Origin of the sequence: Actinomycetospora sp., assembly GCF_036497245.1 — a bacterium.
In the GTDB taxonomy this organism is placed as follows: domain Bacteria; phylum Actinomycetota; class Actinomycetes; order Mycobacteriales; family Pseudonocardiaceae; genus Actinomycetospora.
In genome coordinates, this window is the sequence record NZ_DASXJS010000135.1 from 1 (window position 1) to 42,171 (window position 42,171).

Consider the following 42,171-nt stretch of genomic DNA (forward strand, 5'->3'; position numbering starts at 1 on the left):
GGGCACACCACCATGAGGTATCTCGTCACCGTCTGGGACGCCGGAGGGAGCGTGCCCCCGGAGCTGGCCGTCGTCCGGCGACTCGTCGCGCGCGGTCATTCCGTGGCGGTGCTCGGCGGACCCCCGCTGCGACGCGCCGTGCAGGCGACCGGGGCCACTTTCCGCTCGTGGCGCGACGTCCCGCACCGGGCCAGACCAGAGGATCCTGACCCGTTCGACGACACCGGACGGCACGGACCGAAGATCGTCCAACTACTCCTCGACACCATCGCCGCCGGTCCCGCGGCCCTGTACGCCCAGGAAGTGACCGAGGCGCTCGACGCCCACCGGAGCGATGCGCTCGTGTCCAGCATGCTCATGCTCGGCGGTCTCGCCGCGGCCGAGGCTCGCGGCATCCCCGCCGTCGTGCTGGTCCCGAACTGCTACTTGATACCCACACCCGGGATGCCGCCGTTCGGCATGTCCTGGCCTCCGGCCCGAGGCGCGTTCGGCCGTGCCCGTGTAGCCGCGATGAACAACCTGGGCATCCGGCTCTGGGATCGCGGACTACCCCGCCTCAACGCACTGCGCCGCGACCTCGGCCTCGAACCGCTGCGCCACCTGTTCGACCAGCATCGCTCCGCCGAACACGTTCTGGTGCTCACGTCGCAAGCCTTCGACTTCAGCGCCGAACTCCCCCGGAACGTCCGCTACGCAGGCCCGCAGCTCGACGATCCGCACTGGGCAGGAGAGGCGGGGTCGGCACCGGCCGATGTCACCTCGGACGACCTCGTCCAGGAGTATCCCGGCGGCGCCGACCCCCTGGTGCTGGTGAGCATGTCCACCACTGACATGGGGCAGGTCGAACTCCTGCGACGGGTCGTCGCCGCCCTCGATCGGCTGCAGGTTCGAGGACTGGTCACGACGGGACCGGGCGTCGATCCCGACCAGGTACCGGCCACCCGCACGGTCGCAGTCCTCCGGGCCGCACCGCACGCCCGCATCATGTCCGATGCCGCCGCGGTGGTCAGTCACGGAGGACACGGCACGGTGATCAAAGCCCTCGCCGCCGGCCTGCCTCAACTGGTCGTCCCCCTGGGCCGCGACCAACCCAACAACGCCGCGCGCATCACCCATCGAGGCGCAGGCCTGCAGCTACGACGAACCAGCACCACCGGAGCCATCGCCCAGGCCGTGGAGCGGATCCTGCAGGACCGCGGGTTCACCCACCGCGCCGCCGAACTCGGCGCTACCGTCCGCGCCGACGCAGAGCGGACGACGGTCCTCGAACACCTCGAGCGCATCTGACCGTTGCACCAGAACGCCACCGACGGCGATCGGTGCGCGGCGCTCCGGGACGACAGACCGCCGAGGCGTCCTCGGTGGGTAGGGTTCCGCGCGCGAGATGGCGATAGGCGCCGCGCGCATCGCGAGGCTTCGGGGAACGGCGGGTGTGGACCGCCGGGCGACGATCGGACGGAAAGAGGGCTCGCGATGGCCGGCACGTCGGTGCACGTCGGGTCGCTGCTCACCCAGGGCGTGGTCTTCGAGAGCGAATGCGGGAGCATCGCGCAGCTGACCTCCGAGTCGCTCCCGATCCTGGACGGCCTGTCGATCAAACGCATCGTCCTGGCGCCGGGCGCGATCCGCGAGCCCCAGTGGAACGTGAACGCGAATCAGATCGCGTACGTCGTCGCGGGCACCGTGCTCGTCTCGATGCTGGGTGACGCCGACAGTTTCTCGACGTTCGTCGTCACACCGGGCCAGATGTACCACGTCGAATCCGGGGCGATCTACCACATCGAGAACGTCGGCTCGGACGACGCGGTGGTGATCGCGGCACTGCGCAGCGACCGGCCCCGGCACTTCTCGCTGCTCACCAGCATGAACGCGATGACCGACGACGTCCTCGGCAACACCTACGACCTCCCGGCATCGGCCTTCGACGTCTTCGATCGCCACGACTCGTCCCAGATCGTGCGGCGCGACGGGCCGATCACCGTCCCGGACTCCGCCGGCCTGCCCAACGCCCGACTCTTCGACGTCGAAGCGCAGCACGCGCCGCTGTCCTACGCGTACGGCGAGGCCCGCCTGGCGCGCAAGCAGTTCTGGGCAGCACTGGACGACCTGTCCATGTACTCGCTGCGGATCCGGGCCGACGGCATGAGGGAGCCGCACTGGCATCCGGTGACCGCGGAACTGGGGTACGTGCACCGGGGCCGAGCGCGGATGCGCGTCCTCGACCCCGACGGCAGCCTCGACGAGTTCGTGCTCGAGGAGGGGCACGCCTACTTCGTCCCCCGCGCCTACCCCCACCACATCGAGGTCCTCGGCGAGGAGGGCTTCCACTTCCTGATCTTCTTCGACCAGCCGACCCCGGGCGACATCGGCTACCGCGCCACCGCGTCCGCGTTCTCCCGCGAGGCTCTCTCCGCGAGCTTCGGGATCCCGGAGAAGCAGTTGCCGCGGTTCCCCTACACGCCCGTCGACCCGCTGATCGTGAGCCGTACCAACACCGGGGGCGCGGTCTCCTGATCACGGCGGCCCGCCCGTCAGGGGCGACCCGCGGGGCCGGATGAGGTCGCGACGTACACCGTGTTGGTCGCCTCGCGGTCCTGGAGCGGGTTGGCGAAGCGGACGACGTGGGCCTCGGCCGTGGCGAAGACGGCGGCCAGCACCGCGGTGAACCCGTCGTCGGGCGGATCGTTCGACCAGAGCGCGAACACGCCGCCCGGCCGCAACCGAGCGGCGACGCGGGCCAACCCGTCCCGGCCGTAGAACCCGGCATGGGCGGGATCGAGCACATGACTGGGCGAATGGTCGATGTCCACCACGATCGCGTGGAAGAGCCGGTCGGGCTCGGACCCGTCGAATCCCGACGGAGACCGGAGCATCCCGAAGAAGTCGCCGTGCACCAGCGCGCACCGCTCGTCGGAGATCAACGACGCGGAGGCGGGCACCAGCTCCCGGCGGTGCCACCCGATCACCTCGGCGAGCGCGTCCACCACGACCAGGCGACCCACCCTCGCGTCCTCGAGCACCGTCCGGGCCGTGTAGCCCAGGCCGAGTCCGCCCACGAGCACGTCGAGGTCGCTCCCCGACACCTCACGCAGGGCGAGACGGGCCATCTCCAACTCGGCGACGGTGAACATGCTCGACATCAGGAAGTCGTCGCCGAGCTTGACCTCGTAGATGTCGACGTCGGACGAGGGGGTGCGCCGGCGGCGCAGCACGAGCTCACCCATCGAGGTCGGCTGCCAGTCGAGCTCCTCGAATCGGGCGCTCATCGACATCCGCCCACACTGGTTCCGGCCACGACCGGACAGTAGCCGCGGCCCTTCACCGTCGCGGTGATGGCTCGTCGGACGCGATCCTTACCGATCGAGGATCCGTCGGGAACGATCTACTGATCGACCCCGGCCGGAACGTCCGGGGCGTCATGCTGTGCGACGGGAACGTCACCGGATACCCGTACCGCACCTGCGCCTCCGGCCGGTCCGGACATTCAGCGATCTGATCGTGGAGGGACGCCACATGCCCGACGAGCAACTCCGCCGGCACGACCGCCCGGCCCCGGTCGACGACGAATCCATCCGCACGAGGATCATCGAGACATCGGCGGATCTCATGTATCGACACGGGGTCGGGTCGACCACGCCGGACGACGTGGTCGCGGCCGGCGGTATCACCCGGACACAGTTCGATACACATTTCCCGGACAAGGATCGCCTCGTCGCGGAAGTGGTCGTCCACCAGGTCCGCCGAGTCATCGACGAACAGGCCGCGGACATCCGGCGACTGAGGTCGCTGGAGGATCTGCGAACCTGGCGTGACCGCGTGGTCGCCGACAATCGACGCCGTCACGGGGCCCACGGCTGTCCGCTGGGCTCGCTGACCATCGAGTTGGCCGCCCGCTCCGAACCCTGCCGGCGCGTCCTGGCGGCAGGCTTCGAGGCGTGGGAGTCCGAGTTCCGGGCCTGCTTACGCCGGATGCGGGAGGACGGGGTGCTCGCGGCGGAGGCCGACGTCGGCAGTCTGGCCGTGGCGCTCATGGCCACCCTGCAGGGAGGCCTCATCCTGGCGCGGATCACGCGTGACTCGGACGACCTCGCGCAGTCCCTCGACGCGGCACTGAGCTCCATCCGGGCCCACGCGGCGATGCCGGACGCCACGCGCGTGTAACCTGGGCCATCTCGGAGAGGTCCCGAACTCGCGAGGGAGACGGCCGTGGCCAGCGCACAGTCGACCCCCTCGAATCGACGGTTGACCGCCAAGGGTGCCGCCACACGAGAACGGATCGTGTCGACGGCCAGCGATCTCATGTACGCCCAGGGAGTGGAGCGCACCAGTCTCGACGATGTGGTCGAGGCCAGCGGCACCGGTCGCTCGCAGCTGTACCACTACTTCGCCGACAAGAACGAACTCATCGGTGAAGTGGTGAACACTCAGATCGACCGGGTCATCGCGACCCAGGAGCCCCTCCTGGAACGCCTCGACTCGATGCGGGGATTCGAGCGCTGGCGCAATGCGGTGGTCGCAGGCAACCGAAGCAGGCGAGGGATGCACGGATGCCCTCTCGGATCTCTCGCCAGTGAGCTCGCGGATCATTCCGAACGCGCTCGCGAAACATTGGCGACCGGATTCGACGTCTGGGAATCGCTGTTCGTCGACGGTCTCCGGCGAATGCAGGAGAACGGCGAGCTCGGGATGGATGCCGACCCCGCGGCGCTCGCCAAGGGACTCATGGCCGCCCTTCAGGGCGGACTGCTGCTGGCTCAGGTCAAGCGCGACGCCGAGTGTCTCGCCGTCGCCCTGGACATGGCGTTGGCCCAGATCCGCACCCACACCGAGCGGGTCACGGCGCGACGACGCTGATTCCCGACGGGGGCTCCGGGGCGTGGGGTTCGAGTGACCGCCATGCGGTGTCGAGATCTTCAAGAGACCTCGAGGAGAGCCTGTTCGACGACCTCGGTCAGAGCGGGGTGGATGTAGAGGACCTGGTGGGCGAGCCGGTCGACGGTCTCGCCGAGCATCATCCCCTGCAGCAGCGGCTGGATCAGGATCGCCGCGGACGGGCCGATGATGTGCGCGCCCAGCAGGGTGCGGGCCCGGGGGTCGACGATGAGCTTGACGAAGCTGGTCGTGTCCTCGAGGGCCCAGCCGTAGGCGGCGTCGGCGTAGTCACGGACGACGACCACGTGGTCGATCCCGTCCTGCCGGGCCTGGGCCTCGGTGAGCCCGACCCCGGCGATCTGCGGGTCGCCGAACACGGCGTGGGGGACGAGGTCGTGGCGCAACTGCCGCGGCGAGTCGGGATGGGCCACGTTGTGGGCCACGACCCGGGCCTCGGCGTTGGCCATGTGCTTGAGCTGGAAGTGGTTGGCGTCGTCGCCGAACGCCCACACACCGGGCACCGACGTGCGATAGGCGTCATCGGTGACGATGTGGCCGTGGTCGTCGACCTCCAGGCCGCCGGCAACCACGTCGAGCCGATCGGTGTTCGGGCGCCTGCCGGTGGCGACCATCAGCGCCGCCGACTCCAGGACCTCGACCCGCCCACCCCGCTCGACGGTGACCGCGACCCCGCTCGGCCCGGGGGCGACCGCGGTCACCGCCGTGTCGACGCGGACGTCGAACCGGTCCCGCGCGAGCTCGGTGAAGCGAGAGGAGATCTGCTCGTCCTCGACCGCGAGCAGCCGGGGACCACGCTCGATCAGCGTGATGTCGGCGCCGAACGCACCGAAGACGTGGCCCATCTCCGCCGCGATGAAGCCGCCCCCCACGATGATCATCGACGTCGGCACCTCGTCGACGCGCATGATCGTGTCCGAGGTGTGGAACGGGACGGACTCCAGTCCAGGGATCGGCGGGATGACCGGTCTGGAGCCCGCCGCGACGACGATGCGCTCGGCGCCGATCTTCTCGCCGGCGACCTCGAGCACCTTCGGCGTCAGGAAGCGGGCCGACTCGGTGTAGACGTCGATGCCGTTGGCCCGGCGGTACTCGACGGCCCGGTCGTGCAGCGGATCGATCCGCCCGAACACCCGGTCGCGGATGGCGGGCCAGTCCACCCGGTCGAGCGTGGCGTGAACGCCCAGGCGGTGTGAGCCCGACACGGAGCGGGCCGCGTCGGCCGCCACGACGAACATCTTCGACGGGATGCATCCGCGGTTCAGACACGTGCCGCCGAAGCGGCTCGACTCGACGATCGCACTGCGCCATCCGTCGAGAGTCGGGCCGAACAGCATGTTGCCGCTCCCGGCCCCGACACAGATCAGATCGTAGGTCTGCATGGGGACTCCGTTCCGCTCGCGGGCCTGGTCGACGGAACCTCCGCGCCGTCGAGGTTCACGAGTGCGACGTGATGTAGCGGACCAGGCCGGCCACATCGTCGGCGACGAGCCGCCCGATGGCACCGCTCGAGTACAGGGCGGTGACCACGGTGCCCGCCGGGGCCAGGACGAACCCGGTGGACTGCAGATAGGGCGGGTCCTGATTGGTGTAGGCACCGACCGACGCCGACACCTTCGCCGCGTCGGCGCTGTGGCCGACCGGGAACCCCAGGCGGTACTTCTCCACCAGCGCCGCGCTGGTCTCCTCGTCGTCCACCGACAGCGCCGCGACCTTGATCCCGAGCTCGGTCAACGTGTCGGAGGCCCGTCCGAAATCCGCCAGCTGGGCGTGGCAGTACGGGCACCAGGCCCCCCGGTAGAGCAGCACCACACCCCACGACCCCGCCAGCGCCGACGGGAGCAGCAGCCGCCCACCGCCGACGGCGGGGACCTCGAGCTCCGGGAACGACTCGCCGTTGTGCAGCACCGCAGACCCACCTGACCCGTTCGCCCGGACTCTCCGGAGACAAGCAGGTTGGCCGTGGCCGTTATGTACTGTCAAGTACATTCTCGCGAATGCCAGAGCTTGCGGTCAGCCGGGCAGGGCAAGGTCTCGAGCTCGGGGCTCGTCGGCATGGGGATGCGGAAGCATCGAGGTCGCGGCGTCGAACGGACACCCGCGGTCGAGCCAGGTCCGGGTCGAGGCGCGGGCGCTCTCGATGAGCTCGTGGGCCCGGGAGAAGTCCGCAGGCGAGACCGATAGCGGGCACAGCGACGGGACGACGCGCAGGTCCACGTCGTGACGGAAGCGCTCGACGTCGGGCGCGAGGCGCTGGTGGATGAGCAGGGTCAACCCGTGCAGCGCCATCCCGATCGCACTCGTCGGCAGGGCCGGGGCGGCACAGGGGTATCCGGCGGGGAGGACCCAGACCGAGTCGGCACCCAGCCCAACCGCGTGACCGATCGAGCAGTTGTCGGCCACACCGCCGTCGAGGAACCACCGGCCGTCGATCGACACCGGGGCCAGGACACCGGGGATGGCTGCGCTGGCCAGCACGGCGTCCACCGCCGATCCGGACGAGAGCAGGGTGCTCCGTCCCGTACCGGCGTCGACGGCGACCACGTGCAGCGGCGTCGGGGCGTCCTCGATGCGCTCGAAGCGCAGGTGCTCCTCGAGCAGCGACCGCAGCCCGTGCTGGGACACCAGACCGCGACTCCGGCCGGCGGCTGCGCGCATGGCCTGCCACGGGCCGGTCGGGAAGACGTCCGTCCGACGCAGTCCGCGCCAGACCCCGGCGAGCCGCTCCATGGACTCCGGGCCGGGATCGGCGGCGACCCACGCCGCGTTGATCGCTCCCACGCTCGTGCCGATGACCGCGTCGAACTCGACGCCTGCCTCGGCCAGCCCCGCGAGCATCCCGACCTGCACCGCGCCGAGGCTCCCGCCGCCCGAGAGCACGAGTGTGGTGCTCATGCCGGGCTCGCCCACGGCCCGGGCTCACCCCGAGCGCTGCATCGCATGTACTGGACAGTACATTGTGCTGAGCCGTCCGCGGTCGGGATCGGTACCGGCAGGCCCGTGCGTCAATCGAGAATCCACTGACGCGGATCGTCGGACGGCGGGGTGTACGAGCAGAACAGACCGGTCCGGACCGTGAGCTGCAGGTATCGCGCCAGCGGGGCCTCCACGACGGTGATGCGGTCGACCGCGGAGTGGATGGCCTTCGTCGCCGCGACGCGGGCCCGCTCATGGCTGGAGCCCACCGGTCGCGTGCGGCCCGCGAGCCCGGTCGCGGCGGTGATCTCCTCGATCAGGGCGATCCGATCGGCCTCCAGCGTCCCGAGCCGGCCGAGGTCGGACCATTCCCCGGCCTCGTCGAGCTCGTGATCGATGTCGGCGAGTCGGCGGCGGTAGGCGTCGAGTGCCTGGCGATCGACGGTCGCGTCGAGCGAGGACTGCACGACGGTTCCCTGCCCGCTCGTCACGAGGTCGAGGGCCGAGACGTCCTGACCGGGCCTGCGCAGCAGTTCGCGCAGATAGCTGAACCCACGCAGTGCCCGCACCGGCACCGCGTGGTCCTCGGGACCGACCAGCCACAATCCGTCGGCGGTCGGGTGCATCCGGGTTCGGGGCTCCGTGCGGGACGGCGTGCCCGTCGCCGGTGGTGTCCACGCGGCGAGCCGGTCACGCCACCAGGCGGCGCCGATGCGCTCGTAGCTGCTCAGGGCGGCGGCGCGGTACGCGACGGCCGTTTCCGGATCGCCGAGCAGGGCCGTGGCGCGGGCGAGGGTGTCGTCGGTGAGCCCGTGGAACATCACGGCGCCGGCGTTGAACACGGCGCGGCCGCGATAAGGGGCGATCAGCGTCGAGGCCGTCGCGACGATCGCCCGGTCCCCCACCTCGAGCGCGACCTCGAGGACGCACTGCAGGATCAGCAGCCAGTTCACGTCCCGGGGTAGCTCCTCGAGGACGCCCTCGGAGAACGCGTGCAGGAGCGTCCGCGCCCGGTCGGGTCGCCCCGCGTGGAGCCAGAGGAACGCGGCCTCGGCACAGACCACGGCGACTCCCTCGGCCACACCGAAGGTCTCGCATTCCGCGGCGATGGTCGCGCAGGTCGAGGGATCGCCGGTCTGGACGGCGGTGTAGCCCTTCATCGCCTCCACGACCATCCAGCCGTCGGCGAGGCCGGCCTCGTCACACGCTGCCGAGGCCATCGAGATCAGAGAGGCCGACGTATCGGTACGCCCACGCAGCAGGTCCAGCATCAGGCGTCGGGAAGCGGCGAAGAACCGGGCCCGAGGCGACTCCTCGCCGAGGAGCTCGAGGGCGCGCATGTGTCGGTGGATCGCCGGGACGTCCAGCGACTCGCACGCGGTCTGCAGGCCCCACAGGTGCGCCTGGAGTCGGACGAGCGGATCCAGGACGTGCGCGGCGGCGTCGTCCAGCTCCGCGGCGAGACGGACCCGCGCGTCGAGATCGTCCGGGCCCCACCGCGCGGCCAGGGCGGCGTCGAGGCAGTCGACGAGCAGGTCGGGCGCCGAGCACTGTCCCGCCCAGCGCACGGCGTCGTCGGCGAACGGCACGGCCCGGGCGGCGTGCCCCGCGTACACCCAGCACCGTGCCAGTGCCGCCGCGACGCGCGCCCGATCGTCGACCTCGGTGGTGCGCATCAGGACGTCGTACAACTGCGCGGGCAACCGGCCCGGCTGAGTACCGAACACGTACACCGAGGCCGCGCCGAGCACCGCGCGGGTCCAGCCCGCGAGATCACCATCGCTGCGACACAGGTCCACCGCCCGGTCGTACAGACGCGCCGCGGCAGGTCCTCGACCCGCGCGACGCTCGGCGTCCGCACGGTCGAGGAGATCCCCGGTCAGAGGGTTCTCCACCGGGACAGAGCGTACTTTCGCGACCCGCCCTCGCACACCGCTCAGGGGCGGGACAGTGTGACCAGGTCGTGGTGCTCCCGCTGCTTGGCCTCGTCCCAGTCGCCGGTGCAGTAGATCGCCAATTCGACGATGCTGTCGCCGACCACGTCGACGCGGATCATCTCCCGGGCGTACCAGCGCTGTCCTTCGTGCGACCACCGCTCCTCGAATTCGATGGTGAACCCGTGCCGGGTGGATTCGACGCGTCCCACCGACACCTCCCCGGGCGAGGGATGACCCTCGGTTCGGACGGCCAGGATGTCCGCGGCGGTCGTCGTCTGGAGCCGCCACTGCGGTAGCGACAGGTCGGCGAAGACATCCGGCGCGAACAGGTCGTCGCGGACAACGCCGGTCTCGAGGAAGCGGATGAAGTCGGCGGTCACGCGGTCGGTGCTGGACGCCGCCGGCCGCTCCCGGAGCGCATCCGACGCCCGTGCGACGTTCACGTCATCGCTCCGACAGACCGCATGTTCCTCTCGACGACGGCCATGGTCGCCTCCAGATCCGCGGACGGACTGAACTCGACGACCGACGTTCCCGCCGTGATCAGGGGCAGATGCCCCGCGGGGGCGTAGTAGGCGTCGCCAGCCACGTAGGTCTCCTCACGGTCGGGCCAGCGGAAGGTCAACCGGCCCGCGGTGATCACGCCCCAGTGGGCGCACCCGCACCTGTCGTCGGGAAGCCCGGCGAAGAACGGGGCCGGATCGACGTCCTGCTTGAACGTCTCGAAGCCGACCGTGTAGCCCTCCAGGTCGGCATAGCGTCCTTCGATCACATCGACATCGACGGCGACCGGAGTCGTCATCCTGTTGGCACTCGGCACGGTGTGCTCCTTCGCTCACGGAAGCTGACACCCCATCGGCGTGACCATGCGCGGAACACCGTGCCTCCGGGGGTCACGACGCCTGGATCACCGGGGCGGGGGGGTAATCTCGGCGCTTCCAGCTCAGCGGTGTTGCGTGGGTGATCTCGTGGACGGCTCCGGCGACTCGGGATCCGTTCCGGTGCGGCTGGCCGAGCTGGTGGCCGCGTTGTCCCTGGGCATCGATCTCGGATTCGGTCAGCCGATGGAGCACGTGCTCCGGCAATGCCTGATCGCTCTGCGCCTGGCCGAGCGTCACGGGTTGGGCGAGCAGGAGCGCTCGGTCGTCTACTACACGGCCCTCCTGGTCAATGTCGGGTGCCACTCGGACGCGCACGAGCAGGCGAAATGGTTCGGCGACGACATCACCCTGAAGTCCCGCAAGTACGACCACGAGTTGGGCAGCCCGCGCGCGATGGCCTCGACGCTCGCACTACTGGGCGCGGGATCGTCCCTGTGGCACCGGTTCCGGATCGGGCTGGAGTTCGCGCTCTCGGGGCGCCGCGAGCTCGACGGGATGATCGAGCGGCACGCCGCACTGGCAGCAAGCCTCGCCGACCATCTGGGGCTGCCCGCGAGCGTGCGGACCGCCGTGGGCAGCTCCTACGAGCAATGGGACGGACGCGGATGGCCCGGTGCGCGCGCGGGCCACGCCATTCCCGTGGCGGCCCGACTCGTCCAGCTCGCCGAGTTCGTGGAGGTCGCCCACCGCGTCGGCGGGATCGACGCGGCGGTGACGCTCGCGGCCCGACGCCGTGGCACGCAGTTCGATCCGTCCCTCGCCGACCTGGTGTGCGCCGATCCCGACCCGATCCTGGGCGGTCTGGACTCGGCACGGACCTGGGATGCGGTGATCGGGGCCGAGCCGGCGCTTCGGGTGGCCCTCTCCGGGAGGGAGCTCGACGCCGCGCTGCTCGCGGTCGCGGACTTCGTGGATCTCAAATCGCCCTACACGCTCGGTCATGCGCGCACGGTCGCCGACGTGGCCGGTCGTGCCGCGACCCGACTCGACCTGCCTGACCTCGAAGCCCGGACGCTGTATCGAGCGGCCCTGGTTCACGGGCTCGGTCGGTTGGGTGTGTCGAACGCGATCTGGGACAAGCCCGGGCCGCTGGGGGCCGGGGAGTGGGAGCGGGTGAGGATGCACCCGTATCTGACCGAGCGCATGCTGCACCAGTCGGCGTCGCTCGCGCCGATCGGGGCCGTGGCGGTGCAGCATCGGGAGCGGCTGGACGGCTCCGGGTATCCCCGTGGCGTCTCGGGTGCGGCGATCTCCCGTCCGGCTCGGGTGCTGGCGACGGCTGAGGCGTACCAGGCGATGCGCGAGCCCCGCCCCCACCGGCCGGCGCTCGACGCCGGGTGTGCGGCGCGTGAGCTCCGGGCGGAAGCCACTGCCGGACGCCTCGATCCCGGGGTCGTGGAGGCCGTGCTCGTCGTCGAGGGCCACCGCGGCGCTGCTCGCCCACGCGGGCCCGGCGGACTGACGTCGCGCGAGGTCGACGTGCTCCGTCTTCTCGCGCTGGGACTCTCGAGCAAGCAGATCGCCGTCCGGCTCCTCATCTCACCGAAGACGACCCGCAATCACATCGAACACATCTACATCAAGATCGGTGCGTCGAACCGGGTGAGCGCGGGTCTGTACGCCACGCAGCACGGACTGCTGCCCGGGCCGTGACTCCCCGCCCGTTCAGGCTCCGTGCATCGCCTGCATGTTCTTCTGCAGGGCAGCCAGGGTGATTCCGTAGGCCTCGGTCGGGCTGAACTGGACGAATCTGCTGCCTGCCTGGGCTGCGGGAACGTGGCCGGGGGGCATGTAGAACGCGTCGCCCGCCTCGATGGTCTCCTCGTGGTCGGCGTAGCGCACCGTCAACCGCCCGGTGAACAGGTATCCCCAGTGCGGGCACTGACACGAGTCGCCGGGCAGGCCCTTGAGCAGCGGCGTCAGGTCACTGTCTTCCCGGATCGAGGTGAAGTTCAGGGTGTATCCCCCCAATTCCTCGGTGCGATCCTCGACCGCGCCGTAGTCGGCCACGTGCGAGGCGGTGTCGTGTGATGCGGTGGGCATCGATCCATCTCCGTCGGTCGTTTTCCGAGTGCTCGTGATGGATCACGCTAGGCAGGAGCCCAGAAATGCGCATGAGGCAATCGCCCCATCGCCCCGGGCGCCGGCGGCCCGGCGGGCGGGCCGTCGGCGCCCGGGGAAGCTCGAGTCAGGCGCTCGACCTGGGCACCCCCATACCCGGGTCGATCCGGGCCGGACCGTTCTTGCCCGGCTTGACGTCGAAGTCGAAGATCCCGGTCGGGATGTAGACCGTGGAGCACGAGTTCGGGATGTCGACCACCCCGGAGAGCCGGCCCTCGATCGGTGCCGCACCCAGGATCATGTAGGCCTGGATGGCGGAGTAGCCGAAGGTGGTCAGGTAGTCGATCGCGTGCAGGCAGGCCCGCTGGTAGGACAGGTGCGAGTCGAGGTAGTGCTGCTTGCCGTCGAGGGTCACCGACGTCCCGGAGAAGGCGATCCACTCGCTGTACTGCGGGTCGGTGTTGCCCGGAACGAAGATCGCGTTCTCGGAGACCCCGTAGGTGGCCATTCCGCCCTTGATGAGATCGACGTGCAGGTCGATGAACCCGCCCATCTCGATCGCGCCGCAGAAGGTGATCTCGCCGTCGCCCTGCGAGAAGTGCAGGTCGCCCATCGAGAGGTTCGCCCCGTCGACGAACACCGGGTAGAAGACCCGGCTGCCCTTGGTGAAGTTCTTGATGTCCTGGTTGCCGCCGTTCTCGCGGGGCGGGGCGGTGCGGGCCGCCTCGTTGCGTGCCCGCTCGAAGTCGTCGCCGGAGAGAGAGCCGAGGATCGCGGAGTCCGGCTGGGGCGGCAGGGCGAGCGGCGGGACCCGCTGCGGGTCGGTGTCGATCAGCGCCTGCTCGCGGGAGTTCCACGTGCGCAGCAGGTCGTGCGACGGCGCGGTGCCCATGAGGCCGGGGTGCACGATCCCGGTGAAGGCGACCCCCGGGACGTGGCGGGACGTGGCCTGGCCGCCGCGGAAGTCCCAGATCACCTTGTAGGCGTCGGGGAACTGCTCGGTCAGGAAGCCGCCGCCGTTCCTCGTCGCGAACACCCCGGTGTAGCCCCAGCCCTGTCCGGCCAACGGACCGGAGTCCTCCTGCGGGATCGGGCCGACGTCCAGGATGTCCACGATCAGCAGGTCGCCCGGTTGGGCGCCCTCGACCGCGATCGGGCCGGAGAGCACGTGGACGGAGTTCAGCGGAGCGTTGAGGATGTCGTCCGCGGAGTCGTCGTTGACGATCGCGCCGTCGAACCATTCGCGGCAGTCGACGCGGAACACGTCACCCGGTTTGACGTGCACCTGGGCGGGGACGTCGGGGTGCCAGCGGTTGTGGCCGACGATCTGCTGCTCGGTGAACTTCTTGCTGCTGTCGAGCGGGAACGCCTTCTGGGGCATCGGTTCTCTCCCTGCGTGAGGTCGGTGGGATGACGATCAGACGACGGCGGGGTCGGCGGTCGGGGCGGGCGTCGCGGGTGTGTGCTGACGGCGCGCCCACGGGACCAGCGCGGCGAAGACGACCACCCCGAAGATCGGCAGGGCGATGGTGAGCACCGTGCTCACCTGCGCGTAGACGCCGGTCAGGAGCAGCAGGGCGGGAATCCACCCGGTCACCCATCCCTGGATGGCGCAGACCGCGCCGGTGTACCGCCCGATTCCCTCCCGCTTCCGTCCCAGGAGCAGGAAGAACAGCGTCCAGAGGAACGCCCAGTACAGCCAGATGACGCCGAAGGCCGGGTCGTCGAAGCGGGTGAAGTTCAGCGCCGAGAAGACGAGCGCGGTGATCGCGACGAACAGGCAGAAGTAGCCGAGCCCGGTGCCGTCCAGATCGAAGGTCAGGTTCACCGCCACGTAGAGGTAGGTGAACGAGAAGAGGAAGAGACCGGACGCCGCGAGGATGACGTCGGTGTCACCGTTCGCGGTGAAGATCAGGTAGACCGGCGTGATGATCTGCAGGGCGCCGACGAAGAAGTTCATCGGTGCGGCCGACCGGGCGTCGATCCACCCCAACAGCATGACGCCGTTGATGAACAGGACGGCGCCGACGAAGAGCAGGCCGACGCTAGCCACGGGACGGCGCCACTCGGGATAGCAGCATGGGATCGCCTTTCTGTCGTCGACGAGCCCTCACCGGACGAGGGCAGCATCGGTAGGCCGACCCGGGCGGGGGCCGGACGGTGAGCGGGAGGAACGCGATCAAGGGCGCGGCAGGGCCGCGGTCCGGGGATCGAGTCGGGTCGGCCGTGACGACCGGGAGGCCCGGGGCGGCAGTGCGGACACCACCGAGGGGTCGGTGCGGGAGGCCTCGGCACGGTCGATCGCGGCCACTCGTTCGCGGTCGGCCGACGCGAGCCTCGGCGCCGTGATGGTCCGCGGGGCGTCGGCGCCGCACGTCGGGCACGGAACCGTCGGGGGCGCCGTGCCGAGGGGTCGCATGACCTCGACGGGGCCGTCCTCGCCGCAGCGGTACGCGTACAGGGGCATCGGGACGACTCCTTCGTCGTGAACCATGCTGCCGCTGGATCGGGCGTGGCTCCGAGGACCGGGGAGACCGATGTAGCCCGTAGGAATTAATTTCCTAGGAAAGTTAGCGAGCCACGCCCAGGGCTGTCAACGCCCGCCGCGAACCGTCGCGCTCCGGGGTCGACCGGTCACAGTTGCTGGATGACGTCCCAGGTCAGACCGTCCGCCACGGCCAGGAAGACCCGCTGCCGGAGGTGCCGGTCGCGGAGCTCGACGGTGCCGCGAGGACTCTCGTACGCGAGCCCGTCGGCCACCGACATCATCGCCGGCACCTGCATCGAGCCGGCGTGTCGCATCAGCTCGGTGAGCAGCCGGACTCCCTCGTAGCAGGACTCGCCGAGGCTGTTCAGCACCGGCGCGTCGTCGCCGAACTCGCGGAAGTAGGTGGCGGCGAACTCGAGCCCGGAGCTCGTCGCGAGGTCCTCGAAGTAGCCCGCCGAGGTCATCAGGCCGCGCGTGCTCTCGGTCCCGGAGGCGAGCAGGACGTTCTCCTCGATCAGGGAACTGAACCGCAGGATGTCCCGGTCGAGACCCGCCGCGCTGAAGGCGCGGTTGAACGCGACGGCGTCGTCACCGATGAGCAGCATCAGCACGGCGTCGCAGCCGCTCGCCTCGACGCGACCCAGGACGGCGGAGAAGTCCGAGGTCCCGAGCGGTACGAACATCTCGTCGCAGACCGTCCCGCCCAGACGTCGCAGGTAGCTCACCGCCGCGGCGGCGGACCGGCGCGGCCAGACGTAGTCGTCTCCGACGATCGTCCAGCGCCGGACGCCCGCGGTGCCCGAGAACCAGTCCAGGGTCGGGCCGAGCTGCAGGTCCGGCGTCTCGCCGGTGAGGAACAGGCCGGGCCGGTTCTCGCCCCCTTCGTACAGCGCCGTGTAGGCGTACGGGACGCGGCTGCGGATCCTCGGTGCGACCGCCTCCCGGACCGCCGAGATGTGCCAGCCCGTCACGGCCTGGATCGCGCCGGCGCTCACCAGCGCGTCGACCTCGATGGCCACCTCGTCAGGGCTGCGCCCCCCGTCCACCGGCACCAGGTTCAGCTCACGGCCGAGCACGCCGCCCTCGGCGTTGATCTCCTGCGCGGCCAGCGCCGCGCAGCTCTCGCAGGACGGTCCGAAGATCCCGGCGGGCCCCTGCAGCGGGATCACGAGGGCCATGTCGAGGACGTCGCGCCCGCCCGACGCGCGCGCCGTTCCCGGACGGGGAGCCGGCACGTCGGTCATTGCTCAACGCTAGCGAGCCGACCGCGGCCTGGGGGTGCTCCGATCGTACGAGTCCTCCCCGCCCACCGGAGTTCCCGGACCGCTCCGCAACACCGTGACCGGCGAGGCCACCGTCGGGACGGGCCTCACCGCTACCATCGAACCGTGCCGGCCAGCGCGGAACGCTCCACGCGAGATGGCGACGAGTCACTCCGCCTGCTCTCGCTCGTCGAGCGAGCCCTCACCGGGAGGCTGGAGGAGGCACTGCGGGGCTGCGGCTCCAGCCTCGACCAGTGGCGGATCCTGAGCCTGCTCGCCGACCGCGGCGGATGCCCGATGAACGTGGTCGCCGACCACGTGCTCCTCCTGGCGCCCAAGCTCAGCAAGCTCGTGGACCGGATGGTGGCCGCGAACCTCATCCAGCGCCGGCGGGACCACGAGGACCGACGCCGGGTGCTGATCGTGATCTCGCAGCGCGGACGGCGGGCCCTGGCGGAATGGGACGAGACCACCGCCGACGTCCGAGGCCAGTTCCGGGAGCTGCTCGGTGCCGACGTCGAGCAGTTCGAGGCGTTGCTGCGACGCATCCAGGACGGCCTGGACCGAGCCGGGTCCGGCGGCCTCGAGCACCCGGCCGCCGTGCCGGGCTGACCGACCGGGACCGGCGTCTAGACCGCGGCCCGGAAACGATCGGCCAGCGCCGACACCCAGTCGACCACGAGCCGGGGATCGGCAGGCGGACTCTCGACGATCACCAGCTCGTCGACGCCGAGATCGGCCAGCGCCGGAACATCGTCGACCTGCGGGTCGCGCAGGGCGACGCAGCAGCGCAGCCGGGCGATGTCACGTCCGGATTCCCGGCATCGCGCGTCGAGGTGGCCGAGGCGTTCGGCGACGGCGGCCACGCTGTCGAGATTGAATCCGTACCAACCGTCACCCCAGGCCGCCACCCGGCCCAGGGCCGCGTCGCTGTTGCCGCCGAGAACGATCGGAATCTGCCGGTCACGGACCGGCTTGGGGTTCACGCGCACCGCATCGACACGCACGAACTCGCCGTCGAAGGACGCGAGGTCCTCGCGCCACAGCGTGCGCATGGCCGCGACGTACTCCGCGGTGCGCGCCGCACGCCGCGCGAACGGCACCCCGAGTGCGTCGAACTCCTCGCGCGACCACCCGATGCCCGCGCCGAGGGTCAGTCGGCCCCCGGAGAGGGCGTCGAGCGTGGCGGCCTGCTTGGCGAGCAGCAGGGGATTGTGTTCCGGCAGCAGCAGCACGCCCGTCGCGATGCCGATCGTCGAGGTCGCCGCGGCGGCGAAGCTCAGGCCGATCATCGGGTCGTTCCAGTCGGCGGTCACCGGCACCGCGATCTGCCCGTCCGCCGAGTAGGGATAGCGGGACGACGACCTGTCCACCATGACCACGTGTTCGCCGGACCACAGGGTGGCGAAGCCGCAGGTCTCCGCGGCCACGGCCACAGCGTCGATCACCTCGCGTCGGGCTCCCGCGCCGATGCCCAGGGCGTGCAATCCGACCTGCATGGGCTGATCCTCTCACCCGAGGACGAGGGGGCGGACCTGCTCGGCCACCAGCTCGAGCTGGCGGAGCGGATCGCTCAGGGGCCAGAGCAGCACCGTGCCTGCCCCGGCCGTCGCGTAGTCGGAGAGCACCCGTGCACAGTGCTCGGACGGCCCGATCGGTAGGTGCGCCGCGAGGCTCTCGGGATCTTGTCCGAGCAGCGGCGCCAGGATCTCCTCGACCAGCCAGCGCGCGACGAGGCGATCGTCGGTGACGTACAGCCAGGTCGTGGCCACCAGATCGCCGAACGTGGCCGGATCGCGGCCGACCGCGAGGAGGTGGGTGTCGAGCTCCGCCCGTGCCGACCGGAATCGCCCGGGCTGCATGTGAAAGGCCGACGCCATCCAGCCGTCGGCGTCACGGGCCACCGCGCGCAGCCGCGCCGAGGAGCCCCAGCTGGCCGACCACACCGACACCGAACCCGCAGGCGGGCTCAGCACGGCGCCGCCCCCGGGATAGAAGCTCCCGTCCGGCACGGACTCGCCGGCGAGCACGGCCCGGACCGACCGCAGGGCCTCGTCGAAGCGCGCCCACCGCTGGTCGAACGGGATCCCGACCAGACGGTGGTCCTCCCGCGAGGAGCCCGGACCGAGACCCGCCACGACCGGTCCGTCGGCCAGTGTGGCCAGGGCGGCCAGCCCCTTGGCGAGCACGACGGGATGGCGGATCACCGGGAGGGCCACGCTCGTCACCAGCCGCATCCGACCGGTGCTGCCGCAGACCGCGGCCAGCGCCGTCGGGCCGTCGAGCCACGGGGTGCGCCAGACGAGGTGGTCGTTGGCGGCGACCGCGGTGAAGCCCAGCTCCGCGGCGAGCGCGGCGTAGCTCCGCAGGTCGCGACCCGACGGCAGGCCCTGCCCCAGATCCGCGAGAGGAAGGTGGACGCCGAGCTCCATCAGCCCACCTCCCACGGAGAGAAGTCAGGCCTACCACTCGTGCAGAGGGTTCGGAATCAGAAGGTGGCGATGGGGTTGACCGGCGAGCCCGTCCCACCGGGGATGCGCAGCGGCGCCGCGGTGAGCAGGAAGGTGCTGCGCCCGTAGCGCTCCAGCGCCCGGAGGAGGTCGGTGAGGCGGGGCCAGTCCAGTAGCGCGAGGCCCGTGGCGGCGATCCCGATCTGATGCAGCGGGAGTTCCAGCCCCGAGTCGCTCGGGGGCAGCCGGTCGACGCAGTCGCCTGCGAAGACCGCCACGTCCCGGTCGTACAGCCAGGACACGGCCTCGAGCCCCAGCCCGGCGCGGGCCACGATCTCGCCCGTGTCGCGCTCGCCTGCGCGCCGCTCCAGGCCGGTGTGCACGACGACCGCGTCCCCGGCCTCCGCGGTCACCCCGGCGTGCCGCTCGGCCGCCTCGAGGTCGGCGCGGGTCACCACGTGGTCCTCGTCGAGCCACGGCACCGCGAGTGCGGCGGCGACGTCGAGCAGGACTCCGCGGGTGAAGATGCCGTGGCGCATGGCGTGGATCGAGTTCGCCCGCAGACCGTCGTGCGTGACGACCTCGTTCTGGCGGCGCCCGTTGTAGCCCTGACCGTCGAGATACACGTGGCCGAGGGCGTCCAGGTGCGTGTCGACCCCGTGGATGTCGACGTGCACGCTGTCGCCCGTGGCGTAGGGCAGGCCGCCCTCGTTGAGGTGCATGACGTGCCAGGCCGGGCGCGGGTTCAGCGGCCGTTGCACGGTGTCGATGTCGCTGCCGAGGGAGACCGAGACACCCTCGACGACGAGGGCGGCGGCGCGTCGGCGCACGTCGGGAGTGATCAGGTTGAGCGTGCCCAGCTCGTCCTCGGCGCCCCAACGCCCGGCGTTCGAGCAGCGCGCGAACGCCTCCGCTGCCTCAGCCCGGCTCATCACGACGGCGAACACTAGCCAACTCTCCGGCCCTTCCCCTCACGCCGAGACGCCGGACGAGCACCCGGCGGGCCCGTCGCGGGCGCCACGTCCGATGTGGCCGGCGGCAGACAACGTATGTCGCGCCCACGGGGGTGAGGGCCATGCTGCGGAGGCAGAGGTTCTCCGGGGCGATGCGGGTGGCGATGATGGGTAACGAACGAAGCGGTTCGGCGGAGTCGAGTGCACCGGCCGTGGTCGGGGGCGTGGTGACCGACCACCCGCAGCGATCCACACCGACCGGCGGAATCGTGGTGGGCGTCGACGATTCCGCCAGTGCACGCGCGGCGGTGGCCTGGGCGGCGGCCGAGGCCGACCGCCGAGCTCTGGAACTGCACCTGGTGGAGGTGCTGCCGTCCGCCGGAGGGTCCGGGGGAACGGACGGGGTGCCCCACGGTCGGGCACGGGCGCTGCTGTTCCGAGCAGCGGGGATCGCCCACGCGCGCTGCCCCTCGCTTCCGGTGACGATGGAAACCGTCTCGGGGCGGGTGGGCCCGGCGCTCGTGGCCTACAGCGCACACGCCGACCTGCTCGTCGTGGGATCCAACGGGCCCGGCGGGCCGATCCCGCTCTCATTGGGTTCGATCCTGGGTGAGGTGACCGCGCACGCCGAGTGCCCCGTCGTGCTCGTTCCGACCACCGAGACCCGGTCACGGGCGTGGACCGGCCCGATCCTCGTGGCCCTGGACGGCACCCCGGACGGCGAACGCGCGCTCGTCTTCGCCGCGGACGCGGCGCACCGACGTGGCGTGGCGCTGGTGACGCTGTCCGCCGCCGCGGAACGCTCGGATCCCGCCGGGTCGGTCGATACGCAGGAAGTCGGCGCGACCGCGGCGGCCCGTATCCGGGAAGACCATCCCGGGCTGACGATCCAGGCCCAGGACATCGCGGGGCAGCCCGACGACGCGTTGCTGCGGGCGGGCACCGACGCAGCGCTGATCGTCATCCCCGCCCGCCACCGTGGACTGCGGGTGGCCGGCGCATCCGGTGCCTGGACGAACCGATTCCTACCGGTCCTGAGCTCGTGCCCGGTGGCGGTCGTGCCCGCCCACCGATCAGGCGACATGCCGTGATCTTCATCGTCATCAGCATCGACGTCCGACCGGACCGGCGCGACGTCTTCCTCGAGGGCATCAGGGGGTACTGCGCGCAGGTCCGGGCCGAGCCGGGCAACCGGCACTTCACCTGCTACGAGAGCGTGGACGGCGGCAACCGGTTCGTGGTCGTGGCGAACTATGCCGACGACGCGGCAGGCCGGGCCCACGTCGCCTCGGAGCACGCCCAGTGGTTCTTCGGGTGGCTTCCCTCGGTCGTGGCCCGCGTCCCGAAGATCGTTTATCAGGATCTCGGCGACACCGACTGGACGGAGATGGGCGAGGTCGCCGCGCACATGTGACGCCCCGGGAGGGCACCATCGAGGCATGTGCCGCAACATCCGGGTCCTGCACAACTTCGAACCGCCCGTCACCGGGGACGAAGTGCACGAGGCCGCCCTGCAGTACGTCCGCAAGATCAGCGGCTCGGCCCGACCCTCGAAGGCCAACGAGGAGGCCTTCGCCCGGGCGGTCGCCGAGGTCACGGCGGCCACCCGCACGCTCCTCGACGATCTGGTCACGACCGCGCCGCCGAAGAACCGCGAGGTCGAGGCGGACAAGGCGCGCGAGCGGGCGCGCGAACGCTACGCCCGTTGATCACGCTGGCGGGCCACGACGACCGCTGCTAGCTTTTCCGGGACCGTGCGCGAGAACAAGGAGGTGGTACCCGTGAACGTATCGACATGGGTGCTCCCCTCCGGGGTCACGGTCGGACCGTAGGTCGTCCGGGAGCGCCGTTCGCGAGCCCTCCCGAAAGGCACGACCATGAACGTCACCTCCGAACTGCGCCTCGACGACGGTGTCCTCGAACGCGGGTTCACCCTCGGCGAGATCCCCGGCATTCTCTGGACCTCCGGACACGCGCCGGCACCGCTGATCCTGCTCGGCCATCCGGGCGGGCTGCACACGATGTATCCGCGGCTGGTGGCTCGGGCCCGCGGCTGCGCGGCGGAGGGTTTCGCCGCGGCGACCATCGAGCTCCCCGGGAGCGGTGAGCGGCCCCGTTCCGCCGCCGCCGACGACGCCCGTGCCGACCTGCGCCGACGGCTGGCGGCCGGCGAGCCGGTCGACGAGGTCGTCGACCGGCTCGTCCTCCCGCTGGTCGACGAGGCGGTCCCGGAATGGCGGGCCACCCTCGACGCCCTCCTCCGGCTGCCCGAGATCGACGGCCCGGCCGGGTACGCGGGAGGGGTGATCGCGATCGGCCTCCGGCTGGCGGTGGTCGAGCCGCGCATCTCGGCCGCCCTTCTGTTCGCCGGGAGCTTCGTGCCGCGCTCCATGTTCGAGGAGGCCCGGCAGGTCACCATTCCGCTGCACGTCCTGCTGCAGTGGGACGACGAAGGAAACGACCGGCAACTCGCCCTGGATCTGTTCGACGCCTTCGGCTCCCGGGAGAAGACCCTGCACGCCAACATGGGCGGGCACACCGGCGTCCCGCACTTCGAGGGGGAGAACGGGAACCGGTTCTTCGCCCGGCACCTGAGGTGAGGCCCTGGCTGCAGGGGCCCGGACGCTCTCTCACTCGGTCCGGGTGAAGCGCGCGGAGGGCGGGACCGAGCACGCTCACTCGTAGTCCCGGCGCCGGCTCGATCGAGCACTGATCGGGCTGTGCGCCCACCGGCCGAGGAAAGAATTAGGCGATGTCGGACGTCAAGATCGAGCACAAGGTGAGCCTGGGGCGCCAGGAGACCGCACGCTGGCTCGCTGACCTGGCGAAAGCCATCGGTGAAGGCGGCACCGTGGAGGTCCCGCTGGCAGGCCCGACCGTGACGCTGCATCTCCCCGAGGAGTTCCGCTGCGAGGCCGAGGTCGAGCTGGACGGCGACGAGGTCGAGCTGGAGATCGAGCTCAAGTGGTCGCCCGGTCCGGGGACCTCGGCGACCTCCTGATCACCACCTGCCGCCCGACCCGACCGAGGGAGGTCAGCGATGACGACGCGGGCCCGACGCCTCGCAGCGCTCGGGGCGCTCCTTCTCCTGGTCGTCGCCGTGGTGGCAACGGTGTCGGCGGTGATCGACAGTCCCTGGCGGCTCCCCGTCGCCGTGGCGCTGTTGGCGGCCGCCGTCCTCGCCATGTGGTTCGCGGTCACCCGCACCGGCGCACGCCGTCTCCTCGCCGGTCTGCTGGCCCTGATCGCGGTCGTCGCCTTCGTGCTCGTGTCCCTGAGTTCCTCGGGGCTCGTCTCGATCCTGTTCCGGGTCGCCCTCGTCCTCGCCGCGGTCGCGCTCATCCGGGATGTCGTGGCCCACCACCCCGGCCTGCTCGGGAGCGATGCGCCACCGCCCCGGACGGTGCCGCCCGCCAGGCACGGCGTGCTGATCATGAACATGAAGAGCGGCGGGGGGAAGGCCGAGCGGTCCGGTCTCGAAGGCCACTGCCGCGCCCGAGGAATCGACGGCGTCGTCCTGCAGCCCGGTGACGACCTGGTCGACCTCGCGGAGAGCGCCGTGAACGGCGGCGCGGATGTGATCGGGATGGCCGGCGGTGACGGCTCGCAGGCGCTCGTCGCGAGCGTGGCGGCCCGGCGAGATGTCGCGATGGTGGTGGTCCCCGCAGGGACGCGCAATCACCTGGCCCTCGACCTCGGCCTCGACCGGGACGACGTGGTCGGCGCCCTCGACGCGTTCGGCGAGGCGGTGGAGCAGCCGATGGACCTCGCCGAGGTCAACGGGCGGGTGTTCGTCAACAACGTCTCGCTCGGTCTGTACGCCACGATCGTCCGTTCACCCGAGTACCGCGCCGCGAAGGTCGACACCGCCCTCGGCGCGCTCCCTGCCGCGCTGGGTCCCGGGAGCACACCGTTCGACCTCCGCTTCACGGGGCCCGACGGCGAGCCCCACCTCGGCGCGCACGTCGTCCAGGTCTCCAACAATCCGTACGGCCGGACCGCCGGAGCCCGCACCATCCGTCCCCACCTCGACACGGGCCACCTCGGGGTGGTGGCCCTCGTGCTCGACGGGGACCGCGCGGCCGGGTCCTTCATGGCGGCGATCGCGGTGAACCGCCCCGAGCGGTTCCCGGGGTTCCTGGCGTGGGAACCGACGACGTTCCAGGTCGACTCGGAGGGCGAGATCGATGTCGGCCTCGACGGCGAAGCGCTCCGGATGGAGACCCCACTGCGCTTCACGGTGAGTCCCGCGGTGCTCCGGATACGGCGTGCCGCGTGGGCGACCAGCCGCTCCCCCACCCTGCGCGAGCTGAGTCTGCGCTCGACGATCCACGTCGTCTGGCAGACCGCCCTCGGCCGCACCTGACACCCACGGGCATCGCTGTCATCCGGCCCGGGTGATGCCGCGGCGACGCTTCTCCGCGACCGTGGCAACGCGCCCGGTCTCGTCAGTGTCGGTCCGGCTGCCTTCGCGAAGCGGGAGAGACCGTCGATGACGACCACCGCCCGACGCAGTCGCCGCCTTCCCGAGCCCGGCGAGCGCCCCGACCGCGAGGAGCGGGTGAGGCGTGGCAAGGCGGCGCGGGCGGAGGCGCCCCGGTCCGGCCACGCCGAGTTCACGGCGGGCTCCGATCGAGGAGATCCGCTGGCCCTGCTGGAGCGGCAGGGGCTCACCCGGGTTCCCGAGTTGCTGCCGATCCGCTACGGGCGGATGGCCTCCTCGGCGTTCGCGTTCTTGCGGGGCGCCGCGTTGCCGATGGCCGGCGGCCTGGCTCGGACGCCCACGTCCGGGCTGAAGGTGCAGGTCTGCGGGGATGCCCATCTGGCCAACTTCGGGTTGTTCGCTTCCCCGGAGCGCGCCCTGATCTTCGACATCAACGATTTCGACGAGACGGTGCCCGGTCCGTGGGAGTGGGACGTCAAACGGCTGGCCACGAGCGTGGAGGTCGCTGCCCGGAACAACGACTTCTCCCCGAAGGAACGACGCAACATCGTCCTCGCGACGGTGGCGGCCTACCGGCGCGCGATGCGCAGCTTCGCCGGGATGGAGACGTTGGACGTGTGGTACGCCCACGCGCGAGCGGACACCCTCACCTCGCTCACGGACGTCCGCCTGCGCGGGGCTCAGCGCAAGAGGTTCGAACACGCCACCGGGAAGGCCCGCACCAACGACAACCTCGGGGCGCTGGGCCGCTTCGCCGGGCTCCACGACGGTGTCGCACGGCTCGAGGCGGAGCCACCGCTCATCGTGCCGTTGCGTGACCTGGCCGGCGGCGCGACGGATCTCGCCGCACTCGAGCAGCAACTGCGCCACGTCCTCCACGCCTATCGGGCGACGCTGGAACCCGAGCGCCGGGTGCTGCTGGACCAGTTCCGGCTCGTCGACGTGGCGCGCAAGGTGGTCGGGGTGGGCAGCGTCGGCACCCGCGAGTGGATGCTGCTGCTGCTCGGTGACGACGGCGGAGATCCGCTGTTCCTACAGGCGAAGGAGGCCGGACCGTCAGTGCTGGAGGAGTTCGTCGGGACCAGCGAGTTCGAGAACTCGGGACAGCGGGTGGTGGTCGGGCAGCGGCTGATGCAGGCCGTGAGCGACATCTTCCTCGGCTGGGTCCGCATCGACGGTCTCGACGGCAGGCCCCGTGACTTCTACGTGCGGCAACTGCGTGACTGGAAGGGCTCGGCGGACGTCGAGACGATGACCACGACGGGAATGCAGGCCTACGGAGAAGTCTGCGGGTGGACCCTCGCGCGGGCCCACGCACGCTCGGGTGACCGCATCGCCCTGGCGGCCTATCTCGGGAGCAACGACACCTTCGACGTCGGCGTCCACGCCTTCGCCTGCGCGTACGCCGACCAGAACGAGCGCGATCACCAGCAGCTGGTGCAGGCGATCGCGTCGGGCCGCATCCTCGCCGACGCCGGGATGTAGCCCGACGCAGGAACCAGCAGTAGCGAACGCCGGTGCCGGGCTACATCGGACTCCGCGAAGGGAGATGTCGCACGTCGCACGGCCCGACAGCTCTGGGCCCCCACATATTCCGGCGTCCCGGTCCCCGGCGCCCGCATCCGGTCACGGATGCCTGGCCGGGACGAGGTGACGACGCCAGTGTCGCTCACAGAGCGTGCAGCCGACTGCCCGGAACCGACCTGCGCCGGTCCGTCGGCGGATTCCGCTGTCGGAGTCGACGGGGGAACAGACACAGTTGCCGAGGTGCTGGTGCGCGCCGAGGACGGCATCGGGCTGCACGCCGAGATCACTGATGACCTCGGCGCCGCGATGACCGTGGTGTTCTGCCACGGCTTCGGCGGTGATCGCAGCATGTGGGGCCCGCAGCGTGAGGCGCTCGCCGGACGGGTGCGGGTGGTGGCCTGGGATCACCGTGGGCACGGCCGCTCCGGGTGGGGCGAACCGGGCCGGGCCACCATCGCGCAGACCGGCCGGGACCTGGCCGCGGTCCTCGCCGCCACCACCGCGACCGGGCCGGTGGTGCTGGTCGGGCATTCGATGGGGGGCATGAGCATCCAGGCCCTCGCCGGAGCGCACCCGGACCTGTTCGGGACTCGGGTGGTCGGGGTGTTGCTGCTGGCCACCACCGCCGGCGGTGTCTTCACCGACGGGGCGCTCGGTGTCGTCTTCGGTGCCCTGCGCCGCTGCGGGCTGCTGCCGGTGGCGCTGGGCGCGGTGCGCTCGGTGGCGCCGTGGGCCGACCGGGTGCCCTGGCGTCGACGGGCTGTGGGCCGCTACGCAGTGCGCCATGTGCTCTTCGACGCCGATGACGACCCCGCCCAGGTCCGCGCCGCGCAGGCCCGGGCCGAGGCCGTCCCGCTGCCCGTCGACGCCGCGTTCTATGCCGGTCTGCTCGCCCACGACCAGACGGCTGCGCTGCCCGCCCTGGCCCGGGTGCCGGTCGTGGTACTCGGCGGTGCCCGCGACCGTGTCATCCCGATCGAGCACAGCCGCCGGCTCAGCGCCGCGCTGGGCCCCACCGCCGAGCTCGTCGTGGTGGCCGACGCCGGCCATCTGCTCGGCGCCACCCACCCCGAGCTGGTCGACGCCGCACTCGACCGGCTCATCGCCCGGGTCTCGGAGGGCCGTAGGACGGTGGGGTCTGGCGGTCGGGTCTAGGCTTCAGCGCACGCAGTAACTGACGCCCCGGACCCGGCGTTGCTCGGCTTCTCGGGTCTGTGGCCTCGTCCAGGCGGGGCGGCTTCGTTCTCGGGAGTCCGATGATCAAGAGTGTTCGCCCTACCCCGTCGTCATCCGGTCGTTGCGGGTGGTCGGGCGCTGCGTGCCGGTGCGGTCGCTGCGGGGCGCATCACCGGTCTGAACGGTCACCTCGTGGATGATCTCCGTGGGTTCGAGACGTCGTTGACGTCGCTGGTGCTCGACGCGGGCCCGGAAGCGCCTCGGCGCATCGTCGAGCTGTGCCTGGAGAGACTTCCGCTGACCGGGGCCGGGATCACGGTCATGTCCGCGGCTGATCACCAGCAACCGCTGTGGGCCTCGGATGCGGTCGCCGCACGCATCGACGAGTTGCAGTTCCGCCTGGCCGAAGGCCCCTGCGTGGAGGCGTTCACCATGCGCCGCTCAGTGATCGTCGCCGACATCACCGACACCCATGAGACTCGCTGGCCGATGTTCGCCGCGGCAGCCCGCGAGACCCCGGCGCGCGCGATGGTCGTCCTTCCCCTGCAGGCCGGCAGCGTCCGTGTGGGCATCCTGGACTTCTACCGCGACCAGCCCGGTGTGCTCGACCCCGCCGAGCTCGCCGCCGCGCAACGGGCGGCCGACGCCGCGTTCTGGTCCCTGTTGGGCCTGCGGCGGGGACACGTGCTCGACGAGCACGGGGCACCCACGCACGGCGACTCCGCCGACCCGCACGGCTGGCTCGCTGGGGCACCCCTGGAACACGCCGAGGTGTACCAGGCCACAGGGATGATCATCTCCCAGCTCGACGTGTCGGCCGACACCGCCCTGGCCCGGTTGCGCGCGCACGCGTTCCTGCATGATCGACCGATCGGGGAGGTCGCCCACGAGGTGGTGGCCCGGCGTCTGCGGTTCTCCGGGCAGGAGGATCGATGAGCAGCGAGCCGGTCGGACCGAAGCGCGAAGCGGCGCTGTCGGCTGCATTCGTGCGGCTCGCGGACACGTTGGTGGCCGACTACGACGTCATCGAGTTCCTGTCCGGACTGGTCGGTGACTGCGTGACCCTGTTCGCCGTCGACACCGCCGGGGTGCTGCTCGATGACGGCAGCGGTGCTCCTCGCGTCGTGGCCTCCTCGACCGAGGACACCCGGTTGGTGGAACTGTTCGAGGTGCAGGTCGCCGAAGGCCCGTGCCTGGACTGCCTTCGCTCCCGCGCGCCGGTGACGGTCGCCGAACTGGACGACGCGTACGACAGATGGCCCAGGTTCTCCCCCGGCGCTCTCGCGGCGGGCTTTCACGCCGTCCACGCGGTGCCTCTGCGGCTGCGCAACCAGACCGTCGGGGCGCTCAACCTGTTCACCGCCACCTCGGGCGAGCTCCCGACCGCGGACCTCCATGCGGCACAGGCGCTGGCCGATGTCGCCGCTATCGGCATCCTGCAGGAACGCGCGATTCGTTCCCAGGTGACAGTGACGACCCAGCTCCAGGGAGCGCTGCAGAGCCGGATCGTCATCGAACAGGCCAAAGGCGTGCTCGCCGATCGAGGAAACCTCGACATGACCGAGGCCTTCAGCTCCTTGCGCCAGCACGCCCGACGCACCAACCAACGCCTGAGCGACCTCGCCGCCAGTATCGCCGCTCGAACCACCTCTCCCGAAGTCGTCCTGGGAACACCGATCCGCCGCGACGACGAGACGAAGCGGTAACACCCTCGAACCGGCCACGCCCTCCGTGTCCGGTCGCGGAGACGGTCCTGTCGGGGGCGGTGCCGTAGCGCCGGGTGAGGTCGCTGGGTGATGCAGGCCCGCCGGCGAGGTTTGTTCAGGTCCGGCGGGCGGCAACCCTCCGGTGAATAATCGCCCCGGACCCCGGCGCACTCGTGATCTCGACCGAACGCCTTCCGGGGACTGATCCATCGTGACTTTCGGCCACGCCACCGACCGTGCGACAAGTGAGCACGACGCGACCCAGCCCGATATCGGCCTGTCCGGGGTCTTCGAGGGCCCGGACGGCCCTTCGGGTACTCCCCCGCCGTCAGCGGCGGTGGAATACATGCTCGTCCACAACTCGACCCAGATCCCCATTGCGGGCAACGGGCAGGGTTGGACCTTGATCGCCCGATACGACGGGTGGTGTTGGTCGACGGCGCTGGCCGCCCGCGGTGCCGGCGCGCACGCCGCCGTCCGGGTCGCCCAGGCGGTCGCGGTGCGCGTCCTGGCCGAGCAGGGTGTCGCGGTCACGAGCTGGTCGATAGTCGCCCCCGACACCGAAGCGCTCGACTGCTGACGTGTGGGCAGTAGGTGAGCGGTGGATCAGGCCGGGTTGAGTCTGGCGTTGGCGGAGGCGGTCGACGCCGGGGAGCCGGACGCGGCGTTGGCGGTGTGCCGGGCGTGTGTGGACTGGCTGCCGATGACGGGGGCGTCGATCACGATCATATCCGAGCTGCAGGGTGCCCAAGAGCTTCTGTGTGCTACCGACGCGGGCGCCGCCCGCATCGACGAGCTGCAGTTCAGCCTGGGCGACGGTCCGTGTGTGGAGTCGTTCCGCACCGGCCGGGCGGTGCTGGTCGCCGACATCACCGACCCCGGCGACACCCGGTGGCCGGTGTTCGCCGGGGCCGTGGCCGAGACCGGCGCGCGGGGCATGTTCGCGTTCCCGCTGCACGTCGGGGCAGCCAAGATCGGCGTCCTGGAATGCTACCGAGACCGGCCCGGAAGCCTCAGTGCCGGCGAGCTGAGCGGGGCACTGCGTGCCGCGGACGCAGCGATGTGGACGTTGCTCGAACGCCCCGATCCGCGCGGCATCGCCGGACGCGACCCCGGCAGCACGGACACCGGGACCACCGGGTGGTTGGACGGTTCGGTGCTCCCGCGCGCCGAGGTCCACCAGGCCACCGGGGTACTGATCGCCCAGGCGGGACTCGACGCCCCGGCCGCGCTGGCGCGGCTGCGGGCGATCGCCTTCAGGACAGGCCGCCGCATCGGTGAGGTCGCCGAGGACGTCCTGGCCCACCGGCTACGTCTAGACCCGGGCGGAGCTTGGTACCCCGTCAGCGGGGTGGGCAGTGAGAACGTCGATCCCACCGACGAGGACCCGAGACCCCCGGGGCAGGAGGGGAACCCATCGTGAGCACACCGACTCCGCGGCGTGAACAGGCCCTGGTCGAGGCCTTCGTGCGCCTGGCCGACACCCTGGTCGCCGACTACGACGTCCTCGAGCTCTTCCACGGGCTGTGCGCCGACTGCGTGGCGCTGATCGGCGCCGACGCCGCCGGTCTGATGCTCTCCGATCAGCGTGGCAGCCTGCAGGTCGTGTCGGCTTCCAACGAGGCCGCCCAGCTCATCGAGCTCTTCCAGCTCCAGGCCGACCAGGGCCCGTGCCTCGATGCCTATGCCACCAGTACCCAGGTCCACGCCGGTGACCTGGCGGCCGCACATGACCGTTGGCCACGGTTCGTCGCCCGCGCGACCGAGTACGGCTTCGCCGCGGTGCACGCCCTGCCGATGCGGCTACGTGGCCAGACCATCGGCGCGCTGAACCTCTTCCACCGTCACAGTGTGGTCATGGCTCCTGGCGAGCTGGCCATCGGACAGGCCCTGGCCGACGTGGCCACCATCGCGATCCTGTCCGATCGCAGCACCCGCGTACGCGAACAGCTCACCGAGCAGCTCCAAGCCGCCCTGCAGAGCCGCGTGATCATCGAACAGGCCAAGGGCGTCCTCGCCGAACGCGGCCACATCGAACTCGACGACGCCTTCTCCCGGCTGCGCGTCCACGCCCGCAACACCGGACAGCGCCTCGCCGACCTGGCCCGCGGTGTCGTCGACGGCAGCCTCGACACCACCGCCCTGGTGAGCTGACCACCGGCCACCACCCGCGGTCCGGCAAGCGGCCCGGCGCCCAGAACCTCCACCAGACCTGGGCCGTGGGGCCCTGGCGAACAGTGCGGCCCTAGCCGTTCGGCCAGACGACGACCTCGGCAGCGACGGTCGCCTCGTGATCACCCGTGTGCCCGCGCGAGCGGCGGCACCGTACCCAGATGCCGGGGCTCGGGACGGGGTTCGTCGCGGGACAGGCGGGGCTGAGCTCCGGACGGGTCTGGACCATGGAGCGCATCAGACTCGTCCTTACCGAAGGAGACCGTCGAGGAAGGCCCTCGTGTGTCTCTACGTTCGGGCGGACCGGGTGCACCGGTTCGACTCGGGGATCAGCGTCGCGGGTGATCGGAGGCCGCCGATGGCCTGACCAACCCTCCGCAGAGCGGTAGCATCGGAGGCGGCCGGTCGCACCGGTCCCCTTCGCTTCGGGCGCCCGCGATCCGGGAAGGTCCGCGCCACCGGCCCCGTCGTTCGGTCTCAGAGCGGCGGGGTCGGCTCCTGCCTCGGCGGCGACCGCCGGCCGGCCTCACACGGCCTCCGGCGAGGGGAGCAGCCCGAGCTGTTCGAGGAAGGCCATCGTGTCCCAGTAGAAGCGGGAGCTGATGATCTCGTCTCCTCGAACCTGGTGGACCGCTGCGAACGGCGTCGTCGCCACGCGTCCGGTCGCGGGGATCTCGCTGCCGTCCGGGCCGCGGAGGGCGCCGGTGTTGGTGCCGGTCGCCACGGCCTCCTCGACGACGAGGTCGCCCTCGCCGAGCAGCAGCGACGTCTCGACGCGGCAGTCGGGCATCCCGTCCATGATGCTCGCCCAGAACGCGGCGACGCCCTCGCGTCCGGTGCCCTGGACCATCGGCGAGGTGATCGTGCAGTCCTCGGCGTAGCGGGCGAGGTAGCTCTGGCGGTCCGCGTCGTTCCAGCTGTCGATGGAGGCGCGGACGGTGTCGGTGGCGGTCATGGTGACTCCTGGGGCTGCTCGGTGTTCCGATGCGTTCAAGCCTGCACGGCCGCGGACCCGGGAACATCGAGCAGGTGGTTGAGCTGCGCCGAGGGTGGTTGAGGTCAACCCAGTCCGTGGCGGACCGCCTCGCCCGCCAGCTGCGCCCGAGTCCTCACCCCGAGCTTGGCGAACACGTGCACGAGGTGGGTCTTGACCGTGGCGCGGGTGACGAAGAGCCGCTCGGCGATGACCGGGTTGGCGTGCCCGGCCGCGGCCAGACGCACGACCTCGAGCTCGGCCGGGCTGAGGCTCGCCCAGCCGTGACGGGGTCGCCGGCGCGGCCCGCGGGTCCGGCGGGCATAGGTGACGGCAGTGTCGCGGTCGAGGCCCACCCCCTGCTCCCATGCTCCGGCGAACGCCTCGCCCAGTGCGCTCTCGGCCCGTCGTCGGTCGGCAGCGGTGTCGACGTGCAGGACGTCGTTGCTGCCGATCGTCGTCGCCAGCGCGTCGGCGGCGGCCAGCAGACGGGTGCCCTCGGCCGGGTGACCTGCGTCCACGGCGAGGCCGCCGAGGACGGCCAGCGCGTCGGGCAGATCGGTCCACAGCTGCGCGTCGGCGATCTCGGCGAGCCCGTCCTGGGCGCACTGCTGGGCCTGCGGGTCGTCGCGGCGGCGCGCGATGCGGGCCAGGACGACCCGGCTCGGACCGGTCATCGCCGAGCCCACCGCCGCACAAGCCGCGCGGGTCCACTCCGCGGCCGCCGCGGCGACGTCGATCTCGCCGTCTGCCAGCGCGCGCCGGGCACCGGCGAGCACGAGCCGAGGCGCCTCGACGGGGACGTACGGGGCGATCGTGGTGCCTGCGGTGATCAGCGGCCCGGGCCGGTCGGGGTGCGCAGCGATCTCCCCCAGGGACGCCGCGAAGGCCAGCGTGAGCTCGGCGAAGCGCATCTCCGGGCGGTTCATGACGGCGGCGACGCCGGGCAGTTCGTCCAGGGCGCCGGTGGCAAGCGCGACCGAGGCCCGGCCCGCACACGCGTAGAGCACCAGCAGCGGGTCGTCGATCTCCGCGGCCGCGCGCTCCGCGGCGAGGTAGGCGGCCCGGGCCTCGGCGAGCTCGCCGCTCATGTGGCCGATCATCCCGACGTCGAGGGTCGCCCACACCCGGTTGTGCGCATCGTCGGCGGCGGCGACCAGCCGCTCCAGGCGCTCCAGCAACGGGCGCGCGTGCGCCGGGCGGTGCTGCAGCTCATGGGAGAAGACGATGAACTTGAGCGCTTCCTGGACGCACCACCGGTCGTCGGCCTCATCGGCCAGGGCCAGCGCGCCGTGCTCGATCTCCCGCGCGGCCGCCGGGTCGGTGAACACGGTGTGATTGCCGACCACGACCCGGCAGCGTGCGGTCAGCGCGTCGTCGTCGTGCTCCTCGGCCAGCGCACGGGCGACGATCTCGGCAGCCTCGTCGAAGCAACCCCCGTAGAACCGCGCATAGGCGACGGCCCACAGCGCGCGAGCACGCAGGTGCCCCGGAGCGGCCGGATCCGCGGCGATCACGGTCTCGCCCAGCTCGGTGCCCGCGATGCCGTACCCGCGCCGCGCCCAGAAGAAGGCCAGCGCGCCGACCAGCCGCAGACCGTGATGGCCCTCCGGCGCCCGGCCCGCGTGGGCCAGCGCGCCCCGGAGGTTGGGGAGCTCGACCTCGAGCTCGTCGAGGACGGCGATGTCGCACCGGGAGCTCGCCGGTTCCCGGGCCTCGGCGAAACCGGCGGCCCACGCCAGGTGGCGCCCGGCCGTCGTCGCCGTCTCCCCGGCGTCCCCGAGCCGGTCACGGGCATAGCTGCGCACGGTCTCCAACAGGCGGTACCGCGCGTCGCCCCGGAGCACCAGGGACTTCGCGACCAGCCCGCCCAGGACCTCGACGACGGTGTCGGGGCCCAGCGGCGCGACCCCGGCGACCGCTACCGCCGCGTCGGCGTCGAACCCGCCGTCGAACACCGCGAGCCTGCGCAGCAGGGCACGCTCGGGGTCGCTGCAGAGGTCGTGCGACCACGCCAGTGACGCGAGCATGCTGCGCAGCCGCGCGGGCGCGCTTCGAGGGCCACCGGCCAGGACCCGGAACCGGTCGTGGAGCGCGGCCCGGATCGCCGTCACGCTCATCGCCGCCGTGCGGGCCGCAGCGAGCTCCAGGGCGAGCGGCATCCCGTCGAGGGCTCGACACAGCTCGGCCACCATCGGGTCCGTCCGGCCGACGTACCCGCCCGCGGCCTGCGCCCGCTCACAGAACAGCTGCACCGCGTCGTACCGCGCCGCCGTCGACACGGCTGCTCCGGCGGGCGGGACCTCCAGCGGCGGCACCCGCCACACCCGCTCGCCCTCCACCCCGAGCGGCTCACGGCTGGTCGCGAGCACCCGGACCTCCGGGGCCGCGCGCAGCAGCCCGTCGACGGTCGCGGCGACCTCGGGCAGCAGGTGCTCGCAGTTGTCGAGCACCACGAGCGCCCGCGCCCCGGCCAGGTACGGGCCCAGGTCGCCCGCCGGGACGGGGACCGCCATCGCGCGGGACACCGCAGGCACCACGGCGTCCGCGGTCGCCAGCTCGACCCACCAGATCCCGTCGGGCGCGGCCTCCCCGCTGCCCGCCGCGATCCGGCGGGCGAGCCGGGTCTTCCCGGAGCCACCCGGCCCGCACAGGGTCAGCAACCGGGTGGCCGCGGCCAGCTGCACCCCACGTCGTACGTGCTGCTCGCGGCCGACGAACGAGCTGAGCTCCGCCGCCAGGTTGCTCGGGACGCCGTGCCGCAGGTGCACGCCCGGCCGATCTTGTCGAGCCATCGGCCACCCCCGTCACCCATCGTCACACCGAGTGGGCCGCGGCCTCGACATGCGCCACCCGTTCAGCCCAGCACGGGATGGCCACCCCAGGACGCCACCGGGATCGTCGCCGTCGACGCGATCGACGCGACCCCCCGGCCTCGGGGCGTAACCTCACTCGATGGCGAAGAACAAGCCTGTCGCGGCCCCCAGACCGTCGGTCGGCTCCGAGGCAGTGGCAGACGCCCGGCGTGACCGGCCCGCCGCATCCCGCACCGGCGCGGACGCCGAAGCCCCGACGGCCCCCTCGGGTCTCGCCGACCGGGTGGGCGACGCTGTGGTCGGCACGGTCCGCGTCGTGCACACGATGCTGCCGAGTCGCTTCCCGGCCTACCTCGGCGGCGCCGCCCTCCTCGTCGTCGGCGTCATCGACACCCCGGCCCTGCTCGCCGGTGGACTCGCCTACGAAGCCCTCCGGCGCTGGAATCCGCAGCCGCACTCGAGCTAGCCCTGGGCACCACCCCGGAGTTGCCGCTCAGATCGCGGCACCCGCGGGTTCTACAGTTTCAGCATGGGCGCCGGGTGCCACGGATCGGCTCGCACACCGCGGACGAAGGCCCCCAGGAGCATGCGCCGGAACCCGGTGTCCGGGAAGCGCCGCACCAGATCCCGGTAGCCCGACCGCGAGACGCCCGGGGCGAGGACGGCCCGGCTGACGTCGGTCAGGTCGGCTCGGCGGAACGACTCCACCAGGGGGTCGGTACTGCGCGCGGCGCGGACCCGGTGGTGTTCCTCGATGAGGTCGGCGACCAGTCGCCCGTGCTGCTGGGCGTCGCCCTCCAGTTCGGCGACCGCTCGGCGCGAGGACGGCGGCAGGTAGTCCCAGGTGTCGTCCAGCCAGATCGCGGCGTCGTGGTAGTAGGCGGCGACGCCCAGCGGATACGCCAGATCGTCGGGGACGTCGCTCTGCAGGCCGACCAGCCCGATGACCCGGTGGACGTGGCCGTGGTAACGCCCGAGGTCGTCGCCGTACGCGGCGGCGTCACGGTCGAACAGGGTGTCGGCGACAGCGTGTGCCTGGTCGATGGGCGACGTCTCCATACCAGGAAGGTATCGACCTCACCGCCGCACGTGTGCGGGCACATCCCGCGCGGATATCCCCACTCCAGGCCAGCGCTTCGCCCCGGACCCGGCTGAACCCGCCTTGTGTCGACGCCCGATCGCCCCGGCCCCCGGTGATCACCGAGCACGCGCAGAACGTGCGCGGACGATGATCCTGGAGGCCTTTCCGATGGCCCACCCTCCCTCCCCGACGCCGCCCCCTCCCGGCGGCCTGTCCGTCGGGACAGCCGAGTCACTCGTGCCCGACGCGTGCCCGTCGCTGCACGAGACACGAGCGGCGGTACCGGCGACGGTGCCGCTCCTGCGCCGGTCGGTACGGCGCTGGACCGAGGCCGCCGGGCTGGACCCCGACGTTGCCGAGGCGGTGGTGCTCGCCGTCGACGAGGCGGTCACCAACGCCGTCGAGCACGGCCACCGCCACCGGCCCGGTCGGGTCGGGCTGCAGCTGACCCGAGCGGACGGCGGGCAGGTCACCGCCGTCGTCGCCGACGGCGGTACGTGGCGCCCCGTCCCCGACGACCCCGGCTTTCGTGGGCGTGGGCTGCTGCTCATCGATCGCCTCGCCGATCACGCGTACATAGCCCACGGTCCGGGCGGAACCACCGTCACGATGAGGTGGAACGACGCGGCTTGACGCCACCGACAGCACGCGGCACAGGCCGACGGCGAGACCCGCTCGATGGACAGGTCTTGTGTGTCCGGCGTCACAGTCCCATAGTGGATCTACCAGCCATCGCACCCCGGACCCCGGTGCCACGTCAGCCGAGCCCTTGTCGTGCTGCACGCCCGGACCCGCGGAGACCGCCATGTCGTTGCTTGGTCGTATCGAGCAGATCGTCCCCTCCGGCCCGCCGGCCGCGGAGCCTGGTCGGGTCGACCCACCTCGGCGCCTGGGCGGTCCGGACGGCCTGCGGGGCCCGGACGCGATCTACCTGCTGGTCTACAACGACCCGGAATCGCCGTCCCCGTCCTACGGGAAGGGCTGGACGCTGCTGAGCTCGCGCGGTCGCGACCCGCGGCGGGGGGCGGCGTCGTTGGCCGGACACGGTGCCGGAGCGTTGGCCGGGCCCCGGGTGGCGCAGGCGGTCGCGGTGCGGGTCCTGGCCGACCATGGCGTGGCGGTCGGGGGTTGGCACGAGTGCTACGACGAGGACTCGCTGGCAGCGGTCTATCGGGCCGTGCTGGGTAGCGACCTCGGTGGGGACGCCGTCCCGGCGGCGGGCACGCCGAGCAGCGAGCCTCGGGTGCGGGGCTGGCGACGCGGATGGTCACCGGGGCACTGACCGGGCCTCGCTCGTCGAGGTCGACCCTTCAGCACTCGGCGTGGGATCAGCGCAACGAGGTGGCGATCCGTTCCGCGGCTTGTTGTCCGCTGCGGATGGCGCCCTCGACCCAGGGCGCGGTCATGTGGTCGCCGGCGAGGTCGATGCGGTTGACCGGCAGGTGGCGGCGCGCCTCGGCGAGACGGCGGATCGAGCCGGGCCCGAACGTCGGGGTGTAGATCGGGTGGCGCATGACGACCCGGTCGGTGATCTGCCCGACGAGCTCCGGGTGGAGCTTCTCGGCGTGGCTCTGGAGGTGGTCGGCGAGCGTGGTGTCGTCGAGATCCTCGGCGTGGGCGGCCTGCGCCGCGGTGACCAGGAGCAGACCCCCGTCCTGGGCCCACGCGTTGGCGACGTAGATGCCGCCCATCACGGTGCCGCCGACTTCCGCGGTGGTCACGACCTCCATCCCGACCGGGCGCCCGTCGGCGCGGAGCTCGATGGGCTCCCGGGTGCGCAGGTAGACGTAGTCGATGCGGGAGTACTCGATGCTGCGCAGGTGCTCGGCGACCGGAGCGGGGGCGTCGGACCAGAGGTCGGCGGCGACGTCGGCGGGGCAGGCCAGTACCGCGGCCCGCGCGCGGAGCGGCCGGGTTTCGCCGTCGAGGTGGACCTCGACCCCGTCGGGGGACGGAACGACGCGCCGCACCGTGGCGCCGTGCCGGACGTCGAGGCCGGTCGCGATCGCATCGACGAAGCGACCCACGCCGCCCCGGACCTCGCGCAGCTCCCCCGTGAACACGTGCAGCTGCATTGCCAGCATGGCGAAGGAGAGCTGGTCCGACGGGGTGCCCCAGAGGAATTCGTGCGGGCCGGCCGTGAAGTGCGTGGCGGCCCGCGTGGTCAGGCCTCGGGTGGCGGGCCGATCGTCGAGGTGCTGGAGGCTGGTGAGGTCTCCGAGGTCGGCGGGCCGCGCGAGCAGGGCCGGCAGTGCGGCGCGCAGGATGGAGATCTTGTCCGACCATCCGAGTGCGCGGGTGAGGAGCGGCCCGGTCAGCGACCCGTAGTCCACGTGGCGCCACGTGTCGCCGCTGCGAACGCCGGCGTGGAACCCGGTCGGGGTGGCGATCGAGTCCTCGGCGAGCCCGACCTCGGCGAGCAGGCGCCTCATCGCGGCGTAGCCCCGGGTGTGGAAGATCCCGCCGTGTTCGAGGTACGCCCCGTGGTGGTGCTCGGTCTGCACCCGTCCCCCGGTGTGCTCCGCACGCTCCACCACCACCGTGGACAGCCCACGGTTCGCCAGCTCGCGGGCAGTGATCAGGCCGGCCACACCCGCGCCGACCACCACCACATCGACATCGCCCGAGTGCCCGGAATCGTTCGCCACGGCTGGAAAACTAACGGGGCGAGCGGTCCATCGACCCTCCCGCCGGGGTCGATCCGGTCCTCCGTTGGAAGCACGCTGTGTCGATGCGCGGCCGAGTTCGGGTGGATATGTTGCGCGGTGTTCGATCATGCGTCACCACGACGGACCGACCAGAGGGACCCGCATGAGTTGCTCCCCGTTCGACCGCGGGCTGGTCCCGCAGGTCGACCACGTCGCCGACCCCGCCGAGCGGCGCGCCGTGACCGCCGCGACCGGGGTCGGGCTGATCACCCTCGGACTCGGGGCGGCACTGGCGGTCGCACCCCGAGCGGCGGGAGGGACCCTCGGTGTGCCGGGCGACGCCGACGTCGGGCTCCGCGTCGTGGGCATCGTGGACCTCGCCATCGCCGTCGGCCTGCTCGCCGCTCGCCCCCGCTGGCCCTGGCTCCTCGCCCGCGCGGCAGCCAACCCGCCCACCGCCGCGTACCTCGCCGCGCTGGGGCGCCGTCACCGCGCCACCAGGCTCTACCCGGTCGCTGCTTTCATCGCCGCCGTGACCGCGGCCGACCTCCACGCCTGCCTCGTCCTCCGCGCCTCGGATCGCTGAGCACGACCGAAGCCATCGGTCGTCGCGCTGACCCCGTCACGGTGACGTCGACCTGGACGTCCCCACGACTCCGTCCACGTAGACCCACCGCCCCGCGTCCCGCACGAAACGGCTCCGCTCGTGCTGGACCTCGGAGCGCCCGCGCTCCCGGTGGTGGGCACGGAACTCGACGACACCCTCGGTGTCGAAGAGGCCACCGCCGGCGCGGTCCAGCACGTCGAGCCCGGTCCAGCGCACGCTCGGGTCCAGCTCCAGCGCGGTGGGTCGCGTATCCGGGTGCCACGTACGCAGCAGGTGCTCGACGTCGCCGCGGACGAAGGCCGTGTAGCGCGACCGCATCAGGGCTTCCGCCGTCGGCGCCGCGACGCCGTCCGGGCCCACGTAGCGACCGCAGCACGCGTCGAACACGTCCAGCGATCCACAGGGGCAGGGGTCGGTGTCCACGGCCGCCGAGAATAGGTCCCTACGCCGCGCTCGAGACCGACGAAATGCAGCGACAACGAGGGTTAATCTCGGTGGGTGGAACTCGTGCACGATCGTTCCGGTTCCGGGGAGCCTCTGGTCCTCCTCCACGGGCTGGGACACAACCGGCGGGCGTGGCGAGCGCTGATCCCGGAGCTCACCATTCACCGCGACGTCGTCGTTCCCGACCTGCCCGGTCACGGCGACTCACCCGATCTTCCCGATCGGTCCGGCGACTACCGGGTGTTCGCCGACGCGATCGAGCACTTCATGGCGAGCCAAGGGCTCGACCGCCCGCACGTCGCCGGGAACTCGCTGGGAGGCCTCATCGCCCTCGAGCTCGCCGCCCGTGGGTCGGTCAGGACCGCGACCGCACTCTCGCCCATCGGCTTCTGGAACCGCTCGGAGCGCGCTTACAGCCACGGCGCCCTGCGCGCCGCCAGCCGACTCAGCGCCGCGATCCCCGCCGCGACCCAGAACCGTGTCCTGAACAACCCCACGGGCCGGGCTGTGCTGGTCGGTCTGATCTTCGGGCGCCCGAGCCGCCACGACCGGGCTGAGCTGCTGACCGAGCTGGTGGCCCTCGGTCACCCGCGAGAGGCATTCCTCGGCGTGCTCGGCACACCCAACGACTACCGTCCCGTGACCCGACCCGCAGTACCGCTGACCATCGGCTGGGGCACACGGGATCTGCTACTGCCCCGCAGGCAATCCCGCCGTCTCCTGCGGGTGCTGCCGCAGGCTCGCGTCTTCCCGCTCCCCGGATGCGGGCACGTGCCGATGGCCGACGACCCCGACACCGTCGCCGAACTCATCCTGGCCGGGAGCGCGACGGTCTGTGCCTGATCAGCGACCACTCGCCTCGCCGGCGTCCGAGATCTCGATGGTCGCGAGGACCAACCGCGGGCGTCGTACGGCCCCTCGCGGACGAGGGTCGAAGGGGCCAGTCTGATGTGAGGCGCCAGGGAGGGCACGAGAAGAACGCCCGAGCGTGGGTGGCGACGCGACCTCGCCCAGGTGCTCACGGGGAGCCGACGTACGGCCTCGCCCTCAGAGAGGACGGCGACCATGTCCGAGGCCCGGCCCGAGGAGATGCCGCGTGCCACCGTGGAGACGAGCGCGGTCGCCGGGGTCGACAGCCCACTCGAGGAAGTGCTGGCCGAGCTCGCCGAGTCGATGGAGAAGGTCCGCCGAGGAGAGTTCGACGTACGCCTCTCGCGGCGCGAGGGCCTCGGCGGCGACGTGGTGGACCAGTTCAACGAGATGGTTGCGGTCAACGAGCGGCGCAACCGGGATCTGCTGCGGATCAGCCGTGTGGTCGGCCGGGAAGGCCGGATGCTCGAGCGCCTCGACGAGGAGGCGGCCGACGGGGCCTGGGCGACCGCGGCGCGCGCGGTCAACTCGCTGATCGACGACCTCGCGCGACCGACGGCGGAGATCGCCCGCGTGATCGAGGCCGTCGCCGAGGGGGATCTGAGCGAGCACATGGCGCTCGAGATCGAGGGACGGCCCTTGCGCGGCGAGTTCCTCCGGATCGGTCGCACGGTGAACACCATGGTCGACCAGCTCTCGTCGTTCGCCGACGAGGTGACCCGGGTGGCGCGGGAGGTGGGCACTGACGGTGAACTCGGCGGGCAGGCCGATGTGCGCGGTGTGGCCGGTACCTGGCGCGCCCTGACCGACTCGGTCAACACGATGGCCAGCAATCTGACCAACCAGGTCCGCTCGATCTCCTCGGCGGCCACCGCCATCGCCGGTGGCGACCTCTCCCGCAAGATCACGGTGAGCGCCCGCGGCGAGGTCGCGGAGCTCGCCGACACGATCAACTCGCTGACCGAGACCCTCCGGGTGTTCGCCGACGAGGTGACCCGGGTGGCCCGCGAGGTCGGCACCGAAGGCCGCCTCGGCGGTCAGGCACAGGTCCCGGACCCCGCCGGCACCTGGAAGGACCTCACCGACGCGGTGAATCTGATGGCCGCCAACCTGACCGACCAGGTCCGGGGTATTGCGCAGGTCTCCACCGCGGTGGCGAGGGGCGATCTGAGTCAGAAGATCACGGTGGACGCCCGGGGTGAGATCCTCGAGCTCAAGAGCACGGTCAACACCATGGTCGACCAGCTGTCCTCGTTCGCCGACGAGGTGACCCGGGTCGCCCGTGAGGTCGGCACCGAAGGCAAGCTCGGCGGTCAGGCTGCCGTTCCGCATGTCTCGGGTACCTGGCGGGACCTGACCGAGAGCGTGAACCACCTCGCGGGCAACCTCACCAACCAGGTCCGCAACATCGCGCAGGTCACCACCGCCGTGGCGAGGGGCGATCTGAGCCAGAAGATCACCGTGGATGCGCGGGGCGAGATCCTGGAGCTGAAGTCGACGGTGAACACGATGGTCGACCAGCTCTCCTCGTTCGCCGACGAGGTGACCCGGGTGGCCCGCGAGGTGGGCACCGAGGGCAAGCTCGGCGGGCAAGCCGAGGTCGAGGACGTGGCCGGCACCTGGCGCGACCTCACCGACAACGTCAACTACATGGCGTCGAACCTGACGGGTCAGGTGCGCAACATCGCGCAGGTCACCACCGCGGTGGCGCTCGGCGACCTGTCGCAGAAGATCACGGTGGATGCGCGCGGTGAAATCTTCGAGCTCAAAAATACAATCAATACGATGGTGGATCAGCTGAACTCCTTCGCGGCGGAGGTGACTCGGGTTGCGAAAGAGGTGGGTACGGAAGGCCGTCTCGGCGGTCAG

General features: G+C 71.5%; 44 protein-coding genes and 1 pseudogene. 25 read left to right on the plus strand and 20 right to left on the minus strand.

Going from position 1 to position 42,171, the window contains the following annotated elements:
* Positions 1-138 precede the first annotated feature (138 nt).
* Both VGI02_RS13980 and VGI02_RS13985 read left to right on the plus strand, forming a co-directional pair.
* Positions 139-1,287 carry a glycosyltransferase gene (locus VGI02_RS13980; RefSeq protein WP_331627995.1) on the plus strand — a complete coding sequence of 383 codons (1,149 nt, stop codon included), beginning with the start codon at positions 139-141 and terminating at the stop codon, positions 1,285-1,287.
* 186 nt (positions 1,288-1,473) lie between these two features.
* Complete coding sequence (locus tag VGI02_RS13985) at positions 1,474-2,514, plus strand: cupin domain-containing protein (protein ID WP_331627996.1); 1,041 nt, start codon at positions 1,474-1,476, stop codon at positions 2,512-2,514.
* 17 nt (positions 2,515-2,531) lie between these two features.
* On the opposite strand, the gene VGI02_RS13990 is transcribed toward VGI02_RS13985, so the two are convergent.
* A complete protein-coding gene (locus VGI02_RS13990; protein WP_331627997.1) occupies positions 2,532-3,266 on the minus strand; it encodes a spermidine synthase family protein in 735 nt (244 codons plus the stop codon).
* A 379-nt stretch (positions 3,267-3,645) separates the two neighbouring features.
* Between VGI02_RS13990 and VGI02_RS13995 the strand changes: the two genes are divergently transcribed.
* Both VGI02_RS13995 and VGI02_RS14000 read left to right on the plus strand, forming a co-directional pair.
* Positions 3,646-4,161: a TetR family transcriptional regulator C-terminal domain-containing protein gene (locus VGI02_RS13995; RefSeq protein ID WP_331627998.1), complete on the plus strand. Its 516-nt coding sequence runs from the start codon at positions 3,646-3,648 to the stop codon at positions 4,159-4,161.
* 45 nt (positions 4,162-4,206) lie between these two features.
* Positions 4,207-4,854 carry a TetR/AcrR family transcriptional regulator gene (locus VGI02_RS14000; RefSeq protein WP_331627999.1) on the plus strand — a complete coding sequence of 216 codons (648 nt, stop codon included), beginning with the start codon at positions 4,207-4,209 and terminating at the stop codon, positions 4,852-4,854.
* 59 nt (positions 4,855-4,913) lie between these two features.
* On the opposite strand, the gene VGI02_RS14005 is transcribed toward VGI02_RS14000, so the two are convergent.
* The 6 genes from VGI02_RS14005 to VGI02_RS14030 form a co-directional block, all read right to left on the minus strand.
* Complete coding sequence (locus tag VGI02_RS14005) at positions 4,914-6,272, minus strand: mycothione reductase (RefSeq protein WP_331628000.1); 1,359 nt, start codon at positions 6,270-6,272, stop codon at positions 4,914-4,916.
* Positions 6,273-6,327: 55 nt separating this feature from the next.
* Positions 6,328-6,798: a peroxiredoxin family protein gene (locus VGI02_RS14010; RefSeq protein ID WP_331628001.1), complete on the minus strand. Its 471-nt coding sequence runs from the start codon at positions 6,796-6,798 to the stop codon at positions 6,328-6,330.
* A 105-nt stretch (positions 6,799-6,903) separates the two neighbouring features.
* Positions 6,904-7,785: a patatin-like phospholipase family protein gene (locus VGI02_RS14015; RefSeq protein ID WP_331628002.1), complete on the minus strand. Its 882-nt coding sequence runs from the start codon at positions 7,783-7,785 to the stop codon at positions 6,904-6,906.
* Positions 7,786-7,895: 110 nt separating this feature from the next.
* Positions 7,896-9,701 (minus strand): hypothetical protein, encoded by a 1,806-nt coding sequence (locus VGI02_RS14020; protein WP_331628003.1) that lies wholly within the window; start codon positions 9,699-9,701, stop codon positions 7,896-7,898.
* A 41-nt stretch (positions 9,702-9,742) separates the two neighbouring features.
* Entirely contained in the window at positions 9,743-10,123 is a 381-nt protein-coding gene (locus VGI02_RS14025) for a hypothetical protein (RefSeq protein ID WP_331628004.1), read from the minus strand.
* Between the two features lie 59 nt (positions 10,124-10,182).
* Complete coding sequence (locus VGI02_RS14030) at positions 10,183-10,563, minus strand: cupin domain-containing protein (protein ID WP_331628005.1); 381 nt, start codon at positions 10,561-10,563, stop codon at positions 10,183-10,185.
* A gap of 136 nt (positions 10,564-10,699) precedes the next feature.
* On the opposite strand from VGI02_RS14030, the gene VGI02_RS14035 reads away from it, so the two are divergent.
* A complete protein-coding gene (locus VGI02_RS14035) occupies positions 10,700-12,277 on the plus strand; it encodes an HD domain-containing phosphohydrolase (protein WP_331628006.1) in 1,578 nt (525 codons plus the stop codon).
* Between the two features lie 12 nt (positions 12,278-12,289).
* Here VGI02_RS14035 and VGI02_RS14040 read toward each other — a convergent pair whose 3' ends face one another.
* From VGI02_RS14040 to VGI02_RS14055, 5 genes are all read right to left on the minus strand, one after another.
* Entirely contained in the window at positions 12,290-12,667 is a 378-nt protein-coding gene (locus VGI02_RS14040; protein WP_331628007.1) for a cupin domain-containing protein, read from the minus strand.
* Between the two features lie 145 nt (positions 12,668-12,812).
* Positions 12,813-14,066 carry a formamidase gene (gene fmdA, locus VGI02_RS14045; protein WP_331628008.1) on the minus strand — a complete coding sequence of 418 codons (1,254 nt, stop codon included), beginning with the start codon at positions 14,064-14,066 and terminating at the stop codon, positions 12,813-12,815.
* A gap of 36 nt (positions 14,067-14,102) precedes the next feature.
* On the minus strand, positions 14,103-14,738 hold the full coding sequence (locus VGI02_RS14050; RefSeq protein ID WP_331628009.1) for an AmiS/UreI family transporter: 636 nt from the start codon (positions 14,736-14,738) through the stop codon (positions 14,103-14,105).
* 126 nt (positions 14,739-14,864) lie between these two features.
* The gene (locus VGI02_RS29130) at positions 14,865-15,179 is read right to left on the minus strand and encodes an FmdB family zinc ribbon protein (RefSeq protein ID WP_414638266.1); all 315 of its coding nucleotides are present in this window, start codon (positions 15,177-15,179) and stop codon (positions 14,865-14,867) included.
* Between the two features lie 140 nt (positions 15,180-15,319).
* On the minus strand, positions 15,320-16,351 hold the full coding sequence (locus tag VGI02_RS14055) for a substrate-binding domain-containing protein (RefSeq protein WP_331628036.1): 1,032 nt from the start codon (positions 16,349-16,351) through the stop codon (positions 15,320-15,322).
* A gap of 210 nt (positions 16,352-16,561) precedes the next feature.
* On the opposite strand from VGI02_RS14055, the gene VGI02_RS14060 reads away from it, so the two are divergent.
* Positions 16,562-17,047 carry a MarR family winged helix-turn-helix transcriptional regulator gene (locus VGI02_RS14060; RefSeq protein ID WP_331628010.1) on the plus strand — a complete coding sequence of 162 codons (486 nt, stop codon included), beginning with the start codon at positions 16,562-16,564 and terminating at the stop codon, positions 17,045-17,047.
* Positions 17,048-17,064: 17 nt separating this feature from the next.
* Here VGI02_RS14060 and VGI02_RS14065 read toward each other — a convergent pair whose 3' ends face one another.
* The 3 genes from VGI02_RS14065 to VGI02_RS14075 are packed head-to-tail and all read right to left on the minus strand — an operon-like array spanning position 17,065 to position 19,817.
* Entirely contained in the window at positions 17,065-17,934 is an 870-nt protein-coding gene (locus tag VGI02_RS14065) for an LLM class F420-dependent oxidoreductase (protein WP_331628011.1), read from the minus strand.
* A 12-nt stretch (positions 17,935-17,946) separates the two neighbouring features.
* On the minus strand, positions 17,947-18,867 hold the full coding sequence (locus VGI02_RS14070; RefSeq protein WP_331628012.1) for an LLM class flavin-dependent oxidoreductase: 921 nt from the start codon (positions 18,865-18,867) through the stop codon (positions 17,947-17,949).
* A 56-nt stretch (positions 18,868-18,923) separates the two neighbouring features.
* On the minus strand, positions 18,924-19,817 hold the full coding sequence (locus VGI02_RS14075) for a cyclase family protein (protein ID WP_331628037.1): 894 nt from the start codon (positions 19,815-19,817) through the stop codon (positions 18,924-18,926).
* Between the two features lie 143 nt (positions 19,818-19,960).
* Here VGI02_RS14075 and VGI02_RS14080 point away from each other — a divergent pair, with 143 nt between their 5' ends.
* From VGI02_RS14080 to VGI02_RS14140, 13 genes are all read left to right on the plus strand, one after another.
* Positions 19,961-20,929 (plus strand): universal stress protein, encoded by a 969-nt coding sequence (locus VGI02_RS14080; RefSeq protein WP_331628013.1) that lies wholly within the window; start codon positions 19,961-19,963, stop codon positions 20,927-20,929.
* Positions 20,926-21,252, plus strand: a complete 327-nt coding sequence (locus tag VGI02_RS14085; RefSeq protein ID WP_331628014.1) for a putative quinol monooxygenase — start codon at positions 20,926-20,928, stop codon at positions 21,250-21,252. Before VGI02_RS14080 ends, VGI02_RS14085 begins: the two co-directional genes overlap by 4 nt.
* Before the next feature lie 25 nt (positions 21,253-21,277).
* Positions 21,278-21,547 carry a DUF2277 domain-containing protein gene (locus tag VGI02_RS14090; protein WP_331628015.1) on the plus strand — a complete coding sequence of 90 codons (270 nt, stop codon included), beginning with the start codon at positions 21,278-21,280 and terminating at the stop codon, positions 21,545-21,547.
* Positions 21,548-21,715: 168 nt separating this feature from the next.
* On the plus strand, positions 21,716-22,438 hold the full coding sequence (locus VGI02_RS14095; RefSeq protein ID WP_331628016.1) for an alpha/beta hydrolase: 723 nt from the start codon (positions 21,716-21,718) through the stop codon (positions 22,436-22,438).
* 152 nt (positions 22,439-22,590) lie between these two features.
* Positions 22,591-22,839 (plus strand): amphi-Trp domain-containing protein, encoded by a 249-nt coding sequence (locus VGI02_RS14100; protein ID WP_331628017.1) that lies wholly within the window; start codon positions 22,591-22,593, stop codon positions 22,837-22,839.
* Between the two features lie 39 nt (positions 22,840-22,878).
* Positions 22,879-24,204: a diacylglycerol/lipid kinase family protein gene (locus tag VGI02_RS14105; protein WP_331628018.1), complete on the plus strand. Its 1,326-nt coding sequence runs from the start codon at positions 22,879-22,881 to the stop codon at positions 24,202-24,204.
* Positions 24,205-24,330: 126 nt separating this feature from the next.
* Positions 24,331-25,767 carry a DUF2252 domain-containing protein gene (locus VGI02_RS14110; protein ID WP_331628019.1) on the plus strand — a complete coding sequence of 479 codons (1,437 nt, stop codon included), beginning with the start codon at positions 24,331-24,333 and terminating at the stop codon, positions 25,765-25,767.
* Positions 25,768-26,049: 282 nt separating this feature from the next.
* Positions 26,050-26,964: an alpha/beta fold hydrolase gene (locus tag VGI02_RS14115; RefSeq protein ID WP_331628020.1), complete on the plus strand. Its 915-nt coding sequence runs from the start codon at positions 26,050-26,052 to the stop codon at positions 26,962-26,964.
* Between the two features lie 213 nt (positions 26,965-27,177).
* On the plus strand, positions 27,178-27,921 hold the full coding sequence (locus VGI02_RS14120) for a GAF and ANTAR domain-containing protein (protein ID WP_331628021.1): 744 nt from the start codon (positions 27,178-27,180) through the stop codon (positions 27,919-27,921).
* Positions 27,918-28,691, plus strand: a complete 774-nt coding sequence (locus tag VGI02_RS14125; RefSeq protein WP_331628022.1) for a GAF and ANTAR domain-containing protein — start codon at positions 27,918-27,920, stop codon at positions 28,689-28,691. Before VGI02_RS14120 ends, VGI02_RS14125 begins: the two co-directional genes overlap by 4 nt.
* Positions 28,692-29,028: 337 nt before the next feature.
* Positions 29,029-29,271, plus strand: a complete 243-nt coding sequence (locus VGI02_RS14130) for a hypothetical protein (RefSeq protein ID WP_331628023.1) — start codon at positions 29,029-29,031, stop codon at positions 29,269-29,271.
* A 36-nt stretch (positions 29,272-29,307) separates the two neighbouring features.
* Positions 29,308-30,114: a GAF domain-containing protein gene (locus tag VGI02_RS14135; RefSeq protein ID WP_331628024.1), complete on the plus strand. Its 807-nt coding sequence runs from the start codon at positions 29,308-29,310 to the stop codon at positions 30,112-30,114.
* Positions 30,111-30,845, plus strand: coding sequence for a GAF and ANTAR domain-containing protein (locus VGI02_RS14140; protein ID WP_331628025.1), 735 nt, complete (start codon positions 30,111-30,113; stop codon positions 30,843-30,845). Before VGI02_RS14135 ends, VGI02_RS14140 begins: the two co-directional genes overlap by 4 nt.
* A 544-nt stretch (positions 30,846-31,389) precedes the next feature.
* Here VGI02_RS14140 and VGI02_RS14145 read toward each other — a convergent pair.
* The gene (locus VGI02_RS14145) at positions 31,390-31,818 is read right to left on the minus strand and encodes an ester cyclase (protein ID WP_331628026.1); all 429 of its coding nucleotides are present in this window, start codon (positions 31,816-31,818) and stop codon (positions 31,390-31,392) included.
* Between the two features lie 104 nt (positions 31,819-31,922).
* Entirely contained in the window at positions 31,923-34,631 is a 2,709-nt protein-coding gene (locus VGI02_RS14150; protein WP_331628027.1) for a LuxR C-terminal-related transcriptional regulator, read from the minus strand.
* 160 nt (positions 34,632-34,791) lie between these two features.
* Here VGI02_RS14150 and VGI02_RS14155 point away from each other — a divergent pair, with 160 nt between their 5' ends.
* The gene (locus VGI02_RS14155; RefSeq protein WP_331628028.1) at positions 34,792-35,118 is read left to right on the plus strand and encodes a hypothetical protein; all 327 of its coding nucleotides are present in this window, start codon (positions 34,792-34,794) and stop codon (positions 35,116-35,118) included.
* Positions 35,119-35,168: 50 nt separating this feature from the next.
* On the opposite strand, the gene VGI02_RS14160 is transcribed toward VGI02_RS14155, so the two are convergent.
* Positions 35,169-35,711 carry a hypothetical protein gene (locus VGI02_RS14160; RefSeq protein WP_331628029.1) on the minus strand — a complete coding sequence of 181 codons (543 nt, stop codon included), beginning with the start codon at positions 35,709-35,711 and terminating at the stop codon, positions 35,169-35,171.
* A gap of 259 nt (positions 35,712-35,970) precedes the next feature.
* Between VGI02_RS14160 and VGI02_RS14165 the strand changes: the two genes are divergently transcribed.
* Together VGI02_RS14165 and VGI02_RS14170 are read left to right on the plus strand one after the other, a co-directional pair.
* Entirely contained in the window at positions 35,971-36,366 is a 396-nt protein-coding gene (locus VGI02_RS14165) for an ATP-binding protein (protein WP_331628030.1), read from the plus strand.
* Between the two features lie 172 nt (positions 36,367-36,538).
* Positions 36,539-37,015, plus strand: coding sequence for a hypothetical protein (locus VGI02_RS14170; RefSeq protein WP_331628031.1), 477 nt, complete (start codon positions 36,539-36,541; stop codon positions 37,013-37,015).
* 46 nt (positions 37,016-37,061) lie between these two features.
* Here the strand turns inward: VGI02_RS14170 and VGI02_RS14175 are convergent, their stop codons facing one another.
* Complete coding sequence (locus tag VGI02_RS14175) at positions 37,062-38,381, minus strand: NAD(P)/FAD-dependent oxidoreductase (protein ID WP_331628032.1); 1,320 nt, start codon at positions 38,379-38,381, stop codon at positions 37,062-37,064.
* A gap of 163 nt (positions 38,382-38,544) precedes the next feature.
* On the opposite strand from VGI02_RS14175, the gene VGI02_RS14180 reads away from it, so the two are divergent.
* Positions 38,545-38,967 (plus strand): hypothetical protein, encoded by a 423-nt coding sequence (locus VGI02_RS14180; protein ID WP_331628033.1) that lies wholly within the window; start codon positions 38,545-38,547, stop codon positions 38,965-38,967.
* Between the two features lie 36 nt (positions 38,968-39,003).
* Here the strand turns inward: VGI02_RS14180 and VGI02_RS14185 are convergent, their stop codons facing one another.
* Positions 39,004-39,411: a YchJ family protein gene (locus tag VGI02_RS14185; protein ID WP_331628034.1), complete on the minus strand. Its 408-nt coding sequence runs from the start codon at positions 39,409-39,411 to the stop codon at positions 39,004-39,006.
* A 75-nt stretch (positions 39,412-39,486) separates the two neighbouring features.
* On the opposite strand from VGI02_RS14185, the gene VGI02_RS14190 reads away from it, so the two are divergent.
* Together VGI02_RS14190 and VGI02_RS14195 are read left to right on the plus strand one after the other, a co-directional pair.
* Positions 39,487-40,275: an alpha/beta fold hydrolase gene (locus tag VGI02_RS14190; RefSeq protein ID WP_331628035.1), complete on the plus strand. Its 789-nt coding sequence runs from the start codon at positions 39,487-39,489 to the stop codon at positions 40,273-40,275.
* Positions 40,276-40,719: 444 nt separating this feature from the next.
* Positions 40,720-42,171, plus strand: a pseudogene (locus tag VGI02_RS14195) (HAMP domain-containing protein); the annotation flags it as partial.

Bases quoted from the DNA above. Each gene is read 5' to 3' on its own strand.
- VGI02_RS14150 (WP_331628027.1), bottom strand. From the start codon at position 34,631: ATGGCTCGACAAGATCGGCCGGGCGTGCACCTGCGGCACGGCGTCCCG.
- VGI02_RS14160 (WP_331628029.1), bottom strand. From the start codon at position 35,711: ATGGAGACGTCGCCCATCGACCAGGCACACGCTGTCGCCGACACCCTG.
- VGI02_RS14145 (WP_331628026.1), bottom strand. From the start codon at position 31,818: ATGACCGCCACCGACACCGTCCGCGCCTCCATCGACAGCTGGAACGAC.
- VGI02_RS14040 (WP_331628007.1), bottom strand. From the start codon at position 12,667: ATGCCCACCGCATCACACGACACCGCCTCGCACGTGGCCGACTACGGC.
- VGI02_RS14080 (WP_331628013.1), top strand. From the start codon at position 19,961: ATGCTGCGGAGGCAGAGGTTCTCCGGGGCGATGCGGGTGGCGATGATG.
- VGI02_RS14015 (WP_331628002.1), bottom strand. From the start codon at position 7,785: ATGAGCACCACACTCGTGCTCTCGGGCGGCGGGAGCCTCGGCGCGGTG.
- VGI02_RS14170 (WP_331628031.1), top strand. From the start codon at position 36,539: ATGTCGTTGCTTGGTCGTATCGAGCAGATCGTCCCCTCCGGCCCGCCG.
- VGI02_RS14090 (WP_331628015.1), top strand. From the start codon at position 21,278: ATGTGCCGCAACATCCGGGTCCTGCACAACTTCGAACCGCCCGTCACC.
- VGI02_RS14100 (WP_331628017.1), top strand. From the start codon at position 22,591: ATGTCGGACGTCAAGATCGAGCACAAGGTGAGCCTGGGGCGCCAGGAG.
- VGI02_RS14070 (WP_331628012.1), bottom strand. From the start codon at position 18,867: ATGGAGCTCGGCGTCCACCTTCCTCTCGCGGATCTGGGGCAGGGCCTG.
- VGI02_RS29130 (WP_414638266.1), bottom strand. From the start codon at position 15,179: ATGGTTCACGACGAAGGAGTCGTCCCGATGCCCCTGTACGCGTACCGC.
- VGI02_RS14180 (WP_331628033.1), top strand. From the start codon at position 38,545: ATGAGTTGCTCCCCGTTCGACCGCGGGCTGGTCCCGCAGGTCGACCAC.
- VGI02_RS14065 (WP_331628011.1), bottom strand. From the start codon at position 17,934: ATGCAGGTCGGATTGCACGCCCTGGGCATCGGCGCGGGAGCCCGACGC.
- VGI02_RS14095 (WP_331628016.1), top strand. From the start codon at position 21,716: ATGAACGTCACCTCCGAACTGCGCCTCGACGACGGTGTCCTCGAACGC.
- VGI02_RS13990 (WP_331627997.1), bottom strand. From the start codon at position 3,266: ATGAGCGCCCGATTCGAGGAGCTCGACTGGCAGCCGACCTCGATGGGT.
- VGI02_RS14105 (WP_331628018.1), top strand. From the start codon at position 22,879: ATGACGACGCGGGCCCGACGCCTCGCAGCGCTCGGGGCGCTCCTTCTC.
- VGI02_RS14110 (WP_331628019.1), top strand. From the start codon at position 24,331: ATGACGACCACCGCCCGACGCAGTCGCCGCCTTCCCGAGCCCGGCGAG.
- fmdA (WP_331628008.1), bottom strand. From the start codon at position 14,066: ATGCCCCAGAAGGCGTTCCCGCTCGACAGCAGCAAGAAGTTCACCGAG.
- VGI02_RS14005 (WP_331628000.1), bottom strand. From the start codon at position 6,272: ATGCAGACCTACGATCTGATCTGTGTCGGGGCCGGGAGCGGCAACATG.
- VGI02_RS14125 (WP_331628022.1), top strand. From the start codon at position 27,918: ATGAGCAGCGAGCCGGTCGGACCGAAGCGCGAAGCGGCGCTGTCGGCT.
- VGI02_RS14075 (WP_331628037.1), bottom strand. From the start codon at position 19,817: ATGAGCCGGGCTGAGGCAGCGGAGGCGTTCGCGCGCTGCTCGAACGCC.
- VGI02_RS14155 (WP_331628028.1), top strand. From the start codon at position 34,792: ATGGCGAAGAACAAGCCTGTCGCGGCCCCCAGACCGTCGGTCGGCTCC.
- VGI02_RS14055 (WP_331628036.1), bottom strand. From the start codon at position 16,351: ATGGCCCTCGTGATCCCGCTGCAGGGGCCCGCCGGGATCTTCGGACCG.
- VGI02_RS13985 (WP_331627996.1), top strand. From the start codon at position 1,474: ATGGCCGGCACGTCGGTGCACGTCGGGTCGCTGCTCACCCAGGGCGTG.